The 57267-nt window shown below is 62.0% G+C and carries 55 protein-coding genes, 1 tRNA gene and 1 other RNA gene (2 of these 57 running past the window's edge); 19 read left to right on the top strand and 38 right to left on the bottom strand.

All coding sequences use genetic code 11. The features are described 5' to 3' along the window. A protein-coding gene (locus AOZ07_RS06675) for an AI-2E family transporter (RefSeq protein WP_060703343.1) crosses the window boundary here: on the top strand, positions 1-860 show its 3' portion. 457 nt of this gene lie to the left of the window's left edge; the window shows 860 of its 1317 coding nt (coding positions 458-1317); its start codon lies off the left edge, out of view; it ends in the stop codon at positions 858-860. Between the two features lie 6 nt (positions 861-866). Here AOZ07_RS06675 and AOZ07_RS06670 read toward each other — a convergent pair whose 3' ends face one another. After that, positions 867-1217 carry a hypothetical protein gene (locus AOZ07_RS06670; RefSeq protein WP_060701299.1) on the bottom strand — a complete coding sequence of 117 codons (351 nt, stop codon included), beginning with the start codon at positions 1215-1217 and terminating at the stop codon, positions 867-869. A gap of 59 nt (positions 1218-1276) precedes the next feature. Between AOZ07_RS06670 and nucS the strand changes: the two genes are divergently transcribed. Both nucS and AOZ07_RS06660 read left to right on the top strand, forming a co-directional pair. Beyond that, a complete protein-coding gene (nucS, locus tag AOZ07_RS06665; protein ID WP_060701298.1) occupies positions 1277-1972 on the top strand; it encodes an endonuclease NucS in 696 nt (231 codons plus the stop codon). A 65-nt stretch (positions 1973-2037) separates the two neighbouring features. Further along, positions 2038-3246 (top strand): N-acetylglucosamine-6-phosphate deacetylase, encoded by a 1209-nt coding sequence (locus AOZ07_RS06660; protein WP_060701297.1) that lies wholly within the window; start codon positions 2038-2040, stop codon positions 3244-3246. A 67-nt stretch (positions 3247-3313) separates the two neighbouring features. Here the strand turns inward: AOZ07_RS06660 and AOZ07_RS06655 are convergent, their stop codons facing one another. The 20 genes from AOZ07_RS06655 to argS all read right to left on the bottom strand — a co-directional run bounded on the left by AOZ07_RS06655 (position 3314) and on the right by argS (position 24735). Further along, on the bottom strand, positions 3314-3742 hold the full coding sequence (locus AOZ07_RS06655) for a DUF2550 domain-containing protein (protein WP_060701296.1): 429 nt from the start codon (positions 3740-3742) through the stop codon (positions 3314-3316). A gap of 8 nt (positions 3743-3750) precedes the next feature. Continuing rightward, positions 3751-4020: a F0F1 ATP synthase subunit epsilon gene (locus AOZ07_RS06650; protein ID WP_060701295.1), complete on the bottom strand. Its 270-nt coding sequence runs from the start codon at positions 4018-4020 to the stop codon at positions 3751-3753. Positions 4021-4022: 2 nt separating this feature from the next. After that, positions 4023-5468, bottom strand: coding sequence for a F0F1 ATP synthase subunit beta (gene atpD, locus AOZ07_RS06645; protein WP_060701294.1), 1446 nt, complete (start codon positions 5466-5468; stop codon positions 4023-4025). A gap of 36 nt (positions 5469-5504) precedes the next feature. Further along, positions 5505-6398 (bottom strand): F0F1 ATP synthase subunit gamma, encoded by an 894-nt coding sequence (locus AOZ07_RS06640; protein ID WP_060701293.1) that lies wholly within the window; start codon positions 6396-6398, stop codon positions 5505-5507. A 76-nt stretch (positions 6399-6474) separates the two neighbouring features. Beyond that, positions 6475-8112: a F0F1 ATP synthase subunit alpha gene (gene atpA, locus AOZ07_RS06635; RefSeq protein ID WP_060703342.1), complete on the bottom strand. Its 1638-nt coding sequence runs from the start codon at positions 8110-8112 to the stop codon at positions 6475-6477. Between the two features lie 122 nt (positions 8113-8234). Next, complete coding sequence (locus tag AOZ07_RS06630; protein ID WP_060701292.1) at positions 8235-9047, bottom strand: F0F1 ATP synthase subunit delta; 813 nt, start codon at positions 9045-9047, stop codon at positions 8235-8237. Then, positions 9047-9601 (bottom strand): F0F1 ATP synthase subunit B, encoded by a 555-nt coding sequence (locus AOZ07_RS06625; protein ID WP_060701291.1) that lies wholly within the window; start codon positions 9599-9601, stop codon positions 9047-9049. Before AOZ07_RS06625 ends, AOZ07_RS06630 begins: the two co-directional genes overlap by 1 nt. A gap of 80 nt (positions 9602-9681) precedes the next feature. Beyond that, entirely contained in the window at positions 9682-9894 is a 213-nt protein-coding gene (locus AOZ07_RS06620; protein WP_028268761.1) for an ATP synthase subunit C, read from the bottom strand. 97 nt (positions 9895-9991) lie between these two features. Further along, positions 9992-10783, bottom strand: coding sequence for a F0F1 ATP synthase subunit A (gene atpB, locus AOZ07_RS06615; protein ID WP_084793160.1), 792 nt, complete (start codon positions 10781-10783; stop codon positions 9992-9994). Positions 10784-11069: 286 nt separating this feature from the next. Further along, entirely contained in the window at positions 11070-11504 is a 435-nt protein-coding gene (locus AOZ07_RS06610) for a hypothetical protein (RefSeq protein ID WP_060701289.1), read from the bottom strand. A 166-nt stretch (positions 11505-11670) separates the two neighbouring features. Further along, positions 11671-12789 (bottom strand): MraY family glycosyltransferase, encoded by a 1119-nt coding sequence (locus tag AOZ07_RS06605; RefSeq protein WP_060701288.1) that lies wholly within the window; start codon positions 12787-12789, stop codon positions 11671-11673. Beyond that, positions 12786-13469 carry an L-threonylcarbamoyladenylate synthase gene (locus tag AOZ07_RS06600; protein ID WP_060701287.1) on the bottom strand — a complete coding sequence of 228 codons (684 nt, stop codon included), beginning with the start codon at positions 13467-13469 and terminating at the stop codon, positions 12786-12788. The genes AOZ07_RS06605 and AOZ07_RS06600 overlap by 4 nt, the downstream gene beginning before the upstream one ends. Before the next feature lie 12 nt (positions 13470-13481). Next, a complete protein-coding gene (gene prmC, locus AOZ07_RS06595; protein ID WP_060701286.1) occupies positions 13482-14372 on the bottom strand; it encodes a peptide chain release factor N(5)-glutamine methyltransferase in 891 nt (296 codons plus the stop codon). Between the two features lie 7 nt (positions 14373-14379). Then, positions 14380-15453, bottom strand: coding sequence for a peptide chain release factor 1 (gene prfA / locus AOZ07_RS06590; protein WP_060701285.1), 1074 nt, complete (start codon positions 15451-15453; stop codon positions 14380-14382). Between the two features lie 163 nt (positions 15454-15616). Continuing rightward, positions 15617-17875 (bottom strand): transcription termination factor Rho, encoded by a 2259-nt coding sequence (gene rho / locus AOZ07_RS06585; protein WP_060701284.1) that lies wholly within the window; start codon positions 17873-17875, stop codon positions 15617-15619. A 336-nt stretch (positions 17876-18211) separates the two neighbouring features. After that, positions 18212-19144, bottom strand: coding sequence for a homoserine kinase (gene thrB / locus AOZ07_RS06580; RefSeq protein WP_060701283.1), 933 nt, complete (start codon positions 19142-19144; stop codon positions 18212-18214). A 129-nt stretch (positions 19145-19273) separates the two neighbouring features. After that, positions 19274-20374: a threonine synthase gene (gene thrC / locus AOZ07_RS06575; protein ID WP_060701282.1), complete on the bottom strand. Its 1101-nt coding sequence runs from the start codon at positions 20372-20374 to the stop codon at positions 19274-19276. A gap of 1 nt (position 20375) precedes the next feature. Continuing rightward, positions 20376-21662 (bottom strand): homoserine dehydrogenase, encoded by a 1287-nt coding sequence (locus AOZ07_RS06570; RefSeq protein WP_060701281.1) that lies wholly within the window; start codon positions 21660-21662, stop codon positions 20376-20378. Continuing rightward, the gene (gene lysA, locus AOZ07_RS06565) at positions 21663-23084 is read right to left on the bottom strand and encodes a diaminopimelate decarboxylase (RefSeq protein WP_060701280.1); all 1422 of its coding nucleotides are present in this window, start codon (positions 23082-23084) and stop codon (positions 21663-21665) included. A gap of 7 nt (positions 23085-23091) precedes the next feature. Beyond that, on the bottom strand, positions 23092-24735 hold the full coding sequence (gene argS, locus AOZ07_RS06560) for an arginine--tRNA ligase (protein WP_060701279.1): 1644 nt from the start codon (positions 24733-24735) through the stop codon (positions 23092-23094). 167 nt (positions 24736-24902) lie between these two features. Here argS and AOZ07_RS06555 point away from each other — a divergent pair. The 4 genes from AOZ07_RS06555 to AOZ07_RS06540 all read left to right on the top strand — a co-directional run bounded on the left by AOZ07_RS06555 (position 24903) and on the right by AOZ07_RS06540 (position 26934). Further along, positions 24903-24978: transfer RNA gene (locus AOZ07_RS06555), tRNA-Arg, on the top strand. 121 nt (positions 24979-25099) lie between these two features. Further along, a complete protein-coding gene (locus tag AOZ07_RS06550; protein ID WP_060701278.1) occupies positions 25100-25822 on the top strand; it encodes a VIT1/CCC1 transporter family protein in 723 nt (240 codons plus the stop codon). Between the two features lie 97 nt (positions 25823-25919). Further along, the gene (locus AOZ07_RS06545; protein ID WP_194943819.1) at positions 25920-26423 is read left to right on the top strand and encodes a hypothetical protein; all 504 of its coding nucleotides are present in this window, start codon (positions 25920-25922) and stop codon (positions 26421-26423) included. 10 nt (positions 26424-26433) lie between these two features. Then, positions 26434-26934 (top strand): GNAT family N-acetyltransferase, encoded by a 501-nt coding sequence (locus tag AOZ07_RS06540; protein WP_060701276.1) that lies wholly within the window; start codon positions 26434-26436, stop codon positions 26932-26934. Between the two features lie 61 nt (positions 26935-26995). Here the strand turns inward: AOZ07_RS06540 and AOZ07_RS06535 are convergent, their stop codons facing one another. The 3 genes from AOZ07_RS06535 to AOZ07_RS06525 form a co-directional block, all read right to left on the bottom strand. Continuing rightward, a complete protein-coding gene (locus tag AOZ07_RS06535) occupies positions 26996-27787 on the bottom strand; it encodes an ABC transporter ATP-binding protein (RefSeq protein ID WP_060701275.1) in 792 nt (263 codons plus the stop codon). Continuing rightward, a complete protein-coding gene (locus AOZ07_RS06530) occupies positions 27780-28700 on the bottom strand; it encodes an ABC transporter permease (RefSeq protein ID WP_060701274.1) in 921 nt (306 codons plus the stop codon). Before AOZ07_RS06530 ends, AOZ07_RS06535 begins: the two co-directional genes overlap by 8 nt. Positions 28701-28799: 99 nt before the next feature. Next, a complete protein-coding gene (locus AOZ07_RS06525) occupies positions 28800-29795 on the bottom strand; it encodes an ABC transporter substrate-binding protein (RefSeq protein ID WP_060701273.1) in 996 nt (331 codons plus the stop codon). Between the two features lie 398 nt (positions 29796-30193). Between AOZ07_RS06525 and hrpA the strand changes: the two genes are divergently transcribed. Continuing rightward, positions 30194-34132 carry an ATP-dependent RNA helicase HrpA gene (gene hrpA / locus AOZ07_RS06520; protein ID WP_060701272.1) on the top strand — a complete coding sequence of 1313 codons (3939 nt, stop codon included), beginning with the start codon at positions 30194-30196 and terminating at the stop codon, positions 34130-34132. Positions 34133-34156: 24 nt separating this feature from the next. On the opposite strand, the gene AOZ07_RS06515 is transcribed toward hrpA, so the two are convergent. The 3 genes from AOZ07_RS06515 to AOZ07_RS06505 are packed head-to-tail and all read right to left on the bottom strand — an operon-like array spanning position 34157 to position 36144. Further along, on the bottom strand, positions 34157-34585 hold the full coding sequence (locus AOZ07_RS06515; protein WP_060701271.1) for an HIT family protein: 429 nt from the start codon (positions 34583-34585) through the stop codon (positions 34157-34159). A 27-nt stretch (positions 34586-34612) separates the two neighbouring features. Continuing rightward, a complete protein-coding gene (locus tag AOZ07_RS06510; RefSeq protein WP_060701270.1) occupies positions 34613-35443 on the bottom strand; it encodes a sulfurtransferase in 831 nt (276 codons plus the stop codon). Positions 35444-35448: 5 nt separating this feature from the next. Further along, positions 35449-36144 carry an MBL fold metallo-hydrolase gene (locus AOZ07_RS06505; protein ID WP_060701269.1) on the bottom strand — a complete coding sequence of 232 codons (696 nt, stop codon included), beginning with the start codon at positions 36142-36144 and terminating at the stop codon, positions 35449-35451. 152 nt (positions 36145-36296) lie between these two features. Between AOZ07_RS06505 and AOZ07_RS06500 the strand changes: the two genes are divergently transcribed. Both AOZ07_RS06500 and AOZ07_RS06495 read left to right on the top strand, forming a co-directional pair. Then, the gene (locus AOZ07_RS06500; RefSeq protein ID WP_060701268.1) at positions 36297-36704 is read left to right on the top strand and encodes a Fur family transcriptional regulator; all 408 of its coding nucleotides are present in this window, start codon (positions 36297-36299) and stop codon (positions 36702-36704) included. Positions 36705-36832: 128 nt separating this feature from the next. Further along, complete coding sequence (locus AOZ07_RS06495; RefSeq protein WP_060701267.1) at positions 36833-38308, top strand: DUF222 domain-containing protein; 1476 nt, start codon at positions 36833-36835, stop codon at positions 38306-38308. Between the two features lie 94 nt (positions 38309-38402). Here AOZ07_RS06495 and AOZ07_RS06490 read toward each other — a convergent pair whose 3' ends face one another. From AOZ07_RS06490 to AOZ07_RS06475, 4 genes are all read right to left on the bottom strand, one after another. Beyond that, complete coding sequence (locus tag AOZ07_RS06490) at positions 38403-39263, bottom strand: metal ABC transporter permease (RefSeq protein ID WP_060701266.1); 861 nt, start codon at positions 39261-39263, stop codon at positions 38403-38405. Between the two features lie 9 nt (positions 39264-39272). Further along, on the bottom strand, positions 39273-40106 hold the full coding sequence (locus AOZ07_RS06485; protein ID WP_060701265.1) for a metal ABC transporter ATP-binding protein: 834 nt from the start codon (positions 40104-40106) through the stop codon (positions 39273-39275). A gap of 129 nt (positions 40107-40235) precedes the next feature. Then, positions 40236-41309, bottom strand: coding sequence for a hemolysin family protein (locus AOZ07_RS06480; protein WP_060701264.1), 1074 nt, complete (start codon positions 41307-41309; stop codon positions 40236-40238). Further along, positions 41302-42624, bottom strand: coding sequence for a hemolysin family protein (locus tag AOZ07_RS06475; RefSeq protein ID WP_060701263.1), 1323 nt, complete (start codon positions 42622-42624; stop codon positions 41302-41304). Before AOZ07_RS06475 ends, AOZ07_RS06480 begins: the two co-directional genes overlap by 8 nt. Before the next feature lie 429 nt (positions 42625-43053). On the opposite strand from AOZ07_RS06475, the gene AOZ07_RS06470 reads away from it, so the two are divergent. From AOZ07_RS06470 to AOZ07_RS19235, 3 genes are all read left to right on the top strand, one after another. Then, positions 43054-46812, top strand: coding sequence for a multifunctional oxoglutarate decarboxylase/oxoglutarate dehydrogenase thiamine pyrophosphate-binding subunit/dihydrolipoyllysine-residue succinyltransferase subunit (locus AOZ07_RS06470; RefSeq protein WP_060703341.1), 3759 nt, complete (start codon positions 43054-43056; stop codon positions 46810-46812). A 212-nt stretch (positions 46813-47024) separates the two neighbouring features. Next, positions 47025-47630, top strand: a complete 606-nt coding sequence (locus AOZ07_RS06465; protein WP_060701262.1) for a GDSL-type esterase/lipase family protein — start codon at positions 47025-47027, stop codon at positions 47628-47630. Positions 47631-47729: 99 nt separating this feature from the next. After that, complete coding sequence (locus AOZ07_RS19235) at positions 47730-47804, top strand: 50S ribosomal protein bL37 (RefSeq protein ID WP_369299107.1); 75 nt, start codon at positions 47730-47732, stop codon at positions 47802-47804. 72 nt (positions 47805-47876) lie between these two features. Here AOZ07_RS19235 and rsrA read toward each other — a convergent pair whose 3' ends face one another. Together rsrA and AOZ07_RS06455 are read right to left on the bottom strand one after the other, a co-directional pair. Beyond that, entirely contained in the window at positions 47877-48137 is a 261-nt protein-coding gene (rsrA, locus tag AOZ07_RS06460) for a mycothiol system anti-sigma-R factor (RefSeq protein ID WP_060701261.1), read from the bottom strand. Position 48138: 1 nt separating this feature from the next. Then, positions 48139-48792, bottom strand: coding sequence for a sigma-70 family RNA polymerase sigma factor (locus AOZ07_RS06455; protein ID WP_084793157.1), 654 nt, complete (start codon positions 48790-48792; stop codon positions 48139-48141). Between the two features lie 227 nt (positions 48793-49019). Between AOZ07_RS06455 and aroA the strand changes: the two genes are divergently transcribed. Genes aroA through crcB form a run of 6 tightly spaced genes read left to right on the top strand, consistent with a single transcriptional unit; the run spans position 49020 to position 53717 of the window. Beyond that, complete coding sequence (aroA, locus tag AOZ07_RS06450) at positions 49020-50378, top strand: 3-phosphoshikimate 1-carboxyvinyltransferase (RefSeq protein WP_060701259.1); 1359 nt, start codon at positions 49020-49022, stop codon at positions 50376-50378. Then, positions 50378-51469, top strand: a complete 1092-nt coding sequence (gene rsgA / locus AOZ07_RS06445; protein WP_060701258.1) for a ribosome small subunit-dependent GTPase A — start codon at positions 50378-50380, stop codon at positions 51467-51469. Before aroA ends, rsgA begins: the two co-directional genes overlap by 1 nt. A 13-nt stretch (positions 51470-51482) precedes the next feature. Beyond that, entirely contained in the window at positions 51483-52286 is an 804-nt protein-coding gene (locus AOZ07_RS06440) for an inositol monophosphatase family protein (RefSeq protein WP_060701257.1), read from the top strand. Further along, entirely contained in the window at positions 52286-52897 is a 612-nt protein-coding gene (locus AOZ07_RS06435; protein WP_060701256.1) for a metal-dependent transcriptional regulator, read from the top strand. Before AOZ07_RS06440 ends, AOZ07_RS06435 begins: the two co-directional genes overlap by 1 nt. Before the next feature lie 8 nt (positions 52898-52905). Beyond that, complete coding sequence (locus tag AOZ07_RS06430) at positions 52906-53334, top strand: fluoride efflux transporter FluC (protein WP_060703340.1); 429 nt, start codon at positions 52906-52908, stop codon at positions 53332-53334. After that, positions 53331-53717 (top strand): fluoride efflux transporter CrcB, encoded by a 387-nt coding sequence (gene crcB / locus AOZ07_RS06425; RefSeq protein WP_060701255.1) that lies wholly within the window; start codon positions 53331-53333, stop codon positions 53715-53717. The genes AOZ07_RS06430 and crcB overlap by 4 nt, the downstream gene beginning before the upstream one ends. Positions 53718-53786: 69 nt before the next feature. On the opposite strand, the gene AOZ07_RS06420 is transcribed toward crcB, so the two are convergent. The 5 genes from AOZ07_RS06420 to ftsX all read right to left on the bottom strand — a co-directional run. Further along, positions 53787-54203, bottom strand: a complete 417-nt coding sequence (locus AOZ07_RS06420) for a DUF2568 domain-containing protein (protein WP_186468039.1) — start codon at positions 54201-54203, stop codon at positions 53787-53789. A 289-nt stretch (positions 54204-54492) separates the two neighbouring features. Continuing rightward, positions 54493-54861: a transfer-messenger RNA gene (gene ssrA / locus AOZ07_RS06415) on the bottom strand. A 112-nt stretch (positions 54862-54973) separates the two neighbouring features. Beyond that, positions 54974-55453 carry an SsrA-binding protein SmpB gene (gene smpB, locus AOZ07_RS06410; protein WP_075972434.1) on the bottom strand — a complete coding sequence of 160 codons (480 nt, stop codon included), beginning with the start codon at positions 55451-55453 and terminating at the stop codon, positions 54974-54976. A gap of 54 nt (positions 55454-55507) precedes the next feature. Then, the gene (locus tag AOZ07_RS06405; protein WP_060701253.1) at positions 55508-56941 is read right to left on the bottom strand and encodes a M23 family metallopeptidase; all 1434 of its coding nucleotides are present in this window, start codon (positions 56939-56941) and stop codon (positions 55508-55510) included. A 55-nt stretch (positions 56942-56996) separates the two neighbouring features. Next, a protein-coding gene (gene ftsX / locus AOZ07_RS06400; protein ID WP_060701252.1) for a permease-like cell division protein FtsX crosses the window boundary here: on the bottom strand, positions 56997-57267 show its final stretch. 644 nt of this gene lie beyond the right edge of the window; 271 of the gene's 915 nt are visible here — the last part of the coding sequence; the start codon falls outside the window, past its right edge — the gene reads right to left on this strand; its stop codon occupies positions 56997-56999.

Here is a 57267-nt window from a genome sequence, read left to right as displayed (position 1 = left end):
CCCGCCCCTTGGCCGTAGTCGCCACCATGGTGGGCATGCTGGGCATCTTCGGCGGTTTCATGGCGCTGATCATCCCGACACTGGTCAACCAGATCACCACCTTCATCACCCGGGCCCCTGATATCGTTGCCGATTTCCTGAACAGCCAATGGGTGCGCGAAATCGACCAGCAATATGCGCTCTCTGAACGCGTGACCACCGAGGTGGACCGCTTCTTCGGAGATTCCGGTGCCGTAACCAATGTCTTCGGCGGCGTCCTTGGCGTGTCGCAAACCGTAGCCCAGTCGATGTTCGGCGTACTGATAGTCCTGGTGCTGGCCATCTACTTCTTGGCCTCGTTGCCGGGCATGATGGGCTTCTCGCTGCGCCTGGCTCCGCGCTCCAAGCGCGAGAGGGTCGCCGAGCTCGCCGAAAAGATTACCCGCTCGGTGGGCAACTACGTCATGGGCCAGGCGACTGTGGCGGTTCTGAACTCGCTGGTCGCCCTGCTCTTGATGACCATTCTCGGCGTGCCGTTCACCGCGCTGCTCACCTTGCTGGTGGCCATGCTGGCATTCATTCCGCTCGTGGGCGGTGTGATTGCCGGAATCCTGGTCACCCTGGTGACGCTGTCCCTGGGTTGGCAGACCGCCTTGATCTACGCGATCTGCTACTTCGGCTACCTGCAGGTGGAGGCCTATTTCGTATCGCCTCGCATCATGCGCCGGGCGGTCGCGGTTCCTGGTGCCGTCGCCGTCATCTCAGTCATTGCCGGCGGAACCTTGGCCGGGGTTACCGGCGCCTTGATGGCGATCCCGGTGGCGGCCAGTGCCATGATCTTGCTGCGCGAAGTCTTCATCGCACGCCAGGACCGCCGCTAGCGGCAACTAGTAGCGGTAGGACCGCGTGTCCCAGCAGTGCGGATGCCAATGCCGCCGAGCCGAGGCTGCCGCGTCGTCGCCGGACCAGTGATCGGCCCGCCACGCCACCACATGCCCGACTCCGATGCCAATCTTCTGGTGGCATCCGGGGCAGATGTAGGCCTTATTGGCATTCAGCGGTGCAATCTTGCGTACGTGCCACTGGCCATCGGGAGCGTCCTGAAGCCGCACCACGCCGAAACGAGCGCGTTGCAGCCAGTCATCGGCGCCAGCTTCATACTCTGATTCTTCATCATGATTCCGCGCCTTGCCGGGACGGGGATTCTTCGAACGGCGCGGACGGTTTGAACGTGGCATGTCATTAATCATGCCGTATCTGCCCGCACAACACGCAACCAGCTAGTAAAGTGTGTGAGGTGCGTTTAGTGGTTGCAAAGTGTTCAGTAGATTACGAGGGCCGTCTTCGAGCCCACCTTCCGTTGGCGACTCGTCTGGTGATGGTCAAGGCCGACGGCTCGGTGCTCATCCACTCCGATGGCGGCAGCTACAAGCCGCTGAACTGGATGAACCCTCCACTGACCCTTCGCGAGGGAATACCCGATGAAGATGCCGCAGCGCTGGGCGCCGTTTCCACCTGGACCGTGGCAAGCGCCAAGACCGATGACAAGCTGACCATCAACTTCCACAGCTTCGAACATGACTCGGCGCATGCTCTGGGCACCGACCCGGGCTTGATCAAGGACGGCGTGGAAGCAGACCTCCAGCGCCTGCTGGCCGAACAGATCGACCTGCTCGGGGACGGCCACAAGCTGATCCGCCGTGAATACATGACCGCCATCGGCCCGGTGGATATCCTGGCTCGCGATGCCAAGGGGGCCACCGTCGCGGTGGAGCTCAAGCGCCGAGGCGATATCGATGGCGTAGAGCAGCTCACGCGCTACCTGGATTTGCTCAACCGCGATCCGCTGCTGAAGCCGGTAACCGGCATCTTCGCCGCGCAGCAGATCAAGCCACAGGCGCGCACGCTCGCCGAAGATCGCGGAATTCGATGCTTGACTTTGGATTATGACGCAATGCGCGGTGTCGACGACTCTGCCGGCCGGCTTTTCTAACCCCGCTTTAAGAACAATTGCCCTGAGTCGATGACTCAGGGCGTTCTGTCTTCTAAGCTGGGAACATGACATCGACGCGCTACGCCCTTATCGCCACCCTGATTTCCGATGGACTCAAGGTCACCGACGGCGTACTTGCCGTGGATGGAGATCGAATCAGCTTCGCAGGCAACAAAGATGATTTTGCTGCGCTGCCCGATGCAGCCGACTATGAAATCCGGGAGCTGGCAGCGGGAACCACCATCATCCCGGGCCTGGTGGACCTGCACTGCCACGGCGCCCTTGGCGCGGATTTCTCGGCACCGGATCATTCCAGCATCACCGGCGCCCTGGAGCACCTCCATCGCTCAGGCACCACCACCTTGCTTGCCTCATTGGTCACCGCGGAGCCGAACTCCATGATCGGAGCCGCCGAGTTGCTGGCGGAATTTGCCGAGTCCGGCGCCATTGCCGGTATTCATGCCGAAGGGCCGTTCCTTTCCGAAGCCCAGTGCGGCGCCCAGGACCCTCGCTACCTGCAATTGCCGGATCCGGGCTTCGTCACCGAACTGGTGTCCGCCAGCCGCGGCCAATTGCGCACCATGACCTACGCGCCAGAGCTGGAGGGCAGCGAGGAGCTGATCGAGCAGCTGGTGTCCCACGGTGTCGTTCCCTCGCTGGGCCATACCAACGCCTCGGCCCAGGTTGCCGCTGATTCGCTGCGCTACGCCCGCGAAGAATTGCTCAGCGCCGGCGTAGATGGCTTTACCGAGCGCCCAACGGTCACGCACCTGTTCAACGGCATGCCTGAGTTGCACCACCGTGAACCGGGACCGGTAGCGGCCTGCCTTGAAGAAGCGGCCAATCGCAACGCCTTCGTGGAATTGATCTCCGACGGGGTGCACCTGTCCCCCGATACCGTTCGCCTGGTCTACCGCCTGGTCGGTGCCGAGAATGTCCTGCTTGTCAGCGACTCCATGGCAGCTACGGGACTTGCCGACGGCCAGTACGCGCTTGGCCCGCAACAGGTCAACGTCGTTGATTCACAGGCCCGGCTGGCCAGCGATAATTCATTGGCAGGCGGCACCTCCACCTTGCTGCAGGTGCTCCGGCATGCGGTGGCAGCCGGGGTCCCCCTGGTGCAAGCGGTGAGCTCTGCGACCACCGTCCCGGCTTCGCTGATCGGCCTGGCCGACGAGGTCGGCTCCCTGCATTACGGATTTGCCGCCGATGCCCTGGTGCTCGACGAGGACTTGCAGCTGGTGCAGGCCATCCGCAAGGGCCAATACCTCTGAGCCTTCCGAGGGGAAAACAAGAGCCGCCGTGGACCTTGAGGTCACGGCGGCTCTTGCTTATGAAATTCTAGATCTGCCAGCTTCCGGCAATCGGCCCGGCTTCAAGCCAGGCAGAAAAACCGGTGTAGTCACGGTAGTCCATGGCTAGCAGCAGCTCATCCCCGTTCCGGGTCAGCATCACCACAACAAATCCTGGCGGAATCCGCGAGGCTTCATCGTCGGTGGCGCGACGGGTTCCACTGATATCCAGCCCTCTTCGCTCAAGCTGGAATCGCGGCACCGGTGAAACAGAGAAAAACCGCAACAGGTCTACATGTCCTCCGCCATAGCGGCCAATCACCATCATCCATTGTCCCTGGGGAGTCCGGATGGAGGCATCGAAGGTGCCCAGTGTGCGCCGCAATTGAATGCGGCGCACAGCCATGGCGCCGAAGAACAAGGCGATGCCGATCAGGATCAGCAGCGCGATTAGAACTGGTGCGGTTATCTCAAACAATTCATCGCCTACGCTGCGGTACCAAGCACAGCGTTGTCAGCAACGATCACTACGCGGTCCGACTCGACGGAGAAGAATCCCCCGTCGATCTGGACCGAGAAGCGGGACTCGGAAACCGGTTCGATTTCCAGATCCCCAGCGGCAAGCACCGACAGCATCGGAACGTGACCGGGCAGAACTCCGACCTCGCCGTCAACCGAGCGAGCTTTGACCAGCTTCGCAGCGCCGGACCACACGAAATGGTCGGCCGCGACGATTTCGACCTGAAGCTCAGCCATAATTAGCTGGCCTTCTGGATTTCGGCCCACTGGCGCTCGACGTCGTCCAGACCGCCGATGTTGAAGAACGCCTGCTCTGCAATGTGGTCCAAGTCGCCATCGCAAATGGCCTTGAAGCCTTCGATGGTGTCCTTGATGGAAACGGTCGAACCCTCGACACCGGTGAACTGCTTTGCGGTGTAGGTGTTCTGCGACAGGAACTGCTGGATGCGACGTGCACGGGCAACGACTATCTTGTCCTCTTCGCCCAGTTCGTCGATGCCGAGGATCGCGATGATGTCCTGCAGTTCCTTGTTCTTCTGCAAGATAGCCTTCACGCGGATGGCTACATCGTAGTGATCCTGGCCGATGTACTGCGGATCCAGGATTCGCGAGGTCGAGGTCAGCGGATCGATTGCCGGGTACAGACCGCGCGACGCGATTTCACGCGACAGCTCGGTGGTTGCATCCAGGTGGGCGAAGGTTGCTGCTGGAGCCGGGTCGGTGTAGTCATCGGCCGGGACGTAAACAGCCTGCATCGAGGTGATCGAGCGGCCCTTCGTCGAGGTGATGCGTTCCTGCAGCAGACCCATTTCATCGGCCAAGTTCGGCTGGTAGCCCACGGCGGAAGGCATGCGGCCCAGAAGGGTCGACACCTCGGAACCGGCCTGGGTGAAGCGGAAGATGTTGTCGATGAACAGCAGCACGTCCTGGTTCTGGACATCGCGGAAGTATTCCGCCATGGTCAGTGCGGACAGTGCCACGCGCAGACGGGTTCCTGGTGGCTCATCCATCTGGCCGAACACCAAGGCGGTGTCCTTCAGAACGTTGGCCTCATCCATTTCGACCCAGAGGTCGTTGCCTTCACGGGTGCGCTCGCCCACACCGGCGAATACCGAGGTACCACCGAAGTTACGTGCAACACGGGTGATCATTTCCTGGATCAGGACGGTCTTGCCCACGCCGGCGCCGCCGAACAGGCCGATCTTTCCACCCTTGATGTACGGGGTGAGAAGGTCGATCGACTTGATGCCGGTTTCCAGCATTTCGGTCGAGCCCTCAAGTTCAGAGAACTTAGGTGGCTGGCGGTGGATTGGCCAGCGCTCGGTGACCTGGATCTCCGAGTTGTCAACGTCCAGGGCATCGCCCAATACGTTGAAGATGTGGCCCTTGACGCCGTCGCCAACAGGGACGGAGATCGCAGCGCCGGTGTCGGTCACCGAGGTACCGCGGACCAGGCCGTCGGTGGCCTGCAGCGATACCGCACGAACCAGGCCCTCACCGAGGTGCTGGCTGGTTTCGAAGGTGATCTTCTTGGTTTCGCCGTTGAGGGTCAGCTCAGCGGTCAGTGCGTTGTAGATAGCAGGCAGTGCATCGGCTGGGAACTCGACGTCCACGACCGGGCCAGTCACGCGCGCGATGCGACCGATGGCCCCTGCGGTAACCTGCTCGTTGAGTTGGGCAGTCATCTTTCTCACTTCTTGTCTGGTCGGACCTGTCGGGAATTAGCCGTTCAGCGCGTCGGCGCCGGCAATAATTTCCGAAAGCTCCTGGGTGATTTCAGCCTGACGGGCATTGTTAAGCAATCGTGTGTACTTCTTGATCAGTTCGCCTGCGTTGTCGCCTGCGGCCTTCATTGCCCGCTGGCGTGCAGCAAGCTCGGAGGCTGCGGACTGCAGCTGGCAGTTGAACAATCGAGACTCGATGTACCGAGGAAGCAGTGCATCAAGCACTTCTTCCGCCGATGGCTCAAACTCGTACAGTGGCAACAGCTCGTCGGTTGGAGTCTCGGATTCATCCTCGACAACCTCCAACGGCAACAGACGGATGACCGTCGGTTCCTGCGTGACCATCGACTTGAACTGGGTATAGACGACGTGGATTTCTTCCACGCCACCCTCTTCGTAGTCGGTGTTGAAGTCCTCCAGGAGGACGTCTCGCAGCTCGTGTGCGGTTTCGAAACGCGGAGAATCAGTTTCCCCGGTCCACACTCTGGCGTACTCGCGTGAACGGAAATCAAAGTAAGCCTGTGCCTTGCGGCCGACCAGGTAGGTCTTGACTTCTTTGCCTTCTTCACGCAGGAGTTCCACGAGGTGCTCTGCCTGCTTCAGAACGCTGGCGGAGTAGGACCCGGCAAGTCCTCGGTCCGAGGTCATCACCAAGACCGCGGCACGGCGTACCTGCGCCGGCTCGGTGGTCAGTGGGTGTTCGACATCGGCCTGGGACGAGACGGCGGTTACTGCACGGGTAATCGCATTGGCGTATGGCAGTGATGCCGCGACACGCGTACGTGCCTTGCCAATGCGGGATGCAGCGATCAGTTCCATCGCCTTGAAGATCTTGCGCATCGACTTGGTCGATCCGATCTTCTGGCGGTAGACCCGAATCTGGGCTCCCATGTGTGTCCTTTCCTTATCCCCTGTGCTGTTGTTGCGGCGCCGTCACCGGCGCCGCAACTTCAGCACAAGAAAATTGTCAGCGCTTCTGCTTGACGATCTGTTCCTGGTCAACGGACTCGGCGTTCAGAGCGTCGTGCTCTTCGTGGCCAGCGGCAACCAGCTGATCGCTGCCTGCACCGAAGAAGCCGGCCTTGAAGTCGGCAATGCCGGACTTCATGGCTTCCAAGGTCTCGTTCTCCAGCTTGCCGGTCTGGCCGATTACGGTCAGAACGTCAGTGCGGTGACGCAGGTAGTCGATGAACTCAGCCTCGAAGCGGCGTACGTCCTCAACCGGGACATCGTCCAGGTAGCCGTTGGTGCCGGCCCAGATCGAAACGACCTGATCCTCAACAGCGTATGGGGTGTACTGGCCCTGCTTGAGCAGTTCCATCAGGCGTGCACCACGGGTCAGCTGCTGCTTGGAAGCGGCATCCAGATCCGAAGCGAACATTGCGAAGGCCTGCATGTCGCGGTACTGAGCCAATTCAAGCTTCAAGGTACCGGAGACCTTCTTCATGGCCTTGACCTGTGCCGAACCACCAACGCGGGATACCGAGATACCCACGTCGACAGCTGGGCGCTGGTTGGCGTTGAACAGGTCCGACTGCAAGAAGATCTGGCCGTCGGTGATCGAGATGACGTTGGTCGGGATGAACGCGCCCACGTCGTTGGCCTTGGTCTCGATGATTGGAAGACCAGTCATCGAACCTGCACCGAGCTCGTCCGAGAGCTTGGCGCAACGCTCAAGCAGTCGGGAGTGCAGGTAGAAGACGTCACCTGGGTAGGCTTCGCGTCCTGGCGGACGGCGCAGCAGCAGGGACACGGCGCGGTAGGCTTCAGCCTGCTTCGACAGATCATCGAAGACGATCAGAACGTGCTTGCCACCGTACATCCAGTGCTGGCCAATGGCCGAGCCTGCATATGGCGCCAAGTACTTGAAGCCTGCTGGGTCAGATGCCGGGGAAGCCACGATGGTGGTGTATTCCAGGGCGCCCTGCTCTTCGAGGGTCTGGCGTACGGCAGCGATGGTCGATGCCTTCTGGCCGATTGCCACGTAGATGCAGCGAACCTGCTTGGTTTCGTCACCGGTTGCCCAGTTGTCGCGCTGGTTCAGGATGGCGTCAACCGCGATAGCGGTCTTGCCGGTCTGGCGGTCGCCAATGATCAGCTGACGCTGGCCACGGCCGATCGGGATCATTGCGTCGATGGCCTTCAGGCCGGTCTGCAATGGTTCGTGAACGCTCTTGCGCTGGGTCACGCCTGGTGCCTGGAGCTCCAGTGCACGACGTCCTTCAGCGGCAATTGGGCCCATGTTGTCCAGTGGCTCACCCAGTGGATCAACAACGCGGCCGAGGTAGCCGTCGCCGACTGGAACCGAAAGGATCTCGCCGGTGCGCTCTACCTTCTGGCCGTCTTCGATGCCGGTGAAGTCACCAAGCACAACGACACCGATTTCACGGGTATCGAGGTTCTGGGCCAGGCCCAGGGTGCCATCTTCGAACTTCAGCAACTCGTTGGCCATAACGGAAGGAAGACCTTCCACTCTGGCGATGCCGTCGCTCGCGGCGACGACGCGTCCCACCTCGGTGCGCTCTGCCTTACCCGGTTCGTAGGAAGATGCGAACTCGTTTAGGGCATTGCGGACGTCGTTGGCATTGATGGTCAAATCGGCCATCTGCAGTCCCTGCTCTCCTAAATTGTGATCCACCCTCAAGAATGGTGGATCGATGTGAATGAAGTCTGTGTTGGTCCCGGCGAGCCGGAACAACTGCCAGGAGCCAGCTCCTGGCAGAAGTCCTAGCTAGCCAGTGCGCGGCGCAAATCCGCCACGCGCGATGCCACGGAAGCGTCGACAACTTCGTCGCCAACCTTTACTACCAGTCCACCGACCAGCGATGGGTCGATAGCGGTGTTGAGCTTGAGCTGACGACCGTATAGCTTGTTCAGGCTGGTCTCCAGGCGCGAACGCTGAGCCTCGGAAAGCTCCACAGTGCTGGTCACCGAAGCGATCCAGCGCTGCTGGCGCTTGGCGACTAGTTCAACGAAGCGTTCGACCAGGGTTGCAGGCTTCAAACCGCGTGGGTTCGAAACTGCCTGGGAGATCAAAACCTGCGAGGTCTGCGACGCGTTAGGCACAAGCTTGAGCGCAAGTGCGCGCTTAGCTTCAACTGGGGCCTGTGCATCATCCAACGCACGCTGCAGTTCGTGGTTTCCACGGACCACCTCGATGAAGGAGAACAGATCCTGCTCCAGCTTGTTCAGCCCTGAAGCGCCGTCCTGCTGTTCCGCCACTGCGGTAACCGCGGTGACAGCCAGAGTTTCGAGCGCATCGCTAATGTCGCGTTCCGAGCTCCAGCGGGTTGAAGCCAGCTGGGCGACGGTGTCCTCAGCGGCAGCCGAGACCTTTCCGTGCAGCAGCTGAGCCAAAAGGCCTGCCTTTTCGGCATCTTCACGGGCTGGATCAGTCAGTGCTCGGCGAAGACCGGCATTTGCATCCAGTACTTCCAGGACCGCGAACAGTTCCTTTGGCAGCTCAATAGATGCCAGTGCCAGCTTGGGTTCCAGGAACTCCAAGGCCTTTGCCAATGACTCGCTCGATACACTTGCCATTAGTTCGATGCACCTGCGTTCTGCTGAGCTTCCAAATCGTTCAGGAACTGATCAACCACGCGCTGTGCACGGGCATCGTCCTTCAGAGCTTCGTCAACAACCTTGCTTGCAAGCTCGGTGGCCAAGGTGCCCACGTCGGTGCGAAGCGAGGACAGAGCGGCTGCGCGCTCTGCCTGGATCTGGCGCTGAGCCTGCTCGCTGATGCGAGTAGCCTCGTCGGTTGCTTTGGTCTTCAGATCTTCAAGGATCTGAGCGCCTTCGCTGCGAGCTTCCTCGCGGATGCGGTTTGCTTCGGTGCGTGCTTCCAGAAGCTGGGCCTTGTACTGTGCCAAGGTCTCCTCTGCTTCCTTCTGCGCTGCCTCGGCCTTTTCAAGACCGCCTTCGATCGCGGTGACGCGATCTTCATAGGACTGCTCAAACTTCGGAGCAATGACCTTGATGACGATGAAAAGGAGGACCGCGAAGCCAACGCCCGTGACGAGAATTTCCCACGGGTTAGGCATCAGCGGGTTGACCGATTCGCCCGCAGCGAGGATGAAGTCAGTGCTATTCATTCTCACCATTCCTTATCTATTAGTTTCCACTTGTGTGTATGCCTCGCGATAGTGGCGAGGCCACTACAGCCGGGAAGGACTTACTTGATAACGAAGGCGAAAACCAGGCCAAGGATGGCCAGTGCTTCAGCAAGTGCGAAGCCGAGCATTGCGATTGGCTGCAGGATGCGCTGTGCTTCTGGCTGACGTGCAACGCCGTTGATGTACGCTGCGAAGATCAAGCCCACGCCGATAGCCGAACCAATTGCTGCCAGACCGTAGCCGATCATGTTCAGGGAGCCGCTCATGCGAATTTTCCTTTCAAGATACCGGCTTTTTGCCGGTAGGTTGTGAGGTTTTCCTTGAATCGTTCAAGGAAGAACATTTGGGATTTAGTAAATAAGAAATGGCCTAGTGGGCGTCAGCTTCAATTGCACCCTGGATGTAGATCGCGGTCAGCAGCGTAAACACGAACGCCTGCAGAACCATGATCAACAATTCCAGGAAGTACATAGCCACGGAACCTGCGATGACCAGAACACCAACACCATTCAGTGCCAGCGAGTCCTGGACGACGATCAAGTGGCGTGCACCTGAAGCAGCCAGCATCACAATGATATGGCCTGCCAGCATCGTTGCCATCAAACGCAGCGAGTGCGTCAGCGGGCGGACAATGAAGTTAGAAATGATTTCCAACGGCACCAGCAGAATCAACATCACTGGGCTGACACCCGGTGGGGTGACGGCCAGCTTGAAGAAGCGGATACCGTGGTTCTTCAGGCCTACAGCAATCCAGGTGCCGTAGATAATGATGGCCATCGCGTATGCAGAACCAGCGTGTGAGAACGATGGAAGCTGCAAGAACGGGATCGCGCCGAAGAGGTTGTTGAGCAGTACGAAGAAGAAAGTCGCGAATAGCAGCGGAATCCACGGGCGGAAGTTCTTCTCGCCGATGATGTCGCGGCCGATGCCGTTACGCACGAAGGCGTAACCGGATTCAGCGATGTACTGCATCTTGCCTGGAACCAGCTTCGGGTTCTTGATGGCCATGGTGAAGAACCAAGTGATGAGCGCGATCGACAAAACGATCATGAGCATCTGCTTGCCGAAACCGGTGCCGTACTCAGCTGCCCAAGGGAAAATCTCTGGGAGGTGGGTATCGGACACCGATGGCGGAATGAAGCCGCCTTCTTCTGAGGCCATTGGGAGCGCAAACGCGAACAACGCGCTGTCCTCTCTGCAGTAACGGTCACGGGCAAAAGGCGGTGACTGGCGGAAACTGCCTCTCACCGTGTGAAGAAAAGATCAAACGGGGATCCCACCACAGCTGTTGCCGGAGGCATCAACCCTGATGAGGTGCCACCTGCAGGTTTCCCCGCAAGCGCATATGTATCCAGCCTCACGCATTACAGCGTTCAGCTAAAAATGACCCGTAGTAAGCTTATCAAACTCACAGCATCCTTCCGACACATTCGCCGGCCGGTACTCCCTAGTCCTCGTTGTAGATTGCCAGCCGGGCCTTCATGAAGGCTCGAACTTCGCCAACCTGCCAGGCAACGAGTGAGATAGCTGCTGCAAGAACGAATCCCTGCCGGTTAACCCATTCGGGCAAACCCAGGTTCAACAACACGAAGGCGATACCAAAAACCTTGATGACATATGCGCCCAAAAACGCAGGCATGGCCCACGAGCGGCGAATTCGTCCTGCAGCTTCGGCGATCAGAATGCCAATGGCAAAGAAGCCAATAACCACCCCGGCCGCCAATGCGCCCGACAGTGCATAGCGAAGATCAGCGAACAACCACGAAATCAGGAAAAATGCGGCTGTTGCGATCAGCGAATACACCAGTGACAAAGCCAAAATCGGCAACCAGATGGAGTTCGGAGCTGAGGAAGTGCTGATGCGGGCAGAACTGGAAGCCACGTCCGCAACCTTTCTTCGCCAATCCGAGGGACCATCGTGCACCCACGATGCTGATGAAACTTGAAACTTCCGCTCGCCCAAAAAGAGCTCCCGGAAGAAGATCTACTCTGAATTCTACACGAGATAGAAAGACTTTGCTTGTGGATTACTCGGCCATTTGGTGAAGCTAATCATGCCCCAGGCGCTTGCGCAGAGCGCCAACCCGCTGAACGACCAATGGCCACCACGTTCCGATGGCCGCAGCCAAGAAGAGGACCAGGGCCATGGGGATCACCAGGAACACCGGAATGAACGCAATGGACACCACCGAAACTGCGATCGCGGCGGCCCACAGGTAGAGCAGGATCACCGCGCGGCGCACCGAGTGGCCTTGGGCCAGCATCCGGTGGTGGATGTGCTTCGAGTCCGGTGAAAAGGGTGAGCGCTTGTTGGCCAGGCGGCGGAAGACCGAGAGTACAAGGTCCAGTACTGGTAGGAATACGATCACCATCGGCAAAAGCATGGGCATGTAGGCCGGGATATTGCGGAACCGGCGGGCTTCGAGTCCCTGCACGTCGCCGGTGACAGCGATCGCGGCCACCGAAAGGATCAAGCCGATCGCCAGCACCCCGGTCTCCCCCATGAAGATGTTCGCGGGATTGAAGTTGTGCGGCAGGAAGCCCAGGCAGGCGCCGAGCAACAGGGCGCACAGCAGGGCGCCGAGATTCGCATAGTCATCGGCGCTCACATGCGTTGCCAGAACGTAGGAGTACACGAAGAAGGTGGCAGCGCCGATAGCTGCCAGGCCGGCTGCCAAGCCGTCCAGGCCATCAGAGAAATTGATGGCGTTCATGGTCAGGACAATCAGGAATATGGTGACAACAACCTGCAGCCATTGTTCCCTGATCTGCCACGAGCCCACCGGCAGCGACTGGATCAGCACCCCGTGGGTCGCCATCAGCCAGCCGATGAGAATCTGCCCCATCAGCTTGATCCACCAGCGCAGGTCGAACATGTCATCGGCGAGGCCAAGGATCAGGATGACCAGCAGCGCCAGGCTCAGGCCCTGGATTGCCTGGCCGCCGAAGACTCCGCGGAAGAAGTGGAAATTGCTCGCCAGCCAAATGCCCATGCCGAAGGAAGCGATGATGGCCACGCCGCCAAATTTCACGATGGGCGATTGATGCTGGTCGCGTTCGCGCAGCATCTGGTTGGCGGTGTACCGCTGGCCCAGCGAACGGACCATGGGGGTCAGCAAATATGAGGCGGTGAAGCTGAAGGCGATGAGAAGAAGGTATATTCTCATGCGCGCTGGCCTGGGGCATCCTGTCCCAGGTCGAGCACCTCGGGGACGACAACGCGCAGTTCCTCGATGGAAATCGCGCCCGAGCGAACGACCTTCAGGTGTTCGCCAGTGCAGTCGATGATGGTCGAAGGCAGGGCATCGGCCGAATTCTCGCCGCGCGAACCGCCATCAAGGTAAACGTCAACGGATTCGCCCAGCTGCTCCATGGCCGAATCGGCATCCAAGGCTGCGGGCTGGCCGGTGCGGTTGGCCGAGGAAACAGCCAGCGGGCCGGTTTCGCGCAGCAGTTCCAAGGCAGTCTCATCATTTGGTACACGCAGCCCAACGGTGCCGCGGGTCTCCCCAAGGTCCCAGGTCAGCGACGGCTGGGCCTGCAAAATCAGGGTCAGTCCCCCAGGCCAGAAGGCCTCGGCCAGTTTCCGCGCGGCATCAGGAATGTCGCGGGCCAGTCCATCCATGGTGGCCGTTTGCGCGATGAGTACCGGTGGCGGCATGGTGCGCCCGCGCCCCTTGGCTGCCAGCAGCATGGCTACGCCCTGGGCGCTGAAAGCGTCGGCCCCAATCCCGTAGACGGTATCCGTGGGCAAGACGATGCACCGCTTGTCCGCCAAGGCGGCTTTGGCCGCGGTGATTCCTGCTGCATGCTCTTGCTCGTTGCTTACCAAAAATCTTGTGCTCACGGGATCATTCTTTCATGCACGGTGGGTCGTAGGTGGTACTGCTTCTCGGTGTGGTGCGTAGCCGGAGGTGGCACGGGCCCGTCCGGTCAAATCCTTGTGGCCTGCCACCCGCTCGAATCCGGCCTCGCGCAGCATCGCCGCGGCGGAATCCTGCTGTACCTCGGCGTGCTCCATCACAAAATATCCGCCGGGGCGCAGCAGCTTCATGGCTTGGGCGCTGATGGCCCGAGGAATCTGCAATCCGTCCTCGCCCAGGCCATAGAGGGCCATATCCGGATCGTGGTCCCGGACTTCCGCCTCGCGCGGAATCGCATTGGGCGGAATATAGGGAGGATTGGAAATCACCAGGTCCATGGACCCGTCGAATTCACCAGGCAGGCTGGTGGCATCCTGGTGCAGGACGGTGACCTGGTGCGGCAGGCAATTGGCGCGGGTATAGCCGATGGCCTCGGCGGACAGCTCGACCGCCCAGACCCTGGAGCCTGGCAGCTCGCTGGCCAGCGCCGCAGCGATGGCCCCGGAGCCGGAGCACAAATCGATGCAGGAAGGAGCATCGATTCGATGCGCGGCCACAAAATCCAGTCCCAGCTGCACCACGGATTCGGTCTCCGGGCGCGGGGTGAAGACCCCGGGGCCGACCTTCAGCTCAAGATAGCGGAAGTGGGCTACCCCGGTCAGGTGCTGCAGCGGAATGCGGGTACGGCGCGCGGCGACCAGCGCGGTGAATTGCTCGCGCTGGTCGCCCTGGAAAACATCGCCGCGCAGCTCGCGGATCTTGAGCTCCGAGCGGCTGATGCCCAGCACGTGGCAGAGCAGCAGGTCGGCATCAACGCCGGGGCTTGGCACCCCGGCGCTGGCCAGCGCCGCAATCGCCGCCTGGCGAACGGCTGAGAGTTCTTCCAAGGCGCTATTACTCGCCCAGCGCTGCCAGGCGCTCTTCCTCGTCCATCTGGATGCAGGATTCGATCACCGGCTGCAGGTCGCCGTCCATCACGGCATCCAGGTTGTAGGCCTTGTACCCGGTGCGGTGATCCGCGATGCGGTTTTCCGGGTAGTTGTAGGTGCGGATGCGCTCGGAACGATCCATGGTGCGGATCTGGCTGGCACGCTGGGCCGAGTTCTCCTGGTCGATGATCTCCTGCTGGTGGGCCAGCAGGCGCGAGCGCAGCACGCGCATGGCGGCTTCGCGGTTCTGGATCTGCGACTTCTCGTTCTGCATGGCCACCACGATGCCGGTGGGCATGTGGGTGATGCGCACCGCGGAGTCGGTGGTGTTCACGGACTGGCCGCCGGGGCCCGAGGAGCGGTAGACGTCGATCTTCAGGTCATTCTGGTGGATCTCGACTTCTTCTGGCTCGTCGACTTCTGGCAGCACCAGGACGCCGGCTGCCGAGGTGTGGATGCGCCCCTGGGATTCGGTCACCGGCACGCGCTGCACGCGGTGCACGCCGCCTTCGAACTTCAGCTGGGCGTAGACGCCTTCAGCCGGGTCGTTCGACTTGCCCTTGATGGCCACCTGGGCGTCCTTGTAGCCGCCAAGGTCGGACTCGTTGAAGGAGATCATCTCCACCTTCCAGCCCTTGTTCTCGGCGTAGCGGGTGTACATGCGCAGCAGGTCGGCTGCGAACAGCGCGGCCTCGTCGCCGCCTTCGCCGCCCTTGACCTCGAGGATCACATCGCGGGCGTCGTTCTCGTCGCGCGGAATCAGCAGGCGGCGCAGCTTTTCCTGCAATTCAGGCAGTGCCGCGCTCAGGGTCTCGACCTCTTCGGCGAAATCCGGGTCTTCATCTGCCATTTCGCGGGCAGCTTCCAGATCCTCGGTGGCGCTGTGCCAGCGGTTGTAGGCTTCGACGATGCCGTTGAGCTGGGCGGAGCGGCGTCCGAGCTTGCGGGCCAGCGCCTGGTCGGCGTACACCGCCGGATCCGAGAGCTGCGCCTGGATCTGTGCATGCTCTTCTAGTAGCGTCTTGACGGATTCGAACATGGTGGTGTGCTTCCTTGTCGGCGGTGTCCGCGCAGCCGGGCCGGATCGGCGCTGCGGGCTGCTGGGAATAAATTCTAGTTGGTTTTCTGGTCACTACGCGCCGATGGCGTCCAGCCAGCTGCCGGTGAGGCAGGCTGGCTGGACGCCATGGCGGGCAGGGGCGCTAATCCTTGTTCGGGGTGGTCTTGTTGACCAGCATCAAGAATTCTGCGTTGGATCCGGTTTCGCGGATCTTGCCGGTGAGCACTTCCAGTGCCTGCTGCGGATCGATGCCCGAGAGCATGCGGCGCAGGCGCCACATGATGCGCACCTCTTCGGCACTCATCAGCTGCTCTTCGCGGCGGGTGCTCGACGCGTTGACGTCGACGGCCGGGAAGATGCGCTTCTCTGCCAGCTGGCGCGAGAGGCGCAGTTCCATGTTGCCGGTGCCCTTGAATTCCTCGAAGATGACCTCGTCCATCTTGGACCCGGTCTCCACCAGTGCGGTGGCAAGGATGGTCAGCGAACCGCCATTTTCGATGTTGCGGGCAGCACCGAAGAAGCGCTTTGGCGGGTACAGCGCAGCGGAATCCACACCACCGGAGAGGATGCGGCCCGAGGCCGGAGCCGAGAGGTTGTAGGCGCGGCCCAGGCGGGTCATCGAGTCCAGCAGGACCACAACATCCATGCCCATTTCCACCAGGCGCTTGGCGCGCTCGATGGCCAGCTCGGCCACCGTGGTGTGGTCATCGGCCGGGCGGTCGAAGGTCGAGGCAATAACCTCGCCCTTGACGGTGCGCTGCATGTCGGTGACTTCTTCGGGACGCTCGTCCACCAGAACCATCATCAGGTGCACTTCTGGGTTGTTGATGGTGATCGCGTTCGCGATGGCCTGCAGGATCAGGGTCTTGCCGGCCTTCGGAGGCGAAACGATCAGGCCGCGCTGGCCCTTGCCGATCGGGGCCACCAGGTCGATGACACGCGGGCCGACCAGCTTCGGATCGGTTTCCAGGCGCAGGCGCTCGGTTGGGTACAGCGGAACGAGCTTGTTGAACTCCACGCGCTCGCGGTTGTCTTCCGGCTTCTTGCCGTTGACCGAAGTCAGCTGCACCAGGGCGTTGAACTTCTGGCGCGGGTTCGGGGTCTCGCCCTCGCGCGGCTGGCGGATGGCGCCGACAATGGCATCGCCCTTGCGCAGGTTGTACTTCTTGACCTGGCCCAGGGTGACGTACACGTCGTTGGGGCCTGGCAGGTAGCCGGAGGTGCGGACGAACGCGTAGTTCTCCAGCACGTCCAGGATGCCGGCGACCGGCAACACGACATCGTCTTCGCTCAGCTGCGGCTCGTCGTCATCACGGCGGTTGCGGCGGTTGCGGTTATTGCGATCGTTGTTGCGCTCATTGCGGTCGTTGTTGCGCTCGCGGCGGTTATTGCGATCATTGCGATCGTTGTTGCGCTCGCGGCGGTTATTGCGATCGTTGCGGTCGTTATTGCGCTCGTTGCGCTCTTCGCCGCCCTCGGTCTCGCTGGACTCGGTGCGCTCGTTGTTGCGCTCTGCACGGTCGTTGTTGCGCTCGCGGCGGTTGCCGCGTTCACGGCGCTCCTCGCGGGCCTCGCCGTTGTTCTCCGGCTCGCCGGCTTCGCCGCGGTCATTGCGCTCGGCACGGTCGTTGTTGCGCTCGCGGCGGTTGCCGCGCTCGCGGCGCTCCTCGCGGGCCTCGCCGTTGTTCTCCGGCTCGCCGCCTTCGCCGCGGTCATTGCGCTCGGCGCGGTCGTTGTTGCGCTCACGGCGGTTGTTGCGATCGCGGCGGTTGTTGTTGCGCTCGCGGCGCTCCTCGCGGGCTTCGCCGTTGCCTTCAGCGGCCTCGGCCTTTGGCTCGGCGTTCGCTGCTGGCTGCTCGGCGGCGGCTTCTGCCTTGGCCTTGGAGTTGCGGCGCTGGCGCGGAGCCTTCTGCTCTGCTGGGGCTGCTTCGGTTTCGCTGGCAGCTTCCGGCGCCTCGGTCTTCGCTTCGGCGGCGACCGGGGCCTTGCCCGAGTCGGTCACGCGGCGCGATGGGCGGCGGGTGCGCACTGGCTTCTGCTCGGCGGCAGCTGGCTCGGCGGCTGGCTGTGCCTCAGGCGCTGCATCGGCCTCGACCTTGGCTTCTGCCTTCGGTGCGCGGCGGGAGCGGGCTTTGGTTTCCTTTGGCTGCTCGGCTGGAGCTGCCGCTGTTTCGGTGTCAGCCTTGGCGGCCTTGGCGTCCTTGGCGGCAACGGAGCCGCCGCGCTGGTGATCGCCGATGGCCTTGACCAGGTCGGCTTTGCGCATTCGCGATCCGCCGGTAATGCCCAGCTGCGAAGCCAGCTGCTGGAGCTGGGTCATCTTCAAAGAGGCCAGACCGGCGCTCTTGGTTTCGGAAGTCTTGGTGTCCACGCCTTCGTTGAGGCTCGTGGTTTCGGTCACGAAAGTTCCTTCTGACTCGTAGGATGGGCCGCTTCTAGGCAGGCCCACTGTGCCGTAAATGTTGTGCAGCAGCCGAAGATTTCATGGTTGCTCCACGCTCCACCGAGCGAGCCCAGGGTTCAGGACACTAAACTGCGGTGGAATATGAGGAAACTGATATCTCGACGGCACGAGGCTGTGCATGAATGTGGGATATCAAAGGTGCTGTGAACGGCAGGAAGATCCGGAACGGCTGGACGGACAAAATGGGGTTCAAGAACCGAACTTATCCGCAGCAACACTGGCCAAAAGGGATTTGAACCGGGTAACGACCCAGCAATCCGGCCTGCCATAGTGCTACAGCACTTCTACTGTAACACCGTTGGCGGCCAGCGTGGGAACTTCCGCACGCCACGACACCGTGGAATGGGCAGAAAATTCGTCAATCCTGGCCAGCACTTCGGCCACCTGCGCGTCGCCGGCCACCAAGGTCAGCACGGTTGGCCCGGCCCCGGAAACCACCGCGGCCAGTCCGGCCTCGCGCAGCGTTGCGATCAGCGCGGCGCTCTGCGGCATGGATGCCGCGCGGTAGTCCTGGTGCAGATAGTCCTTGGTGCCGGCCAGCAGCACCGACGGGTCGTTGCTCAAGGCATGAATCAGCAGCGCAGCGCTCGCGCTGTTGGCGGCGGCGATGGAGTGGTCCACCTGGGCGGGCAGGGCGCCGCGGGCCACCTCGGTGGACAGCCCGTTGGAGGGGATGGCCAGCACCGCGCGCAAATCCTGGTGCAAGGGAACCTGCACCGAGCTGAAGCTGCCATCGGCGCTGGTGGAGGAAATGCTCAGGCCGCCAAAAACAGCCGGTGCCACATTATCGGGGTGGCCTTCCCACTGGGCGGCGGCCTGGAAGACCGCTTCGGTGCCGCCGCGCGATCCTTCGGGCAGCAGCGCGTCGGCCGCGGCGTAGGCGGCAACAATGGCCGCCGCCGAAGAGCCCATGCCGCGGGCGTGCGGAATGCGGTTGTGGGCGATCAGCTGCACCCCGGCCGCTTCAAATCCTGCCTTGGCCCAGTAGCGGCGCATTTCCTTGATGATCAGGTGCGATTCATCAGTCGGCAGCTCGCCGGCACCCTCGCCGTCAATCTGCACGCTGCTGGACTGGGCGGTGCGCACTTCCAGGCGGTCCCGGTATTCCAGGGCCAGGCCCAGCGAGTCAAAGCCCGGGCCAAGGTTGGCGGAGGTGGCGGGCGGGCAAACGATCAGGTGCTGGCCGAGGGCGATCTGCGCAGTCATGGTTCCTTCAGTGTCAGAACAGGTCAAGGGTTAATGGACCACGGCCCGCCGCGGCTGACGGCTGATCCCAGCGGGATCGCTTCTGCGCGCGGCGGGCCGTGTGGTGCCGGGGCTTCCCGGCAGAAGGTTCTAGGCCAGGCCCAGTGCGCCGGCGACCTCGACCACGTCGAAGGCCACCTTCTTCGGCGCGACCTCGGAGCCATCGGCCTGCTTCAGGGCCCAGTCCGGGTCCTTCAGTCCGTGGCCGGTGACGGTGATGACGATCTTCTTGCCGGTGGGCACGTTGCCTGCGGCGTGGTGCTTGAGCAGTCCGGCCACGCCGGCGGCCGAAGCTGGCTCCACGAATACGCCTTCGCGGGCCGAGAGCCAGCGGTGCGCTTCGAGGATCTGCTCATCGGTCACCGAGTCGATCTGCCCGCCGGACTCGTCGCGGGCCGCCTCGGCCTGTTCCCAGGAGGCAGGGTTGCCGATGCGGATGGCGGTGGCGATGGTGTCGGGTTCGGTGATCGGGTGCCCGGCCACGATCGGCGCGGCGCCGGCGGCCTGGAAGCCCCACATGATCGGGTTCTTGGTCGAAACCGGTTCCAGTTCCTTGCCCGCCTCGTTGGTCCACGCCGAGGAGTACTCCTTGTAGCCCTTCCAGTAGGCGGTGATGTTGCCCGCGTTGCCCACTGGCAGCAGGTGGTAGTCCGGAGCGTCGCCCAGGAAGTCGACGACCTCGAAGGCGCCGGTCTTCTGGCCCTGGATGCGGGCCGGGTTCACGGAATTGACCAGGAACACCGGGTAGTTTTCGCTCAGCTTGCGGGCCACTTCAAGGCAGTTGTCGAAGTTGCCGTCGATCTGGATGATGTCCGCGCCGTGGGCGATGGCCTGGGAGAGCTTGCCCATGGAGATCTTGCCGTCCGGCACCAGCACCGCGCACTTCAGGCCGGCCTGGGTGGCGTAGGCCGCGGCCGAGGCGGAGGTGTTGCCGGTGGAAGCGCAGACCACGGCCTTGGCGCCGGCGGCGACCGCGGCGGTCATCGCCATGGTCATGCCGCGGTCCTTGAAGGATCCGGTCGGGTTCATGCCCTCGACCTTGAGGTACACCTCGTTGCCGGTGTGAGCCGACAGGGCCGGGGCGTAGACCAACGGGGTTCCACCCTCGCCCAGGGTGATGACCTTGGTGTTCTCGTCGACTGGCAGGCGTTCGGCATATTCGCGGATTACTCCGCGCCACTGGTGAGCCACGTTAGTTTCCTTCAACTCGCATAACGGATAGTACTGAATGCACCGCGTCCAAGGCCTTGAGTGCTTCGACGGTGCTGGCCAGGGCCGATTCGGTGCCCTGGTGGGTGAGAATGCGCAGCTGCGCGCCGGAGTGCGCGTCGCCCTGCTGGCTCATCGACTGGATCGACACGCCATGCTCGCCAAAAACGGTGGCGATAGCCGCGAGCACCCCGGACTGGTCCTTGACCGACAGGCCGATCCAGTAGCGGGTGGTGATCGCGTCGAAATCCAGCATCCGCGGGCGCTGGTGCACCGAGCCGTTGGGCAGCGGCGCGCCGGCGGCGATCTGCCGTGCCACGGCGACCACGTCGCCCATCACGGCGCTGGCGGTGGCATTGCCTCCGGCCCCGGCGCCGTAGAACATCAGGTCCCCGGCGTTTTCGGCTTCGACGAAGACCGCGTTGAAGGCCCCGTGAACGGTGGCCAGCGGGTGGCCGCGGCGGATCAGCGCCGGGTAGACACGCACCGAAATGCCTGCGTCGCCCTGTTCGGCGATGGCCAGCAGCTTGATCACGTAGCCGGCCTCGGCAGCGGCGGCCACATCCTCGGCGGTGACCTCGGTGATGCCTTCGGTGGAAACCTGTTCCGAGGAGATGCTGGTGTGGAAAGCCAGCGAGGCGAGGATGGCGGCCTTGGCCGCGGCATCGTGCCCTCCCACGTCGGCGGTCGGATCGGCTTCGGCGTATCCCAGCGCCTGGGCTTCGGCCAGCACGTCGCCAAAGGCAGCGCCGGTGGTGTCCATGGCGTCCAGGATGAAGTTGGTGGTGCCGTTGACGATGCCCATCACCTTGGTGATGTGGTCCCCAGCCAGCGAATCGGCGATCGGGCGAAGGATCGGGATGGCCCCGGCCACGGCGGCCTCATAGCGCAGCTGGGCGCCGCTGCCTGCGGCCACCTCGTTCAGCTCGGCGCCCTTGAGCGCGATCAGCGCCTTGTTGCCGGTGACCACGCTGGCGCCCTTGGACAGGGCGGCGGCGATGTACTGCCCGGCCGGGTCCAGCCCGCCGAGCAGCTCGATGACCACATCGGCCTGTTCGATCAGTGCCAGCGCATCGGTGGTGAAAAGCTCCTTGGGCAAGTCCACATCACGCTTGGTCTCCAGGTTGCGCACCGCAATGCCGATCAGCTGCAGTCCGGCACCCGAGCGGGATGCCAATTCATTTGCGTCTTCCAGCAGGATCCGGGCCACCTGGGCTCCGACCGTGCCGCAACCCAGCAGGGCTACCTTCAGGTTCTTTTCGCCGCTCAATTAAACTCCCATGTCGCGGGCTAGCAAGTCGTCTTCGGTTTCCCTGCGCACGATCAGGCGGGCTTGGCCATCGCGTACCGCTACCACCGCGGGGCGGGTGAGGTAGTTGTAGTTGCTCGACAGGGCCCAGCAGTAGGCGCCGGTGGCCGGAACCGCGAGCAAGTCGCCAGCGGCCACGTCTTCGGGCAGGTAAACGTCCTTCACGACTATGTCACCTGACTCGCAATGTTTCCCAACTACGCGAGAAATAATTGCGTCGCTTTGCGTCATACGGCCAGCGAGCACGGCGGTGTATTGCGCGTCATAGAGCACCGGGCGCGGGTTGTCGCTCATGCCGCCATCCACCGAAATGTAGCGGCGCGGGAACAGCTCTCCGCTGGCGTCTTCCACCTGGACGTCCTTGCGGACTCCGGCCTCGTAGAGGGTGAAGGTGGTTGGGCCGGCAATGGCGCGGCCCGGCTCGATCGAGATGCGCGGGCAGTCCAGCGCCAGTTCCTGGCAGGTCGCGGCAACGACCTCGGCCATCTGGCTGGCCAGCTTCGCAGGGGTGGAGGGGTGGTCCTCGGAAGTGTAGGCGATGCCGTAGCCGCCACCCAGATCCAGCTCGGGCAGCGCCACCTGGTGGATCTCGCGGATCTGCGCGAGCAAGCCCAGCATGGTGCGCGCGACCATGGCGAAGCCCTCGGCCTCGAAGATCTGCGAACCGATGTGGGCGTGCAGGCCCAGCAGGTTCACGTTCTTTGCCTCGATGGCACGAGCCACCGCGCGCAATGCCGGCGAGGTGCCGGTGGCATCGGCCAGGATCGACAGCCCGAATTTCTGGTCCTCATGGGCGGTGGCGATCGCCTCATGGGTCGAGGCGTGCACTCCCGGGGTGATGCGCAGCATCACTTCCGCGGTGCGGCCCAGGGAGCCGGCCAGGGTGATGACGCGTTCGAGCTCGTCGAGCGAATCAATGACGATGCGCCCGACGCCCATGGTGATGGCCCGGGTGATCTCCGCGGCGGACTTGTTGTTTCCGTGCAGCGAGAGATTCGCCGCGGGAACGCCGGCGGCCTGGGCCACCGCCAATTCGCCGCCGGAGCAGGTGTCCAGGCGCAGCCCCTCATCGGTCACCCAGCGGGCCACCTCGGTGCAGACAAAGGCCTTGCCGGCGTAGTAGACGTCTACTGCCCCGCACAACTCCTTGAACGCCTGGTCGAAGGCGGTCTTGAAACCGCGGGCACGGGCGCGGAAGTCGTTCTCGTCGAGCACAAACAGCGGCGTGCCGAATTCTTCGGCGAGCGCGCTGGCAGTGATGCCCTGGACGGACAGTTCGCCGCTAGCTTCGCGGGAAACCCCCGAAGCCCATTCGATCTGGCGAAGCGCGTTGATGTTTTCGGGGAATTGCAGCCATTGCGGGGCTAGCGGCGATACGGCCATCGGCTATTTACATCCTCTCTGGGGCGGAAACGCCCAGCAGTTCCAATCCATTTGCCAAGACGGTGGTGGCGGCGTCGTTCAGCCACAGGCGGGTGCTGTGAACTGGTGCGATCGCCTCGTCCTCAGCCACCGGGGTGATGCGGGTTGCGGCGTACCAGGAGTGGTAGGCGCCGGCGACCTGCTCCAGGTAGCGGGCAATGCGGTGCGGTTCGCGGAATTCAGCGGCGCCTGCGACCACCGAGGGGAACTGGCCGAGCACTGCCAGCAGCTCGTTTTCGGTTGGGTCGGTGAGCAGCGCGGCATCGAACTCGTCGCGGGTCACTCCCTTGGCGGCGGCATTGCGGGCCGCGGCAGCCGAGCGGGCGTGGGCATACTGCACGTAGAACACCGGGTTGTCGTTGGAGTTCTTCTTCAGCTGCTCCGGGTCCAGCGCGATCGGCGAATCAGCCGGGAAGCGGGCCAGCGAGTAGCGCAGCGCGTCGGCACCGATCCAGTTGATCAAATCGCGCAGCTCGATGATGTTGCCGGCGCGCTTGGAGAGCTTGGCGCCGTTAACGCTGATCAGCTGGCCGATCAGCACCTCGATGTTCTTTTCCTTGTCATCCCCCGCGCAGGCGGCAATGGCCTTGAGACGGTTGACGTAGCCGTGGTGGTCGGCTCCCAGCAGGTAGATCTTCTCTTCGAAGCCGCGGTCCTTCTTGGACAGGTAGTAGGCGGCGTCGGCAGCGAAGTAGGTCGGCTCGCCATTGGCGCGGATCAGCACGCGGTCCTTGTCATCGCCGAAGTCGGTGGTGCGCAGCCAGACGGCGCCCTCCAAATCGAAGATGTGGCCCTGTTCGCGCAGGCGGGCTACGGCATCGGCCACGGCCCCGCCTTCGTGCAGGGCGGTCTCGGAGAAGTACACGTCGAAGCTGACGCCGAAGTCGGCCAGGGTCGACTTGATGTCTGCCAGCTGCGCCTTGTAGGCGGCATCGCGCAGCGCCGGGATGGCTTCGGCTTCTTCCAGTTCGCCCAATTGCGGGTTCTGGGCCAGGACGATATCGCCCAGTTCCTTGATGTATTCGCCTGGGTAGCCGCCCTCGGGAACCGGCAGGCCGTGGATGCGGTTGTAGACCGAGCGGGCAAAGACGTTCATCTGGTTGCCGGCGTCGTTGATGTAGTACTCGCTGGTGACCGAGGCGCCCGAAGCGCGCAGGACGCGCGAGATCGCATCGCCCAGGGCAGCCCAGCGGGTGTGGCCGATGTGCAGCGGACCGGTCGGGTTCGCCGAAACGAACTCCATGTTGACCACGTGGCCGGCCAGGGCCTGGTTGCTGCCATAGGCTGCACCGGCGTCGACGATGGTGCGGGCCAGCTCGCCGGCCGCGCCAGCTTCGAGGGTAATGTTCAAAAAGCCAGGGCCTGCGATGTCCACGGCACCGACTCCTGGAACCTCGGCAAGGCGTCGGGCAAGGATCTGCGCGAAGTCGCGCGGGGCCATGCCGGCCTTCTTGCCCAGCTGCAGCGCGATGTTGGTTGCCCAGTCACCGTGCTCACGGCTCTTGGGACGGTCGACACGCACGGTGTCTGGAACCTCAACGGAGATTTCACCAGCGGCGACGGCTTCGGTGAGGCATGCGGATATTGCTGCGGAGAGTTCTTCAGGAGTCACCGTTCAAGAATACCGGTAATTGCACCGCATATTCAGCATTCATGACTCCCCCAAGGCTGTGAGGCTTGCCGGGTTCGGTGACTTTTGCAACACAGCACAACCTGGCTGCTTGAATTGCGCAGATCAGCACACCACCTGATAGTATTTCTTCTGTTGCCCAGCAACACGCCTCTGTAGCTCAGTGGATAGAGCGTCTGCCTCCGGAGCAGAAGGTCGAAGGTTCGATTCCTTTCAGGGGCACCAGCAAATTGCAGGTCCTGGTTCATCCGGGCCTGCAATTTTTTTATTCCCGGATCGCCGTTTTCCCCATCCCGTGGCGAGCAAGAACTAGCGCTGATCGTACGCCTGGTGCTTATCTTGGGGCATGAGCCAATCAGCTAATGCCCATCCCGGCGAACCTCATGACCTGAATTTCGCCGAACGCCTCAACTGGCTGCGTGCCGGGGTGCTCGGCGCCAACGACGGCATTGTCTCGGTGGCGGCGACCGTCGTAGGCGTAGCAGGAGTCACCAACCAGTCAGCCCCGATCTTCATTGCCGGAATGGCCGCGGTGATCGGCGGTGCCATCTCCATGGCGCTGGGCGAGTATGTTTCGGTCAGCAGCCAGCGGGATTCCCAGCGCGCCCTGGTGGAGAAGGAACGCCAAGAGCTCGCCGAAGATCCAGAGGCAGAACTCGCTGAGCTTGCCGGCATCTACCAGGCGAAGGGGCTGAGCCGGCAAACCGCGATGCAGGTGGCCACCGAACTGACCGCACACGATCCGCTGGCAGCCCATTTGTCGGCAGAGCTGAATATCGACGAAGAAGAAGAGGCCAACCCCTGGCATGCGGCCTATGCTTCCGCCGCGGCTTTCGTGGTTGGCGCGATATTGCCCATGCTTGCCATCATGCTGCCACCGCAACAGATCCGCATTCCCGTGACCTTTGCCGCGGTGCTTGTTGCCCTGGCGCTCACAGGAACGCTCGGCGCCTACATCGGTGGAAGCTCCAAACGGGTCTCAGCGCTCCGGCTGGTTATCGGTGGCGCGCTGGCCCTGGCCGCGACGTTCTTTGTTGGCTCACTGCTCGGCTCCAGCGGAATGATCTAGAGCAAACGCACGTGCCGCTTCGCTTGGTGGCCAGGCAGACACGGCGCGTCCCTTTAACGAAGGGTATCTTCGATGACTCGCTGTGTAGTCTGATGCCATGGCACGCATGGAATCAGCTCCGCACGATCTAATCGTCGCCGTCCACCAAGGCGTTGATGTTTCTTTTGCCGGGCTCAATCTAAGCACGGGCCTCCCGCCTTGGCACCTTGAATACGAAGACTGCGATGTCGGGTTCACTTCGAGTTTCGAGTTCACGCTGCGCGCTGTGCCCAATGAAATGACCCGCCAACTCGACGCGGACTTCAGCAGCAAGAAAGAGGCCTGGAAGGCTCAGCTCGAAGAGCGTGGAGCAAGCATCGCCGGAAGTGCACCGCCACTGCCGAGTGCTAAATTTTTCGAGCGCATCGAAGCTGAAGTGACAGACGATTTGGGCACGGAATACATGTGGGTCGGTGGTGAAACAGCCTCGCTTGAATCGCCTTGGGAAGCCACGTGGATCTACGCCCCCGCTCCCCCGCAAGAAGCCAGGCATTTGGTCCTGGATTTTATCGCGGAGGGCCTTAAGACCGGCCATTCCTGCACCTTGGATCTGAGGAATTAGCACCATGTGCATGGACGACTCATCGCTCACCTTTATGGAAGCGATGCGGCAGGATTCGCAATGCATTGACCATGCTGCGAGAATCTGGGCGCAAGCTGCCGCGCAGCGCGATCACAAGCCCACGCCAACAGACGGCAGCCAAGCGCTTGCTGGAGTTCAACGTCGCTTGGCGCTGCCGGAAGCCAGGCTCGTGATGGCATCCAAGGACGGAGTTCCGGCAGGATTTACGATCGCCTCACCCCACGATGGCTATCTGGAAATTTACTACGTCGCCGTTGCGCCCGATTTCTGGGGCCAAGGCATTGCGCGAGTTTTGCTTTCCGAGGTGGACCGCCATGCAGCGAGCGCCGGTCACGTGGAACTCCGCTTATGGGTTATTGCCGATAATTCGCGTGCGATCGAGCTGTACCTGTCCTGCGGATACCAGCACACTGGCCAGGAACTCATTGATGAAACCTCGGGTCGAATCGAGTTCCTATTGCGAAAGAAGCTGAGCCGAGAACCTGGTTAACGCAGCAAGGGCTTTGCCGACCTCGAGGGTCAGGCAAAGCCCTTGCAGCTGTTCGCTGTAATTACTGGAGCATGGTCTTGTCGTCGAGCTGTGCGCCCTTGATCTTCCCGAACTCGTCGAGCAGGTCCTTGACGGTCATCTTGGACTTCTCCTCCTGGTTCAAATCCAGGATGATCTGCCCATCGTGCATCATGATCAAGCGGGTGCCCAGGGCGAGCGCCTGTTCCATATTGTGCGTGACCATCAGGGTGGTCAGCTGGTGGCGTTCCACAATTTCCTTGGTCAAGCGCGAGACCAGCGCCGCACGCTGCGGATCCAGGGCGGCGGTGTGCTCATCAAGCAGCAGGATCTTCGGCTTGGAGAACGTCGCCATGAGCAGGCTCAGCGCCTGGCGCTGGCCGCCGGAGAGCAGCCCCACCTTGGTCTTCAGGCGCTTTTCCAGCCCGAGTTCCAGGCTCTTGAGCTCCTCGACAAACAGTTCCCGGCGCTTGGCTCCCACACCCAGGCCCAGGCCGCGGAAACGCCCGCGGGCGTAGGCCAGGGCCATGTTCTCCTCGATGGACATGGTCGGGGCGGTTCCGGCCATCGGGTCCTGGAAAACGCGGCCGATGTATTTGGCGCGCTGGTAGTCGGCCAGCTTGGTGACATTCTTGCCGCCGATGGCTACCGAGCCGGCATCCGGCTGCAGCTTGCCTGCCACCATATTCAGCACCGTGGACTTGCCAGCGCCATTGGAGCCGATAACGGTGACGAATTCGCCGTCAGCCAGGTTCAGATTGATGTTGCGCAGTGCCTTGCGCTCGTTCACGGTTCCGGGGAAGAACGTACGCGACAGGTTCTTGATTTCAAGCATTGGTGCGAACCTCTTCCTTGGATTCGGTAACGGGTTGCGGGCGCTTCGTGAAGGTCTTGATGATCTTCTGGAAGCCCTTCCACTTCGGCAGCAGCAGTGCGACCACCACGAGCACCGCGGAAATCAGCTTCATGTCGTTGACCTGCAGGCCGGCCGAGAGTGCCAGCTGGATGACCAGGCGGTAGATCACCGCGCCGAAGACCACGGCGATGGCAGCGAGCCAGATGTAGCGCTGGGTGAAGATGGCCTGGCCGACGATGACCGAAGCCAAGCCGATCAGGATCAGGCCAATGCCCATGCCGATATCGGCGAAGCCCTGGTACTGGGCGATGACCGCGCCGGACAGCGCCACCAGGCCATTGGACAGCGCCAGTCCCAGGATTTTCTGGTTGTCGGTGCTCACGCCGAAGGAGCGGATCATTTCCTGGTTGTCGCCGGTGGCGCGCATGGCCATGCCCAATTCGGTGTGCAGGAACCAGACGATCACCGCAACAAATGCCAGGCACACGGCGAAGAAAATCGCGACCGATGCCCAGGATCCGAGGATGCCCGAGGCACGCATCGGGCTGATCAGGGTCTGTTCCCCGAGCAGCGGCGTATTGGCCTTGCCCATGATGCGCAGGTTAATCGAGTACAGTGCGATCATGGTCAAAATACCGGCGAGCAGGCCATCAATCTTGCCCTTGGTATGCAGCAGGCCGGTGATGACACCGGCAACCATGCCGGCGAAGAAGGCCAGCACCGTGGCCAGCCATGGGTTCATCCCGTTCACGATGCCGACCGAGGCAACGGCGGCACCGGTGGTGAAGCTGCCATCGACAGTCAGGTCGGGAAAGTCCAGGATACGGAAGGTCAGGTACACCCCGAGCGCCATGATGGCGTAAATCAGGCCGAGTTCAACCGCTGTGATCATGTGTGGATCCTTGAGTTGTAAGTTTTGCGAGTAGTCACGACGAAAGGCGAGGCATCAGGTTATGCGCCCCGCCTTGCGTCGGTAAGTTGTTGCCGGGGTTTAGTAAACCTCGACGGCTTCCTTCTTCATCTCATCGGTGAATTCAACGCCGACCTTCTTGGCGGCCTTTTCATTCAGGTAGAGATCAACCTCGGAGATGTTCTCCACTGGCAGGGTTGCCGGTTCGGCTTCGCCCTTGAGGATCTTCACGGCCATGGCGGCGGTCTGCTCGCCCAGCTTCTCGTAGTTGATTCCGTAGGTTGCCGTGGCGCCGCGCTTGACGGACTCGCCATCAGCGGAGATCACCGGGACGTTGTTCTTCTCGGCGACCTGCAGCAGGCCTTCCAGAGCGGAAACCACTGCGTTATCGGTTGGCACGTAGTATGCATCCACATCCAGCGAGCTGGCAGCCTGCTGGACTTCGCTCGATGCCGATACTGCGGCCTTCTCGATGGTCAGGCCCAGGGACTTGGCCGCTTCCTCAGCCATCTTCACCTGGACAGCCGAGTTGGCTTCACCCGAGGAGTAGACGATTCCGACCTTCTTGGCGTCCGGCACCAGGTCCTTGAGCAGCTGCAGCTGCTCGTCGACCGGGTTCATGTCCGAGGTGCCGGTGACGTTGGCGCCGGGCGCTTCGCTGGAGGCTACCAGCTTGGCATCTACCGGGTCGGTGACCGCGGAGAAGAGCACTGGAACGTTGGTGATCGCCTGCGCTGCAGCCTGGGCCGAAGGGGTGGCAACTGCCAAAACCAGGTCGATATCCGAATCGGCAGCGAGCTTGCCGGCGATCGAGGTGTTGGTTGCCTGATCGGTTTCGGCGTTGTTCATGTCGTATTCGATCTTGTCGCCGGTGTAGCCGGCTTCTTCCATGCCAGCCTTGAAACCGGTAACTACAGCGTCAAGCGAAGGGTGCGAGACGAACTGGGAAATGCCGATCTTGACGGCGTCATCGCCGCCAGCAGCAGCGCCCCCGTCGCCACTGCCGCCACAAGCGGTCAAGGCCAGTGCACCAGCTGCTGCAATTGCAGCGAATTTCATGGCGGTGAAGCTCTTCATTGAAGTTCCTTTCAAAGTTCCCTTGCGAGTGAATCCCACCGATAGCGCGGATGCCCGGTTATGAAGCGCAACAGCTGCGCAGCATGCGGGAACCGTCCAGGCAACACGTCGATGATTACCCTCGATCTTACATGTGAACGACCTCACCTTGACTATGATCAAGGTCGATTCCCAGACGTTTGCATCTTGATCTGGATTCTAGTGGACACAAATGATCCGGATTGCGCCAGTATCTGGAAGTTTTGTATTTCTCGGCCTTAAGTTGTCGACAATTGCTTGGACAATCTGAAAATTTGACTCTTGGCGCACCACTGCCCAAGGAGCATTTTTGGTGTCGACCCGGGCTTCGGCCCGGCGGCCACCACGAATGCGCGTGGCGCGAATAGAATGGGAACATCATGGCGCTTAGCATTACGTATCCCGAAGCCCTCCCGGTCTCATCCCGTCGCGCAGACATCCTCAAGGCAGTGCGCGAGAACCAGGTAGTAGTCATTGCCGGCGAAACCGGTTCGGGCAAAACCACCCAGCTGCCCAAAATGCTCATCGAGCTCGGCCTGGCCGAGCAGGGCATGATCGGGCACACCCAGCCCCGGCGCCTCGCCGCGCGCACCGTCGCCGAGCGCATTGCCGAGGAAATGGGCACGCAGATCGGTGACGAAGTCGGCTTCCACGTGCGCTTCACCGGCGAGGTATCGCGCAATACCAAGCTGAAGGTCATGACCGACGGCATCCTGCTGGCCGAAATCCAGCGCGACCGCCTGCTGAAAAAATATTCGGCAATCATCATCGACGAGGCCCACGAGCGCAGCCTGAATATCGACTTCCTGCTCGGATACCTCAAGCAGATCATGCCCCGGCGCCCCGAGCTGAAGATCATCATCACTTCGGCCACCATCGACCCGGAACGATTTGCCGCGCACTTCGGGACGCCGCTGCCATCGGGCGAGATTGAACCGGCCCCGATCATCGAGGTCTCCGGGCGCACCTTCCCGGTAGAACTGCGCTACCGGCCACTGCAGGCCGAAGCCGAGCTGGACGCCGAGAACGCCGACGAGAATTCCCTGGAAGAAGAGCGCGACCCGCTCGATGCGGTCACCGACGCGGTCAAGGAGCTGTCCCGCGAAGCCCCGGGCGACATCCTGATCTTCTTCTCCGGGGAACGCGAAATCCGCGACGCCGCCGAGGCCCTGCGCGCCCTGGTCGCCTCCAATAAGCGCATGCCGCGCTACGAGGTGCTGCCGCTGTTCGCCCGGCTGTCGCTGGCCGAGCAGCACCGGGTCTTCCACCCGGGCGGCGCCCCGCGCATCATCCTGGCCACCAACGTGGCCGAAACCTCGCTGACCGTGCCGGGCATCAAGTACGTGATCGATACCGGCACCGCCCGCATCTCGCGCTACTCGCACCGCACCAAGGTGCAGCGGTTGCCGATCGAGCGTGTTTCGCAGGCCAGCGCCAACCAGCGATCGGGGCGTTGCGGCCGTGTCTCCGAGGGCATCGCGATCCGCCTGTACTCCGAGCCCGACTACCAGGCGCGCCCCGAATTCACCGACCCGGAAATCCTGCGCACCAACCTGGCCAGCGTGATCCTGCAGATGATCTCCATGGGCGTGGTCTCCTCCGCCACCGAGGTGGCCCAGTTCCCCTTTGTGCAGCCGCCCGAAGCCCGCGCCATCACCGATGGCGTGAACCTCCTGCGCGAGCTCGGCGCCCTGGAATCCACCAAGGCCGCCAAGCTCACCGATATCGGGCGCAAGCTGGCCCAGTTGCCGCTGGATGTGCGCCTGGGCCGAATGATCGTGGAGTCCGCGGATCGCGGCGTCGCCAAGGAGCTCATGGTGCTGGCCGCCGGGCTAAGCATCCAGGACCCGCGCGAGCGCCCCAGCGAGGAGACCGGGCAGCGCGAGCGCGCGGTTCAAATGCACAAGCGCTTCGCCGACGAGAAGTCCGATTTCATCGCGCTGCTGAACCTGTGGGCCTACCTGCAGGAACAGCAAAAGCAGCTGTCCTCCTCGGCCTTCCGCAGGTTGTGCAAGTCCGAATTCATCAACTACCTGCGCGTTCGCGAATGGCAGGATCTGTTCACCCAGCTGCGCCAATTGGCCAAGCCGCTGGGCATTACCGTGGCGGCCGCGCCGATCGATCCGGCGGGCAATGAGGACCAGGTCCACAAGTCGCTGCTGGCCGGGCTGCTGGGGCATATCGGCCTCTACGATGAGCGCAAGCGCGATTACCTGGGCGCGCGCGGCACCCGTTTTGCGATCTTCCCCGGATCGGGGCTGTTCAAGAAGTCCCCCACCTGGGTCATGTCCGCCGAGCTGGTGGAAACTTCGCGGCTCTGGGCCCGGGTGAATGCGGCCATCGCGCCCGAATGGGTGGAAGAAGTGGCCCCGCATCTGCTCAAGCGCACGCACTCCGAACCGCACTGGTCCAAGCGCACCGGATCGGTGATGGGCTATGAGAAGGTCACCCTCTTTGGCCTGCCGATCATTCCCCGCCGCCAGTTCCACTACTGGCGCGTTGATCCTCTCCTGGCGCGCGAGCTGTTCATCCGCCACGCGCTGGTCGAGGGCGATTGGCGGACCCACCACAAGTTCTTCGCCAAGAACCAGGCGCTGCTCGAAGAGGTGGAAGAGCTCGAAACCCGCATGCGCCGGCATGATTTGCGGATCAGCGACGATGACCTCTTCGCGTTCTACGACGCCCGGGTCGGCGCCCAGGTTTATTCCGAGCGGCACTTCGACCGCTGGTGGAAGAAGGCCCGGGCCACCGATCCGGCGCTGCTGGACTTTGATCCCGAAGCCCTGCTGGCCGACGGCGGGGAACTGGACGAAACGCTGTTCCCGACCACCTGGCAGCTTGGTTCCATCCACCTGCCGCTGAGCTACGAATACAACCCTGCCGCCGCCGGCTCCGAGGGCGACGGCGTGTCGCTCAGCGTTCCGGTGGTGTTCTTGAACCAGCTGGATCCGGCGCGATTCGCCTGGCTGATCCCTGGCCTGCGCCACGAGCTGATCACCGCGCTGATCCGCTCCATGCCCAAGTCGATTCGCAAGAACTTCGTGCCCGCCCCGGATGTGGCGGCCAAGGCGCTTGAAATGCTCAACACCGACTTCGATCCGTCCGCCGACGATCTGGCCGAATCCCTGGCGCTGGTATTGCGCCGGCTGCGCGGCATGGTGGTCGACCCGGCGGTCTTCGACTTCGCCACGCTGCCGCCGCACCTGCGCTTTGGCTTCACCATCACCGACGCTTCGGGCAAGGTGCTCGGCCAGGGCGATGACCTGGCCGCCCTGCAGTACAAATTCGCCGCCGCCAACCGGACCGCCCTGGCCAGCGGGGTCAACTCCCCCGGTGCCGGGAAACCCGGCAAGCCCGGCAAGCCCGTGGCTGCTGCCAGCCAGCGCAAGAAGCCCCAGGCTTCGGCGGCCACCGGCGCCTGGGACCAGAAGGCCCTGGAGACCTGGCCGCAGCTGGAGTCCTCGGGCCAGACCCTGGGCGATACCCTGCCGGCCAAGGTGACCACCACCGTGATGGGCCAGCAAATCACCGCCTACCCGGGGCTGGACGATAACGGCAGCACCGTGGACTTGACGGTCTTCCGCAGCGAAGCCGAGCGCGATGCCGCCCACCGCTCCGGCGTGATCCGATTGCTGATGCTGCGCCTGCCGCCAGCGGCAAAATTCGTGATCTCGCACCTGAACAACGCGGAGAAGCTGGTCTTCACGCAGAACCCGCATGGCTCGATCGACAAATTGATCGCCGACTGCACCATGGCCGCGGTCGATCAGCTGGTTCCCGAGTCGCTGCCGATGAACCGGGCAGGCTTCGAGGCCCTCTTTGAAGCGGTGCGAGCCGAGCAGATCGACACCATCTTCACGATCACCGCGATCGTGGCCAAGGTGTTCGGCGCCTCCACCCGCATCAACAAGGATTTGAAGAGCACCAAGTCCCTGGCCATGTTCGCGGCGGTCACCGATATCCGTTCGCAGCTGGAGCAGCTGATTTATCCGGGGTTCATCGCCGCCACGGGAGCGGCGAATCTGATGCGCCTGCCGCGCTATGTGGCCGGCGTCGAAAAGCGCCTGGAGAAGCTGCGCGCCGGCGCTGTCACCCGCGACTCGCAGGCGCTGGTGATCATCCAGAAGCTCGAAGACGAGTACGACAACGCGCTGGAGAAGGTGCCGCAGGGCGCGCGCGTCCCGGCGCTGCTGGCGCAGGTGAAGTGGATGCTGGAGGAAATGCGCATCTCGCTCTTTGCCCAGGAGCTGGGGACGGCCTATTCGGTGAGCGAAAAGCGCATCCGCAAGGCGATGAAGGACGGGCTGGCGCAGCTGTAGCGTGCGGGGTTGCCGGCCACGCCGTCAGGCCCCGGGCACGAACTCGCCGTGGCCGTCGGCGACCAGCCCGTCGCGCAGCTTCTGCGCATTATTGTCCATCGCCTGCGGATCCGGGTTCTCGGCCGCATTGGACAGGTCGAAATCCGCCAGCGAATTGGTCGGCCACACATGCACATGCAGGTGCGGAACCTCGAAGCCGGCGATCATCAGCCCGGCACGCTGCGCGCCGAAAACCCGCTTCTGGGTCTGCCCGATCTTCTGCGCCACCAGGGTCAGGTGCGTGAGCAGCTGCTCGGAGGCATCGGTGAACTCGTCGACCTCCTCACGCGGCACCACCAGGGCGTGGCCATCGGAGAGCGGGCCGATGGACAGGAACGCCACGCAGGTTTCGTCCTGCCACACGAACCGGCCGGGGATCTGCCCCTGGATAATCTTGCTGAACAGCGTGCTCATGGCAGCCTTTCGTCGGGTTGCGGAAATCTAGTGGCGGTGCTTTTCGTCGCTGGTGGCGATCGGCGCCTGCGGGTAGGAGCAGTACTCGGACCAGCTGCCTGGATACAGTCCGAGTTCGATCCCGGCGCTGGCAGCGGCCAGCACCTGGTGGGCCGCGGTAATCCCGGAGCCGCAGTAGGCGGTCGATCCGGGCTGCTGCGCCCCCAGCTTTTCAAAGGCGGCCCGCAAGGCTTCCGGGCCGTAGAAACGGGCCTGCTCATCGAGGTTATCGGTGGTCGGGCGGTTCAGCGCACCGGGAATATGGCCGGCTACCGGATCCACCGGCTCGGTGATCCCCAGATACCGCACGGTGGCCCGTGAATCGATCAAGACCCCGTCCAGGGATTCCAGCTCGTCGAAGTCCACCACCGGCATCCGCCCCCAGGACAGCGACACCGTACCGGGGCTCACCTCGGGGGCTTGCGTGGAGATCGGCCCCGCAGCCTGCCTCCAAGCCTCCAGTCCCCCGTCGAGCACCTGCACCTGCTCGATCCCCGCATGGCGCAGCAGCCACCAGGCCCGGGCCGCGGCCAGCGCGCCGGAATCGTCGTACACCACCACATGGCTCTGCGGGTTGATCCCCCAGCGCCGGGCGGCCGCCTCGAAGTCCGCAGGCAATGGCAGCGGGTGCCGCCCGGTATGTTCGCCCACCGCGCCCGACAGCTCCCGCTCCATATCGACAAACACCGCACCGGGAAGATGCCCGAGCGCATACTCTTGCGCGCCGTCATCCCGTCCGAGCACCCACCGGACATCAAGCAGGACGCACTCGCCAGGAAGCAGGGCCTTCAGCTCTTGGGCGGAAATCAACGGGTTCATCTGCGCTACCTTGCTACGAGTTCTTCGACTTTGTATTCGACGCCATTCTCCAGGCGCGCAAACTGGCTGCCATCGCGTTCGGCGATCGCGCCCAGCTGGCGATCAAACAGCGCGACACCGCGTTCATTGAGCAGCCCATCGTGGATGGGCACCCAGGCCTCCGCCTTGACCGCCGTCGCGAAGTCCGCGGCCTCCGACATCTTCGCCCAGGGCGCCATGACAGGAAGCAGCAGCACGTCCACAGGCACGCCGACCGGGACATGATAGCTGTCACCCGGGTGGTAGACCACCGGCTGGCCCACCGCGTGGTCGCCGAGCAGGTAGCCGACGTTGGCGACAAGGTCGATCGACTGGTGGATTGTGGCATGCGTACCACCGGTGGCGCGCACCTTGATCCCGCCGACGATGAAGTCCGCGCCGGCGCACACCGTGTGCACCTGGGCCGCGGCGGCCGAAGGAAGCTGCTCGCGCAATTCCCGGGCCAGCGCCGCGGGTGCGTAGAGCTCTAAAACAGAGTTGGCTTCAAGCGCCTGGACGATCGCATTCCGGTCGGCATGATCCGCATGCTCATGAGTCACCAGCACCGCGTGCTTGCCGTCGAATACGCCAGTCAGATCGGAAAAGACGCCAGGATCCAGCAGCAGCGAACCGTCGATCGTGCTCAGTTCTATACAAGAATGGCCTCTGGTTTTGATACGCATATCCATAGCGTAGGCTTCGCGCCCCGCCCGTGCCAGCCACAGACACGCATCATCTGGGAAAGTTGGCTAAAATTGAGAGGAAGTACAGGTGATCGGCCGAGCAGACAGGCCCTTTGCCGACCCGCGACGAAGTCAAGGAATGGTGCACGTAGATGTCCCAGCCAGAAACCCGGATCACCAAGCAGCGATTGGCTGTTACGCAGGCCTTGAGCGAGATCGACGATTTCGCTACGGCCCAGCAGCTTCACCGCTGGTTGCAGGATTCCGAGAAGAAGGTTTCCCTTGCCACCGTTTACCGCTTGCTGCAGTCCATGGCTGATGACGGCCTGCTCGATGTCCTTCGCAGCGGCGATGGCGAAGCCCGCTTCCGCCAGTGCGTCACTGAAACCCACCACCACCATCTCGTGTGCCGGTCATGCTCCAAGACCGTCGAGGTTCAAGCCCCTTCGGTGGAACGCTGGGCCGCGAGGGTTGCTGCTGAACACGATTTTTCCGATCCCGAACACACCGTCGAGATCTATGGCATCTGCGCTGAATGCCGCGCCAAGGCACCCGCCTGAAGCTTGAATTCCCCTCAGCTTCCAAGTCAATACCATCGCTGACTGGTAACTTTACCGTGTTCTAAAAGTTATCCACCCGCAACCAAAACATCGAAGACATGTTCTAATAACCGGCGTAAAATAAGAACATGTCCGAAACCACGATCCCCCCAGCGCAAACCCCCAACCCCGAAAACCACGACGGATTCACCGCCGTGGTCAAAGGACTGGAAACGAGCCTGGCATACATCGAGGAACACGGAACCGCCGAGGAATGCCTCACCAGCATCGCCCGCCTGGAACGCGCCATCTCCTCCCTGCGCTACCACCAGGCAGCCCTCGCCCACCAAACAGAAATCAACGTCGTCCACCAGAACGCCACCCGCGGCAACCTCAAGCAGCTGAACCGCGGCACCGCCGCCACCATAGCCCTCGCCCGCAAAGCAGACCCCCACGGCTACCGCGAATACCTCGAAAACTGCCGCATCCTCTTCAACGACACCCCGCACCTGGCCGCCGCCTACAGCCGCGGCGAATTCACCGAAGCCCAAATGCGCGCCATCCTCACCCCGCTGCGCATCCTCAAAGCCGAACGCCGCACCGAATTCGATCAGCTGTACGCCAAGAACCCCCGACTGTTCGCCAACCAGGGCACCAGGAAAATCAGCGACACCGTCAAGGACTTCACCTACGCCTACGCCTCGGACGACCAGTGCAAAGAACAAAAAAGCGCCGAAGAGCAACGCCGCATCAAATTCACCGCGCACCCGGACACCGGCATGATGAGCATCCACGCCGAACTGCCCATCATCGCCGGCCTGGCCCTGAAAAACGACATCAAGGCAAAATCCACAAGCCTCAAAGCCCACGGCGACCCGCGCACCCGCGCGCAAATCGAAGCCGACTACCTCGCCAGCTTCTGCACCAGCCCGGACGCAACAGTGCCCGTGAACATGAACGTCGCGCTGGTCATGACCGACAAGACCCTCTTCCTCGGCGACCGGCAGCCAGCCTACCTCGACGGCTACGGGGTCATCGCCCCGCAATACGCGCGCGAGCTGGTCGCCGGCAAGGAAATCCTGAACAACATGACCCTCGCGGAAATGGCCACCACCCGGCCCCCGGCCTTCATCGACACCCTGGAAGCGACCATCGAGCTGATCCGCCTCTATACCGCCCCCGGGGACCGGGAGCTGATCGCGATGGACTCCACCGCACGGATCTTCCCGGAGAAAATGAAGAAGTTCATCAGAACCCGCGACCGGCGCTGCCGCACCCCCTTCTGCGACGGGATGATCGAGGAAATCGACCACGTCACCCAGGCCTGCCTGGGCGGGCACACCTGCGTAGTCAACGCCGATGGACGGTGCAAGTTCTGCAACCAGGCCAAGGAAACCCCCGGATGGCAGGAAATTGTCATCTCCCGGGGGCCGCACCGGATGAAGATCGCTACCGGAATGGGGCCGACGTATCATTCCACCGCGCCGCCGGCGACAGGTTTTGCGCATCAGCCCTACCCGCAGTGCATGAGCGAAGCTGACTGGGTGCGTTCCTTCGAGGACTGGCTGAACCGGCCGCCGGACACCGGGAGCAGTCCGCCGGATATCGAGGATATCCCTGCCTGACGGGCGGGCACCTGCCCGCACGGGGAGTAAAACGTGAGCTGGAGACAGCAATCGCCCCAGTCCAAATGAACTGGGGCGATTGGAAAACTTCCACTTACACTTGATGGCGCCTTCGGGGAGAACGCACATATTCAATTCCACGGCAGATGACGTAAATCAGGAACGAGATCGTGGTGACGTACGGGCTAATCGGCAATGCGCCAGCTAGCGCCAACAAGATACCGCCAACAACAGCCAATTCTGCGAACGCAATAGACAGCACCACAGTCAGTACTGGATTGGAAGTTATGCGCATTGCCGCAGCCGCAGGCGTAATGAGCAGAGCAAGCACCAGCAGCGCGCCAACCACTTGGATGGTAACTGCCACCGCAAGCGCCAGGATCACCATGAAAAAGATCGACAATCCAGAGGTGCGAACGCCCCGGGCATTGGCTACCACCGGATCTACGGATGCAAATGTCAACGGCCGCCACACGAGAATCAAGGCAAGCACAACGACAAGCGACAGCACCAGCATTCCAGTGAGTTGCACATCATCGACAGCAACTATCTGGCCGGTCAGCAACCCGAACTTGTTGGCGCTGCGCCCCTCATAGAGGGACAAGAACAAAATGCCAAGACCCAAGCCAAATGGCATCAGCACGCCAGTAATGGAATTGCGATCACGCGCTCTGGTCCCAAGGAATCCAAGGATCAGCGCTGCGACGAGCGACCCGAATACCGATCCTGTCACGACGTCAGCTCCGATGAGCAGCGCAAACGCGGCACCGGCGAAAGACAGCTCAGCGATTCCATGAACGGCAAAGGCCATGTCACGCATCATGATGAAGATGCCGATCAAGCCGCCGACAACGCCGAGCACGGCCCCAGCAATCAGCGAATTGGAAACCAGCGGCAAGAGCTGCGCGTAATCGTCAAAGTTAAATGCCTTGTCGATGAAGTCCGAAAAGTTCATGTCCCGCTCCTACTTCCCGGTTTCCAGGTCGATGTCTTCAGCATGCTCGTGCCCATCTGCCGGCAAGTCGCTGCTCGCGGCCCCGGACACGACCACGATTCGCCCATTCACGCGAAGCACTTCCACCGGGGCGCCATAAAGTTCGGTGAGCACCGATGACTGCATGACCTCATCAACCGTGCCCAGATGGAAGCGGCCTTCTGCCAGATAAAGCACGCGATCCACATACGGAAGAATCGGGTTGATTTCGTGAGTCACGAAAATGACAGCGCTTTCGCGTTCGACGGCCTGGCGATGGATCACTTCGCTGATGGCTTGCTGATGGTGCAAATCCAGTGACAGCAACGGTTCATCGCATAGCAATACCCTGGGGTTTCCGGCCAAGGCTTGAGCCGCACGCAGACGCTGCTGTTCTCCTCCTGATAGATCGGATACCGGCCGGTTGGCGTAGCCGCTAGCCCCCACCATCTCCAGAAGCTCATCGACTTTTTGACGGACCACACTTCGACCAATGCGGATACCCGGCTTGGAACCGTCTACGCCGAGGGCGACGAGATCCCGGGCGCGCAATGGGACGTTGTCGCCAAAGGGACGCTGCTGGGGAATCAAGCCAACGGCCGCCGATCCACGACGAACCGGAGCGCCTGCGATGGCTACGGAACCTCGATTCAGCGAGGCGGTTCCAAGCATGGTGTTGATGAAGCTCGTCTTGCCGGAGCCGTTAGGGCCCAAAACTGCAAGAAACTCGCCCGCCGCGATGGATAGGTTGAGCTCATCCCAGAGCACACGCGACCCATAGGCCAGGCGTGCGTCCTCAAAGTGGACAATGGGGCTAGATGACATGGACTGCTTTCTGCACTGCGAGATTGTTGTTTATCCGGCGACGAAAAACTGCGGCACCCGATCAGGTGCCGCAGTCAATCCTACCAGTTGCGATTCATTCGCAATACGTGCCCACGGGGTGAGCTTCGCCTAGTTTCCCTGCTTCTCCTTGCGCGGTGGAGAAGTGCGCTTCCGAGTCGTATCGGTGATCTCGCCAACCAGCACCTCGATCACATCCTCAAGGAACACCACGCCAAGGGCAGAACCGGCGGCATCAACGACCACCGAAAGGTGGTTGCCTTCCTGGCGCATTTCCTCCAGGGCCGCTTCGATTTCCGTGTCCTCGCCCAGCTGGCCCAATGGATGCAGCGGCAAGTCCTGCAGCGGCTGAGTCGAATGCGCGTCGTCGATCAGCATCACGTCTTTCACGTGCCAGTAGCCCACCGGAATATCATTTTTGGTGATCAGCATGCGCGAGAATCCGGTCTTGCCGACCTTCTTCTCGAATTCGCGAGCCGTGGTTTCGCCCCATTCCAGGGTGAACAAGTCATCCAGCGGAACCATGCAGCTTCGTGCGGTCACCGATGAGAATTCCAAGGCCTTGGTCAGTCGCAACGCGTTGTCTTCATCCAGGGTCCCTTCTTCGGAAGAGGTGTCGATGATCGAGCGCACCTCGGCCGCAGTGTAGGAACTTGAGACTTCATCCTTAGGCTCGATGCCAAAGGCGTGCAACACCAGGTTGGCCATGCCGTTGAGCATCGAGATGATCGGCTTGAGCACCTTGGACAAGCCAACCAGCGGCATCGCCAAAAGCATGACAGCTTTATCAGCGACGGAAACCGAAATGTTCTTCGGAACCATTTCGCCGAAGGTCACGTGAAGGAAAGTCACCAGCACCAATGCGATCAAGAAGGCCGCGGTATCCGCAGCCGACTCCGGCATCCCGATCATGGTCAGCGGCTCCGCCAGCAAGTGGTGGATCGCAGGTTCGGAAATGTTCAGGATCAGCAGAGAGCAGACGGTGATGCCAAGCTGGCAAACGGCCAGCATGACCGAAACATGTTCCATGGCATGCAGTGCAACCTTTGCCCGCTTATTGCCTTCATCGGCCAATGGCTCGATCTGCGAGCGACGAGCGCTCATCACAGCGAATTCGCCAGCAACAAAAAACGCGTTGAACAGCAACAGGACGACTAGCCACACGAGGCCCATAAAGTCATTCATTGCCGGCCTCCTGCTCCGTTGCCACCGGTTCGAAGCGGACCTGGGCGATACGCCGGCCATCCAGCTCGGTCACGGTAAAGGTGCCATTTTCGGTCTCGACCTGGTCGTTGAGTTCGGCCAAGCGGCCTAGTTCGGCAAGCATGAATCCACCGATAGTCTCGTAGGAGGACTCTTCAGGGATCACCTCGTGGTCGAAATTCTCATTGACCTGGTCCGGCCGGAACATGCCGGGGAACAGCCAGTTGCCGTTAGGCTGGGTGACTGCTTCTTCCTCGTCCTCGTCATGTTCGTCGGAGACTTCGCCAACGATTTCTTCTACGAGGTCTTCCAAGGTGACCAGGCCCGCGGTTCCACCGTATTCATCCATCACGATGGCGATCTGGAATTCCGCGGCGCGCAGTTGCTCCAGCAGCACATCGAGGTGGATGGTTTCAGGAACATACAGGGCGTCACGTGCGAACTCGCCCACCTGTAATGCAGCACGGCGTTCGCGCGGCACCGAGACAACCGCCTTGACATGGCAGATCCCCTGGATCTCATCGCTGGATCCCTCGATCACGGGGAAGCGCGAAAAACCGGTATCGGCGCTGACCGAGATCAGCTCGGACAGGGGCGCCTGCGAATCGATGGTGGACATGGAGGTGCGCGGTGTCATCACATCCGCCGCGGTGCGTTCGGAGAATTCGATCGTGGATTCCACGAAGCGAGCGGTTTGAACGTCCAGGGTGCCCAGCTGGGCCGAACGGCGCACCAGCGAGGCCAATTCCTGCGACGAGCGAGCGGCGGAAATTTCTTCCTTGGCTTCCAACCCGAAGAAGCGGTGCAGCACGGCGTTGGAGAATCCGTTGAGCACCACGATGGCTGGCTTGAAGATCGCGGTGAATACCAGCTGCGGACGGGCCAGCAGCTTGCCGACGGACATTGCCTCGGCGATGGCCAAGTTCTTGGGGACCAATTCGCCGATCAGCATCGAGAGCAAGGTGGCTACCACCAGGGAAACCACCACGGAGATGGCTACCGAGCTGGCTTCGGGAATACCGGTCATTTCCATCAATGGTTCAAGCAAGGAACTCATTGCCGGTTCCAGAACGTAACCGGTGAGCAAGGTAGTCAGCGTAATGCCCAACTGGCAGCTGGAGAGCTGGGTGGACAGCGAGGTCAAGCATTGCAACAGCGGCTTGGCGCCGCGTTCGCCTCGATCGACGGCGTTTTGCACTGTGCTTTTGTCAAGGGCGACCAAGGAGAATTCCACGGCCACGAAGAAGCCGGTGCCGAGAATCAGCAACAGGCCAAGAAGTATGAAGAGCCAATCCATAGGTGGTTACCACCACCTGTTCATCGGCATGGGAATGAGAGGTTCAGTGCCGATTCGACGGCAACTAGAAGGCTCCAATCGGGAGCCGGAACCTGCTGAACATGGACTGAGTTGGCCGGCACTGCGCCCGCGGGCGGCACACCGGCTTGGAGAGTGTGATTCCATAGTGCGACTCAGTCTATCGAACGATGCCCTCATTGCGCACCACTTCAATGTCATGGCGTTCAGCGGTAGCTTCACCACGCTGAACGGGATGTTATACACGACACTTTCGTGAGATTACCTACGTCCCGTGGCCAACTGCGCGTAAAAGTCACTAGACTGGTGCGCAGGTCTAGATATCTTGTGAGCCGAAGTGGTCGATTCACGTCCTCGGAAGACCACCGGCTCAGCTAGAACAACGTAGAAATCAGGGAAGAGGCGTTGCACGTGCCAGAGCAAGCACACCACCGACTTACTGAAGAGTTTGGTGGAAACGAGTGGCTAGTAGACGAGCTGTTCGAACAGTATCTCGTCGACAAGAACTCGGTAGATAAGAAATGGTGGGATATTTTCGAATCTCTCGCCGCCGACAAGAAGGCACCGGCAACGCAGCCGGCGCCAGCGGCGCCAGCAGCAACTACTGCAGCACCCGCAACGACCGGGCAGGGCACACCACGCGCCGCAACCCAGGCTCGGGCCTCCGAGCCAGCACCAGCTTCAAAGCCAGCACCTGCCGCAGCGCCAGACGCTGAGGCAAAGAAGGCCGAGCCAGCGCCGAAGACTGCACCGATTCCGGCTCAGGCTCCAAAGGCCACGCCTTCCACCGAACTTTTCGGTGAGGAAAAGCGCACTCCACTGCGCGGGCCAATGAAGGCCATCGCCACCAACATGGATGCCAGCCTCGCCGTGCCGACCGCCACCACCGTGCGTGCGGTTCCGGCCAAGGTGATGATCGACAACCGCATCGTCATCAACAACCACCTCAAGCGCGCTCGTGGTGGCAAGATCTCCTTCACCCACCTGATCGGCTTCGCCGTGATTCGCGCATTGAAGCAGATCCCATCGATGAACGTGACCTACGATGTCATCGACAAGAAGCCAACTGCGATCCAGCCGGCTCACGTGAATTTCGGCATCGCGATCGACATGCCAAAGCCAGATGGCACCCGCATGCTCGCCGTGCCCAACGTCAAGGCTGCGGAGACCCTGAGCTTCAACGAGTTCTGGGCCACCTATGAAGATCTGATCAAGCGTGCCCGCGGCAACAAGCTGACCGCCGACGATTACGCTGGCACCACGGTCTCGCTGACCAACCCAGGTGGCATCGGCACCGTTCACTCGGTCCCCCGCCTATCCAAGGGCCAGGCCGCCATCATCGGCGTTGGCGCACTGGAATACCCTGCCGAGTACCGCGGCTCGTCGGAAAAGACCGTCGCTGCCCTGGGTATCGGCAAGCACATCACCCTGACCTCCACCTACGACCACCGTGTCATCCAGGGTGCCGGTTCGGGCGAATTCCTGAAGCTGGTTGAATCGCTCTTGCTCGGCGAGCAGGGCTTCTACGACGAGATCTTCGAGCAGCTGCGCATCCCTTACGAGCCAGTTCGCTGGGCCGTTGACAACCAGGTCGACATCGACCTGCAGGTCAACAAGGTCGCCCGCATCCAGCACCTGATCAACTCCTACCGGGAGCGCGGCCACCTGATGGCCGACATCAACCCGCTGGAATACGTCCAGCGCAAGCACCCGGACCTGGACATCAACAACTACGGCCTGACCCTGTGGGATCTGGACCGCGAGTGGATCACCGGCGGCCTGGGCGGCAAGGATCGCGCGCTCTTGCGCGATATCCTCGGCACCCTGCGCGATGCCTACTGCCGCACCATCGGCACCGAGTACATGCACCTGCAGAACCCGGAAGAGCGCGAGTGGTTCCAGTCCAAGCTGGAGTCGCGCTATGCGAAGCCAACCCGCGAAGAGCAGCTGCGCATCCTGAGCAAGCTGAACTCCGCCGAGGCTTTCGAGACCTTCCTGCAGACCAAGTTCGTCGGCCAGAAGCGCTTCAGCCTCGAAGGCGGCGAATCGCTGATTCCGCTGCTGGATGCCATCATCTCCGATGCCGCCGACGACCAGCTGGACGAAGTCGCCATCGGCATGGCCCACCGCGGCCGCCTGAACGTGCTGACCAACATCGCCGGCAAGACCTACGCACAGGTCTTCCGCGAATTCGAAGGCACCGCCACCCCGGGCTCGGTCCAGGGTTCGGGCGACGTGAAGTACCACCTGGGCACCGAGGGTTCCTACACCTCGGATGCGGGCAACCAGACCAAGGTCTACCTGGCTGCCAACCCTTCGCACCTGGAAGCGGTTGATCCGGTGCTCGAGGGCATCACCCGCGCCAAGCTGGATCGACTGGGCTCGAAGAACGAAGTGCTGCCAATCCTGGTGCACGGCGACGCGGCCTTCGCTGGCCAGGGCGTGGTCTCCGAGGTGCTGGCCATGAGCCAGCTGCCCGGCTACAAGACCGGCGGCACCGTCCACGTGATCGTGAACAACCAGATCGGCTTCACCACCGCTCCGAGCTCCTCGCGCTCTTCGGTCTACGCCTCGGATGTGGCGCGCACCGTGCAGGCTCCGATCTTCCACGTCAACGGGGATGACCCGGAGGCAGTGGTCCACGTGGGCCAGCTGGCTTTCGAGTACCGCCAGAAGTTCGGCAAGGACGTCGTCATCGACCTGGTGTGCTACCGCCGCCGCGGCCACAACGAAGGCGACGATCCTTCGATGACCCAGCCGATCATGTACAACCTGATCGAGGCCAAGCGCTCCACCCGCAAGCTGTACACCGAGGCCCTGGTGGGCCGCGGCGACATCACGCAGGAAGAGGCCGAGCACGTCCTGGCCGAGTACAAGGAGAACCTGGAGCGCATCTTCGCCGAGACGCATGCGGCCCAGACCTCCCCGATCCCGATCATCACCCCGGGCTCGACCATCAACGACCTGGAGAAGCCATTCGCCCAGGCTGCCGACGAGAACACCATCGACGGCGCCCGCGGTTCGGCCATCTCCGCCCAGACCTTGGCACATATCGGTGCAGCCCACGTTCAGATTCCTGAGGGCTTCACGATGCACACCAAGCTCAAGTCGCTGCTCGAGCGCCGCGAGAAGATGTCCCGCGAGGGCGGCATCGACTGGGGCTTCGCCGAAGTCGCAGCCCTGGGCTCGCTGTCCATGGAGGGCGTGCCAGTTCGCCTGGCCGGCCAGGACTCGCGCCGCGGCACCTTCGTGCAGCGCCACTCGGTCTTCCACGACCGCGAGAACGACAACGAGTGGTACCCGCTGCACAACCTGAGCGAGGACCAGGCCCCGCTGTGGATCTACGATTCGCTGCTTTCCGAATACGCAGCCCTGGGCTTCGAGTACGGCTACTCGGTGGAGCGCCCGGATGCACTGGTGATGTGGGAAGCCCAGTTCGGCGACTTCGTCAACGGCGCGCAGACCGTGATCGACGAGTTCATCTCCTCGGCCGAGCAGAAGTGGTCGCAGTCCTCCTCGCTGGTCATGCTGTTGCCGCACGGCTACGAGGGCCAGGGCCCGGACCACTCCTCGGCACGCATCGAGCGCTTCTTGCAGCTGTGCGCCGAGAACAACATGGTCGTGGCCCAGCCTTCCACCGGTGCCAACCACTTCCACCTGCTGCGCCGCCAGGCCTATGCCCGTCCGCGCAAGCCGCTGATCGTCTTCACCCCGAAGCAGCTGCTGCGCCTGAAGGCCGCGGCAAGCTCGGTGGAGGACTTCACCACCGGCGGTTTCCAGGAGGTTATCGGCGATCACACCATCACCGATGCCAACGCCGTGGACAAGGTGCTGCTGTGCTCGGGCCGCGTTTACTACGACTTGGTCGCCGCGCGCAGCAAGGCGCAGGACTCCAAGACCGCGATCGTGCGTGTTGAGCAGCTCTACCCGGCACCGTCCGAGCAGATCGCTGCTGAGCTGGCCAAGTACCCGAATGCCAAGGCTGCCTGGGTCCAGGACGAACCAGCCAACCAGGGTCCATGGCCATTCTTCGGCCTCTACGTTGCACCGCAGCTGGAGCAGAAGATCACCTTGGTCTCCCGCCCGGCATCGGCAGCAACCTCTGCAGGTAACGCAAAGCGCCACGACGCAGAAAACGCAGTGCTGCTGCAGCAGGCGTTCGCCCGCTAAAGCACCTCGCAACACTCAGCTGTTGTGACGTTGCCGGCGAGTTCTCCCAGGTAATTCTGGGAAAACTCGCCGGCAACTGCTCGTTAACCCGCTGCGGCGCTCCGGGGGCAATGTGTGGCATTTATCCAGCATGGATCTCCCGCGATGCCGGCGACTTCACTGCTAAGGTGGGGATCGATTCATATTCTTGAAGCCAACGAAAGGTCGCCCAGTTGGAGTTACGCACAATCCGCATTACCGCAATCGGAGATGAGCTGCTGGCCGGACATGGGGACCCGCGCGGACTAGGCTGGTTCGGCCGGGTTATGGCTCGGACCCAGGATCCTGCGCTGCGCTTGCAGTCCTTCGTCCTGGCTGCCCCTGCCGAAGGCTCCGAGGCCCTGGCCGAACGCTGGATGGGCGAAGCCTCGCGGCGTTTCAGCGACCAATACGAGAATCGCCTGGTCATCGCGCTCTCCGATCGCGATGTGGATCTGGATGTCTCCACCGCCCGCAGCCGGCTGAACCTGGCCAACATCCTGGATTCAGCGTCGCAGATGAGCATCAAGGCGCTGCTGGTCGGCCCGGCCCCGGGATTGGATGACGCCCGCAATCAGCGGGTCGCGGAACTTAATCGCGTGTATTCGGACGTGGCCCTGCGCCGCAACCACCACTACGTTGATACCTTCACTCCCCTGCGTGCCCACGCGCAGTGGCGCGCTGACCTCAATGCCTCGGGCGGGGTTCCCGGCCAAGCTGGCTACGGCCTGATGGCCTGGCTGGTTCTGCACCGCGGCTGGTACTCGTGGCTGGACTTACCGGAGCCTGGCGAGGGCTAAGGCACCCTGTGCCCGTTAGGAAAAACGGCGCAAAGTATGAAAGACTATTAGCCGGCCCGAACTATCGGGAAGATCCATTGATCCCTCTAAGGAGTCACCATGTCGAAGCGCGCTCGTAAGCGTCGCGATCGCAAGCGTGGCGGTGCCAACCACGGCAAGCGCCCAAACAGCTAAGCGAAGCGAACATAAAAAGAACCCCGTACCATTCGAGTTTTGCTCGAACGCTACGGGGTTTCTCTTTGCCTGCTAGTGGCCTGATTCCACCCGTATCTGCGAGATCCGGGCGATGATGCTGGCCTTCAGCGCCTGGGGGGCCTGCTCTTGGCAGCTGCGGCGCACCACCGAACGGATAATGCACTCCAGGTCGTATTCCTCGGTGCATTCGGGGCATCCATCCAAATGCGACTTGACCTCTTTGAGGTCGCTGAGCGTCAGGGCACCGTCGAGGTACTCGTAGATGCGTACGATGCGGTCATCGGCGCAATCACCCAATGAATTGCAGTCCATCTTATTTCGCTCCTCCATCAGCCTTCGCGGCGCTCTTGTTGCGAGCCCCGGTGGCTATCCCACGGTCTGCCGCATAATCGGCGAGCAGTTCCCTCAAGTTCTTGCGTCCACGGTGCAACCGGGACATCACGGTGCCAATGGGCACACCCAAAATGTCGCTGGCTTCCTTGTAGCTGAAACCCTCGACATCCACGAAGTACACCGCCATCCGGAAGTCCTCGCCGATAGCCTGCAGCGCGGCCTTCACGTCCGAGTCCGGCAGGTGATCCAGCGCCTCAACCTCGGCCGAGCGCAATCCGGCAGGCGAATGCTCCATCGCCGAAGCCATCTGCCAGTCCTCGACCGTGTCGGTACTGGTGCGCAGCGGCTCGCGCTGGCGCTTGCGGTACAGGTTGATGTACGTGTTGGTCAGGATGCGATACAGCCAAGCCTTCAGGTTGGTCCCGGGCTTGTACTGGTGGAAGGCCGAATACGCCTTGGTGTAGGCCTCCTGCACCAGATCCTCGGCGTCCGCAGGGTTGCGAGCCATGCGCAGGGCAGCCGAATACAGCTGGTCCACATAAGACATGGCATCGCGCTCGAACCGTTCGCGACGCTGTGCCTCGGACTCGGTGGCCACGTCGGGCAAATTCTCGTCCACACTCTTGTTGTTCATCACGCCTGAGTCTACGCGGTTGCTTGCGCTATTGCGCGAATTCGTCCGCGATCGGGTAGCGCTGCGGGTGCCGCGGGGCTCCTCGGCCACCACGCATGTGGTGCCGCCGGCTGTTGAAGTATCCTGTCTGATCGTCACACTGGGTATAACCATGGGATCCAAAACCTTATTCCCGCGCCGATCTCGGCTAGGATTTAACTAAAACCGCACGAGCCTAAGGATCAGCAATCAACTCCGCAAGCGCCTCTGGAAATCCGCAGTCCGATCCCCCGCACGCTGGGACGCACTGGTGGCCGGCACCTCATGTCAGCACCGGCGTAGACGCCATCGTTTCGGTGCCCGCTTCCAAGTCGCTGACCAACCGCTATCTGATCCTTGCGGCCCTGGCTTCCTCCCCCTCCACCATCCACAACACCCTGATCAGCCGCGATACCGAGCTGATGCTTGGAGCCCTGGCCAGCTTCGGCACAGGGATCAAGCGGATCGAGCAGGCCGACGGGTCCACCACCGTCCAGGTCCATCCCGCAGCTGAACTGGCCACCGGGCCGCTGGGCATCGAGTGCGGATTGGCCGGCACGGTGATGCGCTTTGTGCCTCCCTTGGCCGCGGTAGCCCGCGCCACCGTCGCTTTTGACGGCGATCCGCACGCGCGCCTGCGCCCGATGGCTCCGGTGCTCGATGCGCTGCAGGCCCTGGGCGCCACCATCGATTTCGGCGGGGACCCGGGCAAATTGCCCTTCACCATGGATGCCAGCGGCCTGGAGTCCGTCGATCAGGTCGTGATCGATGCCTCCAGCAGCTCGCAATTCATTTCCGCACTGCTGCTCGCCGGCCATGCCCTGCCCGGCGGCCTGGCATTGCGTGCCGCTGATGGCCCGATCGCCTCGCCGGATCACATCATGATGACCGTGCAGACACTGCTCGAACTGGGCGTGGACATCACCGTGGACGAGGATGGGCGCGGCTGGCGCATCGCCCCGGGCGAACTTGCCGGCTTCACCGTCACCGTGGAACCCGACCTGTCCAACGCCGGGCCATTCCTGGCCGCGGCCCTGGCCAGCAATGGCAGCGTCGGCATCCGCTTCTGGCCCGCTACCACCACCCAAGTCGGCGGAAAATGGGTGCAGATCCTGTCCCAGATGGGCGCCGAGGTGCACCACGGCGACGACGGGGTGCTATGGGTACGCGGAACTGGAGTGATCCGCGGGATCGACTACGCCGATGCTTCCGAGCTTGCCCCCACCCTGGCGGCACTATGCGCCTTGGCCAGCTCCCCGAGCAACCTGACCGGGATCGGGCACCTTCGCGGGCATGAGACCGACCGCCTGGCGGCCCTGGAAAACGAACTGGCCAAAGTCGGAGCAAACGTCGTGGCTACAGGCGACAGCCTGGCGATCACCCCGGGCCCGCTGCACGCAGCCGACCTGCACAGCTACGAGGACCACCGCATGGCCACCGCCGGGGCGCTGCTGGGCCTGGCCATCGAAGGGGTCCGCGTGGAAAATATTGCCACCACCGCCAAAACCATGCCACAGTTCCCGCAATTGTGGGCGGATATGGTTTCCACCGCGAAGGCAGCTGGCTAATGCGCTACCTGGATTACGACGAGTCCTCGGTCCGCGTCCGCCCGAACAAGCGCGGGTCGCGTCCGCGCACCAAGGATCGCCCGGCCTATGAGAAGGCGGAAATCGGCCGGATCATCACCGTGGACCGCGGGCGATACACCGCGATCCTGGACGAGGACACCAGCAACGAGCGCATCGTGATCGCCGCGCGCGCCCGCGAGCTGCGCCGCCAGGCGATCGTGCCAGGAGACCTGGTCGCCCTGGTCGGCGATACCTCCGGCAAGCCCGATACGCTCGCCCGGCTGGTGCGCATCGAGGAACGCACCACGCTGCTGCGCCGCAGCGCCGATGACACCGACGCCACCGAGCGAGTGGTCGTGGCCAATGTGGACAAGCTGGTCATCGTGGTGGCTGCCGCCAACCCCGAGCCGCGCACCGGATTTGTCGATCGCGCCCTGGTGGCCGCGTACGACGCCGGCATCCAGCCGGTGCTGTGCGTGACCAAGGCCGATGTGAAGGACCCGGCGGATTTCCTCAAGCACTACGAGGGGCTGGACTTCCCGGTGGTCATTTCGCGCACCACCACCGCAGATGCCTCGGGCGTTGATGCCCGCGGCGCCGACGGTTCCAGTGCGCGCCTGGACGCGAACGCGCTGGAGGAACTCGAAGAGCTGCTGGGCGGCTGCGTTTCGGTCGTGCTCGGGCACTCCGGGGTCGGCAAGTCCACGCTGGTCAACGCGCTCACCGGCGCCGACCGGGCTACTGGCCATGTCAACGCGGTCACCGGGCGCGGGCGCCACACCTCGTCCAACGCCTTGGCACTGCGGCTGGGCCAGATCCCTGGCTCATGGCTGATTGATACCCCGGGCATTCGATCCTTCGGGCTGGGCCTGGTTGATCCCGATAACATCCTGGCCGCCTTTGAAGACCTGGCCGAGATCGCCACCGGGTGCCCGCGCGGCTGCACCCATGCCGCCGGCGAAGCTGGCTGCGCCTTGGAAGCCTGGGCGCAAGCAGCGCCGAACAGCCAGCCCGCCGACCGCCTCGCCTCATACCGCCGGCTGGTCACCACCGAGGAAACCACGCACGAAAAGGAGCTCGGCGCACTCTGAGCGCCGGTACACCATGGCAGATTTCACCCTGCAGCAAGATCTCGACTTTGCCCTAGCCCTGGCCGATAAGGTCGACCAGCTGACCTTGGCCCGCTATGGCTCCAACGATCTGGTGGTCGAATCCAAGCCGGATATGACCCCTGTTTCAGATGCCGATCGCGGTGCCGAACAGCTGATCCTGGCCGAGCTTGCCAAGCACCGCCCGGAGGACTCGGTGCTCGGCGAAGAATTCGGGGTGCACGGCAGCGGGTCGCGGCGCTGGGTTATCGACCCGATCGATGGCACCAAGAACTTCGTGCGGCGCGTCCCGGTCTGGGCCACGCTCATTGCCCTGCTGGTGGACGACGAGCCGGTGCTCGGCGTCATTTCCGCCCCCGCGCTCAGCCGCCGCTGGCACGCCGCAACCGGCTTGGGCGCCTACGTCAGCGAACCCGCGGCCGGCGCAGGAGAGCGGGCCACCCGCAAGATTTCGGTCTCCTCTGTGTCCGAACTCGCCGATTCCTCCTTGGCCTACGCCTCCCTGAACGGCTGGAAGGACGCCGGCAAGCTCGACGGCTTCCTGGACCTGCTCGATGCTGCCTGGCGAACCCGTGGCTACGGCGACTTCTATTCCTATGCTCTGCTGGCTGAAGGCGCGGTCGACGCGGCCTTCGAACCGGAGCTCGAACTCTACGACATGGCAGCCCTGGTCCCGGTAGTTCGCGAAGCCGGGGGCCGGTTCACCTCGGTGGCCGGAGAGGAAGGCTGCCACGGCGGCAATGCGCTGGCCACCAACGGCAAGCTGCACGCCGCAATTCTGCCGTACCTGAACCGCTGATGCTGACCACCAGCGAAGAGGACTACCTCAAGGCGCTCTACACGCTGACCGAATGGGAAGATACCGAGGTCAGCACCGGCGCATTGGCAGACCAGCTGGGCCTGTCCCCCGCGTCGGTGACCTCGATGATCCAGAAATTATCGAGCAAGGGGCTGGTCGATCATGTGCCCCGCAAGACGGTGGCCCTCAGCAGCAGCGGTCGCCGTGAAGCCTTGCGGATGGTTCGCCGGCACCGGCTATTGGAGACCTTCCTTCGCGACGAGCTGGGCTACGGCTGGGACGAAGTGCATGACGAGGCCGAGGCCTTGGAGCATACCGTCAGCGACCGCTTCATCAACGCCCTGGACGCCCGGCTGGGCCACCCCCGCCACGACCCCCATGGTGACGCAATCCCTGCCTCTGATGGAAGCCTGCCGGTATCCGAAGCGATCCGCCTGGACCGTTTTGGCGGAGAACTGGCCATCATCGACCGGATCAGCGACGAGGACCCGGACTTCCTGCGTCGCGCTGCCGCGCAGGGCCTGGTGCCCGGGGCCCCCATCAAGCTTCCGCATCAGCTGGACTATATCGAGGCCTCGCTGATTTGGGTCCGCAACAACGAGTCGAAGTGATCTGGCCGATGCCAACCCAAGGATTCACCCTGCGCCCGATCGAGCTGCTGCTGGTGTTCGCTGGCGGAAGCGCTGGGACGGCCAGCAGACTGGCGGTCAGCCTATTGCTGCCTCAACAAGGCCCGCTGCCGGTAGCCATCTTGCTCGTCAACCTCGCCGGGGCCTTGGCCCTGGGCTGGCTGCTGACAGCCCTGGCCGCCCGGGGACCGGAAACTACGCGCCGGAAAAAGCTGCGGTTGCTGCTTGGAACAGGATTCATGGGCGGTTTCACCACTTACAGCGCGCTAGCCACCGACACCATGTTGCTGTTCACGCAAGGATCGACGGCCATTGGGCTGGCATATGGCCTGGGAACCGTGCTGCTCGGGGCGTTCGCCACCTGGGTCGGCATGCTGTTGGGCACCAGGCGCCGTACGCCGCAGGGTGATGCAAAATGATGGGCACGACACCGGTGCTCTTTGCACTTGTTGCATTCTGCGGCGGACTGGGCGCGGTGCTGCGCTATGGGCTCGATTCTTTCATCAGTGCCAAATTCGGGGCGTTGCTTCCCTGGGGAACCATCACGATCAACGTTTCGGGCTCCTTCGCCTTGGGTTTTCTGACCGGTTGGCTGGCAAACACCCAATTGAACGAAGCCTGGCTTTTGGCCATGGGCACAGGGGTGCTCGGAGGCTACACCACATTCTCGACCGCCAGCTTTGATACCCTGCGCCTGCTGCGAGCCGGCCGCCCCTGGTCCAGCTTGGCGAACGCCCTTGGAACGTTATTAGCGGCCGTCCTCGCCGCCTGGGGCGGTTATCTGCTCTCCTCGCTGCTCTAATACAAACTGGGCAGGATCGCAGTGGAGACAAGAAAAGCCCAGCCGTGTGGCTGGGCTTTGAAGGTGTTTCTAACGGGCAGCTCGACGTCCCTTGGGCGCGCCGGTGGATTGTCGCTTTGGCGCTGGCTTGATCGGCTTGGGCGTTCGGTCATGCGGGACCACGTAACCGCCGGAAGCCAACACCAGGATTGCGCTAATCCCGGTGAGCGACAGCATCGCAATCGCCCAAATTTGTGATTGTTCGTAGAAACTGTGATCGACGCTGAGCCACAGCACATAGGCACCTACCAGGTAGATGAGGTGGATCAGCAGCACGCGAGTTCGCAATCGGAGTTTGACCACTGCTTTGGGCGAAAAGAAAATTGACCAAATGATCAACAGCGGGATGACAACCACTAAAATGGCCAGAATCATTGGCCACGGAATGAAAGCGATAGCTGCTAAGGCGGCGGCAAATAGCAGGCCAACTTCAAGCAGGAAAGCCACCACTGCGTAGGTGCCTGAGAGGAACGGCGATACCCGCTGGGAGCTCGTTTTACCCATCGACTTTAATCTCACTCCAATTCCGCAATGACCACCGACCAGCAATCTCCGGCTTTCATTTCAAGTCTATGTGCAAATCCTCCATGCCGCGAATAGGCTCGCGAGATTCCAGAAGTGTTTAGCTGCAATGACCGCCGCTGCCAGGGATTGGCCGGCCTGCGAGGCCAACATGAATTCCACCAACGAAAAAAGCTCTGGAACCAGGCATTCAGCCTAGTTCCAGAGCTTCAAAACGTGGAGATGGGGAGAATTGAACTCCCGTCCGATGTGGTGTTGCCAGGTCTTCTCCGGGCGCAGTTTGCTGCGGATTTTCTCTGCCCCAACCATCACGCAAACATGTGGTTGATCCGGGCACAGTTACCAAAATATGTACCCAGCAGCGGTAACAACCGCTGGATACAGTGGCTATCTAAATGACGTTAGGAACAGAGGCGATAGCATCCCCTGGCTAACGGACTGTCTGGCTGCTTAGGCAGCGAGAGCGAAGTCAGTGCGCTTTGATTCGGCACTTATTGGTTTGCAAAGAGCGTTTACGAGATAACTTTGCGTCCTCGGCCCGCTTCATCTGTCGCGACTCACACCGTCGAAACCGATCATCCCCGTATTTTGTTGTCAGTCCCGGTTTCCCGGATACAACCACACCCGAAAGCGTGTTCATCAATCATAACTCATCCACGTGCTCTACCCCAACGCGGAATGCGCCACACCAAGTTTTAGGCGTGCCCTCGGTTGCGCTCGCGCATGGCGCGCATTGCTTCGCGGTTGTCCTGTTGCTCGCGCAGGGTCTGGCGCTTGTCGTACTCACGCTTACCACGGGCGATACCGATCTCGATCTTTGCCCGACCTGACTTGAAGTACAAGCTCAGCGGAACAACAGTGAGTCCAGCCTCGCCGATCTTGCGCTCGATCTTGAGCAGTTCTTGCCGGTGCAGCAGGAGCTTGCGACGGCGACGTGCCGCGTGATTGGTCCATGATCCGTTGAGGTACTCAGGGATGTAGACGTTCTCGATATAAAGCTCACCACGGTAGAACTGGCCGAAGCCGTCAACGAGTGAGGCTTTGCCTTCTCGCAATGACTTGACTTCCGTACCAGTGAGAACCATGCCAGCTTCGAAGGTATCGAGGATTTCAAAATCGTGGCGCGCCTTGCGGTTGCTCGCGATCACCCGATCTTCTTGATTCTTCTTAGCCACGTTACTCCTTGCATGTCGCGGGCGAATTCTCGCACGCAGACTACAAGTCTAGCGCTAGAGAAGTCCCAATGGGTTCACGGCCGTGCCATTGACAATAGTTTCGAAGTGCAGGTGGCAGCCTGTGGAGTTGCCGGTGGTGCCAACGTAGCCAATAACTTGGCCCTGCTTGACGTGCTGCCCTACGCTCACGGCGACTTGTGACATGTGGTGGTACCCGGTCGCCAGTGCCTTGCCACGAACTACGCCGTGGGAAATGAGCACCTTATTTCCGGAGGTACCGCCCCAGCCAGCCATCCACACTTCACCATCGGCTGCAGCCGTAATGGGCGCACCACACTGGCCACCGAAGCCCCAGTCGATGCCAGCGTGCACATATCCGCCACGTCCACCATAATCAATGGTTCCGGCGGGCGTTGGACGCCAGCCGAAGGAGGAAGTCAGATTGTTGCTGGTCGTTGGCTTTACCAATCCCCAGGCGCTGGAACCATTAGAGGTGCTCACCTCGGGTTCTGCCGGCGCTGGAGGAACGTAAGCCTTCTTTTTATATTCCTTCTTCTTGGCAGCGGCTTCTTCTGCAAGACGCTTTTGCTCGGCTTCGTAAGCCGCTTTGCGCTTTGCTTCAGCTTCAGCCGCTTTGCGCTTTCGTTCAGCTTCCTCACGCAACAAGCGCTCCTGGCGCTCCTTGATGTCCGCCTGAACTTGGGCGTATTCTTTCTGCTGCGAAGCTAGTTTTGCCTGGATTTGAGGCTTTCTGGCTTCAAGCTCAGCACCAAGTTTTTCAGTGCTTGCAACCAAAGCATCGAGTTCGTTCTTTGCGTTCTGCGCTTGGGTTCGAGCTGCCTGCTCTTGAGCCAGCGCGTCCTCGGCCTGGGATTTGAGCGATGAGATTTCCTTCTCAACGGCGTCAAGTCGAACCTTATTGTTTTCGTTGTTGGCCTGCTCTTGCGCCAAGTCGTTGTAGGTAGCGCTCTGCGAAGCCATCGCTCGGTTTGCCAGGTCAAGACCGTCTGCGATCTCGGTGGCCGACTCCATGTTCAGGATCATGTCCAGCCCGCTAGAAACGCCGCCGCGCTTATAAGCCTCTGACGCAATCGAAGCCATGGCTTCTTTTGCTTCAGAAATCTTCTTGGCGTTTGCCTCAATTTCGGCCGCGACTTGATCGCGCGTTCCCTGAGCAGCAATTAAACGGTTGTTCAGATCGGCAACTGCCGCTTGGGCATTGGCGACACGGCTCTGCGCGTCCGCCAATGCCTGTTCCGCTGCAGGAACCTGAGCCTGCTGGTCACGCAACTTCTTGTCGGTGGCCTGGATATCGGCGTCCAGGAATTCCATGTCTTGCTCTAGGTTATTGATATTGCCTTCAACCTGAGCTTTTTTATCGTCCAGCTCATCAGCTGCGACAATTCCAGCCGGCAACGTCAAGGCCAGTGCCATGGCGCCACCGAGAGTGGCGCGCAAGAACTTACTACGCACTGCGTTGGACAGCATGTGACTCCTTAGAGTGAATTGTCGTGCATCAGATAGGCCGGAGATAACGATTCGGCTAAACCTTCAGGTAACGCTTCAACGTTACCACTGATGAAATTGTGGCCAAAACGATACCGATTATCAAGAGGACAGGCGCAACAAGCCAAACTACTCCGGTAGAAATGAAGGCAACGCCGACATTTTCACTGGCAAGCTTGTCTTCGACGAGGAATTTGAGAAGAAGCCATAAGGTTCCCGAAGCTAGCAATCCACCGATCAACGAGGCAATAACACCTTCAATGATGAACGGAAGCTGAATTGTCGCTTTGGATGCACCGACCAGCCGC

It is taken from the genome of Glutamicibacter halophytocola (genome assembly GCF_001302565.1).
GTDB classification, from domain to species: Bacteria; Actinomycetota; Actinomycetes; order Actinomycetales; family Micrococcaceae; genus Glutamicibacter; species Glutamicibacter halophytocola.
The sequence above is the reverse complement of the archived record's forward strand: the minus strand, read 5'-3'. Positions and strand labels throughout refer to the sequence as shown.

Bases quoted from the DNA above. Each gene is read 5' to 3' on its own strand.
- AOZ07_RS06535 (WP_060701275.1), bottom strand. From the start codon at position 27,787: ATGCTTGAAATCAAGAACCTGTCGCGTACGTTCTTCCCCGGAACCGTG.
- atpD (WP_060701294.1), bottom strand. From the start codon at position 5,468: ATGACTGCCCAACTCAACGAGCAGGTTACCGCAGGGGCCATCGGTCGC.
- AOZ07_RS06480 (WP_060701264.1), bottom strand. From the start codon at position 41,309: ATGAATGACTTTATGGGCCTCGTGTGGCTAGTCGTCCTGTTGCTGTTC.
- AOZ07_RS06605 (WP_060701288.1), bottom strand. From the start codon at position 12,789: ATGAGAATATACCTTCTTCTCATCGCCTTCAGCTTCACCGCCTCATAT.
- AOZ07_RS06515 (WP_060701271.1), bottom strand. From the start codon at position 34,585: ATGAGCACGCTGTTCAGCAAGATTATCCAGGGGCAGATCCCCGGCCGG.
- AOZ07_RS06525 (WP_060701273.1), bottom strand. From the start codon at position 29,795: ATGAAGAGCTTCACCGCCATGAAATTCGCTGCAATTGCAGCAGCTGGT.
- thrB (WP_060701283.1), bottom strand. From the start codon at position 19,144: ATGACTGCGCAGATCGCCCTCGGCCAGCACCTGATCGTTTGCCCGCCC.
- AOZ07_RS06650 (WP_060701295.1), bottom strand. From the start codon at position 4,020: ATGGCTGAGCTTCAGGTCGAAATCGTCGCGGCCGACCATTTCGTGTGG.
- AOZ07_RS06440 (WP_060701257.1), top strand. From the start codon at position 51,483: ATGGCAGATTTCACCCTGCAGCAAGATCTCGACTTTGCCCTAGCCCTG.
- AOZ07_RS06500 (WP_060701268.1), top strand. From the start codon at position 36,297: ATGTCCCAGCCAGAAACCCGGATCACCAAGCAGCGATTGGCTGTTACG.
- AOZ07_RS06550 (WP_060701278.1), top strand. From the start codon at position 25,100: ATGAGCCAATCAGCTAATGCCCATCCCGGCGAACCTCATGACCTGAAT.
- AOZ07_RS06630 (WP_060701292.1), bottom strand. From the start codon at position 9,047: ATGGCAAGTGTATCGAGCGAGTCATTGGCAAAGGCCTTGGAGTTCCTG.
- AOZ07_RS06485 (WP_060701265.1), bottom strand. From the start codon at position 40,106: ATGTCATCTAGCCCCATTGTCCACTTTGAGGACGCACGCCTGGCCTAT.
- AOZ07_RS06530 (WP_060701274.1), bottom strand. From the start codon at position 28,700: ATGATCACAGCGGTTGAACTCGGCCTGATTTACGCCATCATGGCGCTC.
- rsgA (WP_060701258.1), top strand. From the start codon at position 50,378: ATGCGCTACCTGGATTACGACGAGTCCTCGGTCCGCGTCCGCCCGAAC.
- AOZ07_RS06540 (WP_060701276.1), top strand. From the start codon at position 26,434: ATGGACGACTCATCGCTCACCTTTATGGAAGCGATGCGGCAGGATTCG.
- AOZ07_RS06435 (WP_060701256.1), top strand. From the start codon at position 52,286: ATGCTGACCACCAGCGAAGAGGACTACCTCAAGGCGCTCTACACGCTG.
- AOZ07_RS06455 (WP_084793157.1), bottom strand. From the start codon at position 48,792: ATGAACAACAAGAGTGTGGACGAGAATTTGCCCGACGTGGCCACCGAG.
- rsrA (WP_060701261.1), bottom strand. From the start codon at position 48,137: ATGGACTGCAATTCATTGGGTGATTGCGCCGATGACCGCATCGTACGC.
- AOZ07_RS06510 (WP_060701270.1), bottom strand. From the start codon at position 35,443: ATGAACCCGTTGATTTCCGCCCAAGAGCTGAAGGCCCTGCTTCCTGGC.
- AOZ07_RS06490 (WP_060701266.1), bottom strand. From the start codon at position 39,263: ATGAACTTTTCGGACTTCATCGACAAGGCATTTAACTTTGACGATTAC.
- AOZ07_RS06475 (WP_060701263.1), bottom strand. From the start codon at position 42,624: ATGGATTGGCTCTTCATACTTCTTGGCCTGTTGCTGATTCTCGGCACC.
- hrpA (WP_060701272.1), top strand. From the start codon at position 30,194: ATGGCGCTTAGCATTACGTATCCCGAAGCCCTCCCGGTCTCATCCCGT.
- AOZ07_RS06670 (WP_060701299.1), bottom strand. From the start codon at position 1,217: ATGCCACGTTCAAACCGTCCGCGCCGTTCGAAGAATCCCCGTCCCGGC.
- AOZ07_RS06545 (WP_194943819.1), top strand. From the start codon at position 25,920: ATGGCACGCATGGAATCAGCTCCGCACGATCTAATCGTCGCCGTCCAC.
- AOZ07_RS06625 (WP_060701291.1), bottom strand. From the start codon at position 9,601: ATGAATAGCACTGACTTCATCCTCGCTGCGGGCGAATCGGTCAACCCG.
- prfA (WP_060701285.1), bottom strand. From the start codon at position 15,453: ATGTTCGAATCCGTCAAGACGCTACTAGAAGAGCATGCACAGATCCAG.
- atpA (WP_060703342.1), bottom strand. From the start codon at position 8,112: ATGGCCGATTTGACCATCAATGCCAACGACGTCCGCAATGCCCTAAAC.
- AOZ07_RS06505 (WP_060701269.1), bottom strand. From the start codon at position 36,144: ATGCGTATCAAAACCAGAGGCCATTCTTGTATAGAACTGAGCACGATC.
- AOZ07_RS06660 (WP_060701297.1), top strand. From the start codon at position 2,038: ATGACATCGACGCGCTACGCCCTTATCGCCACCCTGATTTCCGATGGA.
- atpB (WP_084793160.1), bottom strand. From the start codon at position 10,783: ATGGCCTCAGAAGAAGGCGGCTTCATTCCGCCATCGGTGTCCGATACC.
- AOZ07_RS06495 (WP_060701267.1), top strand. From the start codon at position 36,833: ATGTCCGAAACCACGATCCCCCCAGCGCAAACCCCCAACCCCGAAAAC.
- crcB (WP_060701255.1), top strand. From the start codon at position 53,331: ATGATGGGCACGACACCGGTGCTCTTTGCACTTGTTGCATTCTGCGGC.
- AOZ07_RS06405 (WP_060701253.1), bottom strand. From the start codon at position 56,941: ATGCTGTCCAACGCAGTGCGTAGTAAGTTCTTGCGCGCCACTCTCGGT.
- AOZ07_RS06430 (WP_060703340.1), top strand. From the start codon at position 52,906: ATGCCAACCCAAGGATTCACCCTGCGCCCGATCGAGCTGCTGCTGGTG.
- lysA (WP_060701280.1), bottom strand. From the start codon at position 23,084: ATGGCCGTATCGCCGCTAGCCCCGCAATGGCTGCAATTCCCCGAAAAC.
- AOZ07_RS06640 (WP_060701293.1), bottom strand. From the start codon at position 6,398: ATGGGAGCCCAGATTCGGGTCTACCGCCAGAAGATCGGATCGACCAAG.